Annotated in this window: 51 protein-coding genes (1 of these 51 running past the window's edge); 31 read left to right on the forward strand and 20 right to left on the reverse strand. The window is 41.1% G+C overall.

Annotated features, from left to right (window positions below):
* Nucleotides 1-61: 61 nt before the first annotated feature.
* Entirely contained in the window at nt 62-2446 is a 2385-nt protein-coding gene (locus tag ACLI1A_RS09665) for a T9SS type A sorting domain-containing protein (protein ID WP_411408447.1), read from the reverse strand.
* Between the two features lie 106 nt (nt 2447-2552).
* Nucleotides 2553-4937 carry a T9SS type A sorting domain-containing protein gene (locus ACLI1A_RS09670; RefSeq protein WP_411408448.1) on the reverse strand — a complete coding sequence of 795 codons (2385 nt, stop codon included), beginning with the start codon at nt 4935-4937 and terminating at the stop codon, nt 2553-2555.
* Nucleotides 4938-5183: 246 nt separating this feature from the next.
* Here ACLI1A_RS09670 and lysA point away from each other — a divergent pair, with 246 nt between their 5' ends.
* Complete coding sequence (gene lysA / locus ACLI1A_RS09675; RefSeq protein ID WP_411408449.1) at nt 5184-6410, forward strand: diaminopimelate decarboxylase; 1227 nt, start codon at nt 5184-5186, stop codon at nt 6408-6410.
* A gap of 78 nt (nt 6411-6488) precedes the next feature.
* On the opposite strand, the gene ACLI1A_RS09680 is transcribed toward lysA, so the two are convergent.
* The 4 genes from ACLI1A_RS09680 to ACLI1A_RS09695 all read right to left on the reverse strand — a co-directional run bounded on the left by ACLI1A_RS09680 (nt 6489) and on the right by ACLI1A_RS09695 (nt 9565).
* Complete coding sequence (locus ACLI1A_RS09680; RefSeq protein WP_411408450.1) at nt 6489-6821, reverse strand: tRNA-binding protein; 333 nt, start codon at nt 6819-6821, stop codon at nt 6489-6491.
* Nucleotide 6822: 1 nt separating this feature from the next.
* Entirely contained in the window at nt 6823-7053 is a 231-nt protein-coding gene (locus ACLI1A_RS09685; RefSeq protein WP_411408451.1) for a hypothetical protein, read from the reverse strand.
* Between the two features lie 79 nt (nt 7054-7132).
* Complete coding sequence (locus ACLI1A_RS09690) at nt 7133-7897, reverse strand: class I SAM-dependent methyltransferase (protein WP_411408452.1); 765 nt, start codon at nt 7895-7897, stop codon at nt 7133-7135.
* A gap of 132 nt (nt 7898-8029) precedes the next feature.
* The gene (locus ACLI1A_RS09695; protein WP_411408453.1) at nt 8030-9565 is read right to left on the reverse strand and encodes a YifB family Mg chelatase-like AAA ATPase; all 1536 of its coding nucleotides are present in this window, start codon (nt 9563-9565) and stop codon (nt 8030-8032) included.
* A 150-nt stretch (nt 9566-9715) separates the two neighbouring features.
* Between ACLI1A_RS09695 and ACLI1A_RS09700 the strand changes: the two genes are divergently transcribed.
* Nucleotides 9716-10093 carry a PH domain-containing protein gene (locus tag ACLI1A_RS09700; RefSeq protein WP_411408454.1) on the forward strand — a complete coding sequence of 126 codons (378 nt, stop codon included), beginning with the start codon at nt 9716-9718 and terminating at the stop codon, nt 10091-10093.
* Between the two features lie 12 nt (nt 10094-10105).
* Here ACLI1A_RS09700 and ACLI1A_RS09705 read toward each other — a convergent pair whose 3' ends face one another.
* The 3 genes from ACLI1A_RS09705 to ACLI1A_RS09715 form a co-directional block, all read right to left on the reverse strand.
* Complete coding sequence (locus ACLI1A_RS09705) at nt 10106-10267, reverse strand: hypothetical protein (RefSeq protein ID WP_411408455.1); 162 nt, start codon at nt 10265-10267, stop codon at nt 10106-10108.
* A gap of 109 nt (nt 10268-10376) precedes the next feature.
* Nucleotides 10377-14123 (reverse strand): transglutaminase domain-containing protein, encoded by a 3747-nt coding sequence (locus ACLI1A_RS09710; RefSeq protein WP_411408456.1) that lies wholly within the window; start codon nt 14121-14123, stop codon nt 10377-10379.
* A gap of 15 nt (nt 14124-14138) precedes the next feature.
* Nucleotides 14139-14786 (reverse strand): protein-L-isoaspartate(D-aspartate) O-methyltransferase, encoded by a 648-nt coding sequence (locus ACLI1A_RS09715; protein ID WP_411408457.1) that lies wholly within the window; start codon nt 14784-14786, stop codon nt 14139-14141.
* Between the two features lie 169 nt (nt 14787-14955).
* Between ACLI1A_RS09715 and ACLI1A_RS09720 the strand changes: the two genes are divergently transcribed.
* The 7 genes from ACLI1A_RS09720 to ACLI1A_RS09750 all read left to right on the forward strand — a co-directional run bounded on the left by ACLI1A_RS09720 (nt 14956) and on the right by ACLI1A_RS09750 (nt 22116).
* Nucleotides 14956-15921 (forward strand): Gfo/Idh/MocA family protein, encoded by a 966-nt coding sequence (locus tag ACLI1A_RS09720; RefSeq protein ID WP_411408458.1) that lies wholly within the window; start codon nt 14956-14958, stop codon nt 15919-15921.
* Nucleotides 15922-15991: 70 nt separating this feature from the next.
* The gene (locus ACLI1A_RS09725) at nt 15992-16882 is read left to right on the forward strand and encodes a 3-hydroxyacyl-CoA dehydrogenase family protein (protein WP_411408459.1); all 891 of its coding nucleotides are present in this window, start codon (nt 15992-15994) and stop codon (nt 16880-16882) included.
* A gap of 172 nt (nt 16883-17054) precedes the next feature.
* The gene (locus ACLI1A_RS09730; RefSeq protein ID WP_411408460.1) at nt 17055-18269 is read left to right on the forward strand and encodes a DUF1015 domain-containing protein; all 1215 of its coding nucleotides are present in this window, start codon (nt 17055-17057) and stop codon (nt 18267-18269) included.
* A gap of 84 nt (nt 18270-18353) precedes the next feature.
* Nucleotides 18354-19025 carry a YggS family pyridoxal phosphate-dependent enzyme gene (locus tag ACLI1A_RS09735; protein WP_411408461.1) on the forward strand — a complete coding sequence of 224 codons (672 nt, stop codon included), beginning with the start codon at nt 18354-18356 and terminating at the stop codon, nt 19023-19025.
* A gap of 69 nt (nt 19026-19094) precedes the next feature.
* Complete coding sequence (locus tag ACLI1A_RS09740; protein ID WP_411408462.1) at nt 19095-20459, forward strand: exonuclease domain-containing protein; 1365 nt, start codon at nt 19095-19097, stop codon at nt 20457-20459.
* Between the two features lie 5 nt (nt 20460-20464).
* On the forward strand, nt 20465-21385 hold the full coding sequence (miaA, locus tag ACLI1A_RS09745; RefSeq protein WP_411408463.1) for a tRNA (adenosine(37)-N6)-dimethylallyltransferase MiaA: 921 nt from the start codon (nt 20465-20467) through the stop codon (nt 21383-21385).
* Nucleotides 21376-22116, forward strand: coding sequence for an acyl-[acyl-carrier-protein] thioesterase (locus ACLI1A_RS09750; protein ID WP_411408464.1), 741 nt, complete (start codon nt 21376-21378; stop codon nt 22114-22116). The genes miaA and ACLI1A_RS09750 overlap by 10 nt, the downstream gene beginning before the upstream one ends.
* Here ACLI1A_RS09750 and ACLI1A_RS09755 read toward each other — a convergent pair whose 3' ends face one another.
* Nucleotides 22117-22845: a biotin--[acetyl-CoA-carboxylase] ligase gene (locus tag ACLI1A_RS09755; RefSeq protein ID WP_411408465.1), complete on the reverse strand. Its 729-nt coding sequence runs from the start codon at nt 22843-22845 to the stop codon at nt 22117-22119.
* Between the two features lie 96 nt (nt 22846-22941).
* Between ACLI1A_RS09755 and rsfS the strand changes: the two genes are divergently transcribed.
* From rsfS to ACLI1A_RS09790, 7 genes are all read left to right on the forward strand, one after another.
* Nucleotides 22942-23313: a ribosome silencing factor gene (rsfS, locus tag ACLI1A_RS09760; RefSeq protein ID WP_411408466.1), complete on the forward strand. Its 372-nt coding sequence runs from the start codon at nt 22942-22944 to the stop codon at nt 23311-23313.
* Between the two features lie 17 nt (nt 23314-23330).
* A complete protein-coding gene (gene ftsH, locus ACLI1A_RS09765; RefSeq protein WP_411408467.1) occupies nt 23331-25259 on the forward strand; it encodes an ATP-dependent zinc metalloprotease FtsH in 1929 nt (642 codons plus the stop codon).
* A 106-nt stretch (nt 25260-25365) separates the two neighbouring features.
* Nucleotides 25366-25965, forward strand: coding sequence for a lactate utilization protein B/C (locus tag ACLI1A_RS09770; protein ID WP_411408468.1), 600 nt, complete (start codon nt 25366-25368; stop codon nt 25963-25965).
* 1 nt (nt 25966) lies between these two features.
* Nucleotides 25967-26776 (forward strand): phosphatidate cytidylyltransferase, encoded by an 810-nt coding sequence (locus tag ACLI1A_RS09775; protein ID WP_411408469.1) that lies wholly within the window; start codon nt 25967-25969, stop codon nt 26774-26776.
* Nucleotides 26766-27419, forward strand: coding sequence for a phosphatidylserine decarboxylase family protein (locus tag ACLI1A_RS09780; protein WP_411408470.1), 654 nt, complete (start codon nt 26766-26768; stop codon nt 27417-27419). Before ACLI1A_RS09775 ends, ACLI1A_RS09780 begins: the two co-directional genes overlap by 11 nt.
* Nucleotides 27420-27422: 3 nt before the next feature.
* A complete protein-coding gene (locus ACLI1A_RS09785) occupies nt 27423-27683 on the forward strand; it encodes an acyl-CoA-binding protein (protein ID WP_411408471.1) in 261 nt (86 codons plus the stop codon).
* 12 nt (nt 27684-27695) lie between these two features.
* Complete coding sequence (locus tag ACLI1A_RS09790; protein WP_411408472.1) at nt 27696-28478, forward strand: superoxide dismutase; 783 nt, start codon at nt 27696-27698, stop codon at nt 28476-28478.
* Nucleotides 28479-28550: 72 nt separating this feature from the next.
* Here ACLI1A_RS09790 and glmM read toward each other — a convergent pair whose 3' ends face one another.
* Entirely contained in the window at nt 28551-29942 is a 1392-nt protein-coding gene (gene glmM, locus ACLI1A_RS09795) for a phosphoglucosamine mutase (RefSeq protein ID WP_411408473.1), read from the reverse strand.
* 207 nt (nt 29943-30149) lie between these two features.
* Here glmM and ACLI1A_RS09800 point away from each other — a divergent pair, with 207 nt between their 5' ends.
* The 3 genes from ACLI1A_RS09800 to ACLI1A_RS09810 all read left to right on the forward strand — a co-directional run bounded on the left by ACLI1A_RS09800 (nt 30150) and on the right by ACLI1A_RS09810 (nt 33287).
* A complete protein-coding gene (locus tag ACLI1A_RS09800; protein ID WP_411408474.1) occupies nt 30150-30731 on the forward strand; it encodes an ACP phosphodiesterase in 582 nt (193 codons plus the stop codon).
* Nucleotides 30731-31396: a DNA alkylation repair protein gene (locus tag ACLI1A_RS09805; RefSeq protein ID WP_411408475.1), complete on the forward strand. Its 666-nt coding sequence runs from the start codon at nt 30731-30733 to the stop codon at nt 31394-31396. The genes ACLI1A_RS09800 and ACLI1A_RS09805 overlap by 1 nt, the downstream gene beginning before the upstream one ends.
* A 73-nt stretch (nt 31397-31469) precedes the next feature.
* Complete coding sequence (locus ACLI1A_RS09810; RefSeq protein ID WP_411408476.1) at nt 31470-33287, forward strand: chloride channel protein; 1818 nt, start codon at nt 31470-31472, stop codon at nt 33285-33287.
* A gap of 77 nt (nt 33288-33364) precedes the next feature.
* Here ACLI1A_RS09810 and ACLI1A_RS09815 read toward each other — a convergent pair whose 3' ends face one another.
* Nucleotides 33365-34408, reverse strand: a complete 1044-nt coding sequence (locus ACLI1A_RS09815) for an RluA family pseudouridine synthase (protein ID WP_411408477.1) — start codon at nt 34406-34408, stop codon at nt 33365-33367.
* Entirely contained in the window at nt 34408-35028 is a 621-nt protein-coding gene (locus ACLI1A_RS09820) for a PASTA domain-containing protein (protein ID WP_411408478.1), read from the reverse strand. The genes ACLI1A_RS09815 and ACLI1A_RS09820 overlap by 1 nt, the downstream gene beginning before the upstream one ends.
* 216 nt (nt 35029-35244) lie before the next feature.
* On the opposite strand from ACLI1A_RS09820, the gene ACLI1A_RS09825 reads away from it, so the two are divergent.
* The 6 genes from ACLI1A_RS09825 to ACLI1A_RS09850 all read left to right on the forward strand — a co-directional run bounded on the left by ACLI1A_RS09825 (nt 35245) and on the right by ACLI1A_RS09850 (nt 42150).
* Nucleotides 35245-36231 carry a D-alanine--D-alanine ligase gene (locus tag ACLI1A_RS09825; RefSeq protein WP_411408479.1) on the forward strand — a complete coding sequence of 329 codons (987 nt, stop codon included), beginning with the start codon at nt 35245-35247 and terminating at the stop codon, nt 36229-36231.
* Between the two features lie 74 nt (nt 36232-36305).
* The gene (gene coaD / locus ACLI1A_RS09830) at nt 36306-36761 is read left to right on the forward strand and encodes a pantetheine-phosphate adenylyltransferase (protein WP_411408480.1); all 456 of its coding nucleotides are present in this window, start codon (nt 36306-36308) and stop codon (nt 36759-36761) included.
* 17 nt (nt 36762-36778) lie between these two features.
* Nucleotides 36779-38506, forward strand: a complete 1728-nt coding sequence (locus ACLI1A_RS09835; RefSeq protein WP_411408481.1) for a M14 family metallopeptidase — start codon at nt 36779-36781, stop codon at nt 38504-38506.
* Between the two features lie 57 nt (nt 38507-38563).
* Nucleotides 38564-39277 (forward strand): hypothetical protein, encoded by a 714-nt coding sequence (locus ACLI1A_RS09840; protein ID WP_411408482.1) that lies wholly within the window; start codon nt 38564-38566, stop codon nt 39275-39277.
* 141 nt (nt 39278-39418) lie between these two features.
* A complete protein-coding gene (locus tag ACLI1A_RS09845) occupies nt 39419-40081 on the forward strand; it encodes a spermidine synthase (RefSeq protein ID WP_411408483.1) in 663 nt (220 codons plus the stop codon).
* 821 nt (nt 40082-40902) lie between these two features.
* Nucleotides 40903-42150: a T9SS type A sorting domain-containing protein gene (locus ACLI1A_RS09850; protein ID WP_411408484.1), complete on the forward strand. Its 1248-nt coding sequence runs from the start codon at nt 40903-40905 to the stop codon at nt 42148-42150.
* A 214-nt stretch (nt 42151-42364) separates the two neighbouring features.
* On the opposite strand, the gene dnaK is transcribed toward ACLI1A_RS09850, so the two are convergent.
* Nucleotides 42365-44257, reverse strand: a complete 1893-nt coding sequence (gene dnaK / locus ACLI1A_RS09855) for a molecular chaperone DnaK (protein WP_411408485.1) — start codon at nt 44255-44257, stop codon at nt 42365-42367.
* 236 nt (nt 44258-44493) lie between these two features.
* Here dnaK and ACLI1A_RS09860 point away from each other — a divergent pair, with 236 nt between their 5' ends.
* Nucleotides 44494-46452 carry a sensor histidine kinase gene (locus tag ACLI1A_RS09860; protein WP_411408486.1) on the forward strand — a complete coding sequence of 653 codons (1959 nt, stop codon included), beginning with the start codon at nt 44494-44496 and terminating at the stop codon, nt 46450-46452.
* 102 nt (nt 46453-46554) lie between these two features.
* Here ACLI1A_RS09860 and ACLI1A_RS09865 read toward each other — a convergent pair whose 3' ends face one another.
* Nucleotides 46555-47046: a hypothetical protein gene (locus ACLI1A_RS09865; RefSeq protein WP_411408487.1), complete on the reverse strand. Its 492-nt coding sequence runs from the start codon at nt 47044-47046 to the stop codon at nt 46555-46557.
* 37 nt (nt 47047-47083) lie between these two features.
* On the opposite strand from ACLI1A_RS09865, the gene ACLI1A_RS09870 reads away from it, so the two are divergent.
* Together ACLI1A_RS09870 and ACLI1A_RS09875 are read left to right on the forward strand one after the other, a co-directional pair.
* Nucleotides 47084-48505, forward strand: a complete 1422-nt coding sequence (locus ACLI1A_RS09870) for a sensor histidine kinase (RefSeq protein ID WP_411408488.1) — start codon at nt 47084-47086, stop codon at nt 48503-48505.
* A gap of 28 nt (nt 48506-48533) precedes the next feature.
* Nucleotides 48534-48929 (forward strand): response regulator, encoded by a 396-nt coding sequence (locus ACLI1A_RS09875; RefSeq protein ID WP_411408489.1) that lies wholly within the window; start codon nt 48534-48536, stop codon nt 48927-48929.
* Between the two features lie 18 nt (nt 48930-48947).
* On the opposite strand, the gene ACLI1A_RS09880 is transcribed toward ACLI1A_RS09875, so the two are convergent.
* From ACLI1A_RS09880 to pdxH, 5 genes are all read right to left on the reverse strand, one after another.
* The gene (locus ACLI1A_RS09880; RefSeq protein WP_411408490.1) at nt 48948-49838 is read right to left on the reverse strand and encodes a Ppx/GppA phosphatase family protein; all 891 of its coding nucleotides are present in this window, start codon (nt 49836-49838) and stop codon (nt 48948-48950) included.
* 29 nt (nt 49839-49867) lie between these two features.
* Nucleotides 49868-51988, reverse strand: coding sequence for a polyphosphate kinase 1 (ppk1, locus tag ACLI1A_RS09885; RefSeq protein ID WP_411408491.1), 2121 nt, complete (start codon nt 51986-51988; stop codon nt 49868-49870).
* A complete protein-coding gene (locus ACLI1A_RS09890) occupies nt 51966-52475 on the reverse strand; it encodes a SixA phosphatase family protein (RefSeq protein ID WP_411408492.1) in 510 nt (169 codons plus the stop codon). Before ACLI1A_RS09890 ends, ppk1 begins: the two co-directional genes overlap by 23 nt.
* 140 nt (nt 52476-52615) lie before the next feature.
* Nucleotides 52616-53302 (reverse strand): hypothetical protein, encoded by a 687-nt coding sequence (locus ACLI1A_RS09895; RefSeq protein ID WP_411408493.1) that lies wholly within the window; start codon nt 53300-53302, stop codon nt 52616-52618.
* 26 nt (nt 53303-53328) lie between these two features.
* Complete coding sequence (gene pdxH, locus ACLI1A_RS09900) at nt 53329-53973, reverse strand: pyridoxamine 5'-phosphate oxidase (protein ID WP_411408494.1); 645 nt, start codon at nt 53971-53973, stop codon at nt 53329-53331.
* 136 nt (nt 53974-54109) lie between these two features.
* Here pdxH and nudK point away from each other — a divergent pair, with 136 nt between their 5' ends.
* From nudK to ACLI1A_RS09915, 3 genes are all read left to right on the forward strand, one after another.
* Nucleotides 54110-54694 (forward strand): GDP-mannose pyrophosphatase NudK, encoded by a 585-nt coding sequence (gene nudK / locus ACLI1A_RS09905; RefSeq protein ID WP_411408495.1) that lies wholly within the window; start codon nt 54110-54112, stop codon nt 54692-54694.
* Between the two features lie 266 nt (nt 54695-54960).
* Nucleotides 54961-57264, forward strand: coding sequence for an acyl-CoA dehydrogenase (locus ACLI1A_RS09910; RefSeq protein WP_411408496.1), 2304 nt, complete (start codon nt 54961-54963; stop codon nt 57262-57264).
* A 70-nt stretch (nt 57265-57334) separates the two neighbouring features.
* A protein-coding gene (locus ACLI1A_RS09915) for an LLM class flavin-dependent oxidoreductase (protein WP_411408497.1) crosses the window boundary here: on the forward strand, nt 57335-57671 show its 5' portion. The gene runs 674 nt beyond the window's last position; 337 of the gene's 1011 nt are visible here — the first part of the coding sequence; it begins with the start codon at nt 57335-57337; its stop codon lies off the right edge, out of view.

The following is a 57671-nucleotide window of genomic DNA, read 5'->3' on the forward strand; positions in this document are numbered from 1 at the left end:
GAAAAGCCGATTAGCAAAACTAACCGGCTTTTCAAATTAAAAACTATCGATAAAACTAACACTATTTCTTTATCAGTTTGCCCGTTTGGGTAGCATTGCCGCTTTGTACGGTTACCATATAAATACCTGCAGGAAGCTGGCTTACATTTATACTACCATTATCCAGAACCGAATCGCTATATAATGTCTTGCCCAGCACATCGGTAATTTTTACCTGTGCAACTTCGGCTCCATTCAACTTGAGGATTACCCTATCTGAAGCAGGGTTAGGATAGAGCGAGAATACTTTGTCCTTATTGTTTGCCACAGCAGCTGCACTGGTAATGGTAGTGGTAACGGTATTGGTTACTATAGCCTCATTAAAGTCGAAGTAAATAGCAGCAGTTTCGCTCATGCTGTCCCCTACTTGGGCATTTGCCACCGGCTTAATCCTGAAGCTTACAAAACCGTGACTGGCTGGTTCATCAGCGCTTTCATAAGCAAGCTGAATATCATTAAATAAAAACTCAACTGCTCCTTCCTGCCTGTTCGCCTGGTATGTATGGCTCGCTCCTATAGGCTGAAAGGTACTCCAGTCCAACTTCTCATCAAGCGGAAGGCTAACCTTTACCATTTGTGCATTGGCCGTACCGGTATTCTGGAAGCGTATGGTATAATGCAGATAACCATCGGCCTGCGCTTCGGTAATGTATTCACCCTCGCTTACCGTAATATCGTTCGGATCAAAAGAATTTGTTACGGTCCTTACTCCCGTAAAAGTATTATTGGCTTCATTACTATCTGTATTAGTAGTAGTGGCAATTGCTGTGTAGGTAAGCTGAGTACCAGAATTCACCAAAGGCGGTTGTGCTACCTGAAAAATAACCGTAAAAGAAATGTTTTGATACGGCAATAAATCGCTGTAATTCCATGTAAGTACATTACCGTTTTGTACAGCATTATTTGTAGTAAGAGGAGTAAGATAACCATCATTAAACGTAAACGACAATGTACCACTGGCAGTTTGGGTACCATTATTTGTTACATAAACATGGCAAATTGCATTAAACCCGGGAACAGCCTGGCCAAATGTAGCAAAGGCAGTAACATCGGTAAACTGTTCTGCAAATGAAATGCAAAAGTTGTTTTCAGAATTATCTATCGTAGGCATACTAACTACTACAGATAAAGGATCAGTTAACAACTCTTCACCTACAACAGAAACTGTAGCCATTCCAGGAGGTACACCTACAAAGCTATATTGTCCGTCAGAATCTGTAAAGGTATAAAATGTAAAACTCCCAACGGTGTAACCAACCTGTACATTAGCAAAAGGAATATCATTGCTATCGCAACCATCGCCTTCATCATCAAATGTGATTGTACCGTACAACTCATCTGTCGCCGTGCCACAGTCTATAACATTGAGTTCTATAGGCATTGTACCCCAGCAGCTCTGGTAATACTGGTACCTTAAATAAATGGTTTGGTTATTAGGTACTGTATTTACCACCTGGGCTATATTGTATATTTGATTCACTCCTGCCTGGGCATTGGCTTCGGTAAAATAAAAACTTAAAACTGCCCCTTCAGGATTAATAGCATTATATTCTGCTACGGCCGTTTCAAGATTAAACACTCCTAAACCGGACTCAGGATATGTTTGACAAGCCTCTAAAGATTGCAGCGGTAAAATCTCATCCATATCAGCTATAGTAACCAGATATTCCTGTTCATCTGTACATCCGTTTGATTCATAATATACATACAATTGGGTTGTTTCTGTAATTTCATCCCCCGAAACCCTTTGCACATTACCGGGAGTATTAGGCCCGCCCGGCAGCGTATAAAAACTACCGAAAGGTATAACCGGAATAGTATAAGAGCTACATGAAGACACTCCGGTACTAATAAAATTTTCCAGACCCATGTATACTGAAAAATAATCATTTACAGTACACCCTTCATATTCACCAAAAATATTAATTGAAATTGAATTTGTAATTTCTGTACCTACCGGTAAATAAACTCCCCAATCAAACGAAGGCGTGTAATAATTAAGTCCCTCCGGCAAAGCTTCCAATATATAAGATCCGCAACTGAATACATCCGGATGATTATAAGAAGCCGCGCTGGCATAAACAAAAAAGGAAGTAATGGCGTAGTCAAACTGGCTTGTTGCACTGTTTACCCTTACAAATATATGAGCCTCATTTCCCATAATAGGTGTATAATAACTGCTATCACCTATAGCATTAACTGCCATCTGGGCGTCTCCCTCGGTTTCATAATAGCCCGAAATATAAACCTGAGTTATATCCTGATCTCCAATAATAACGGCTTCCTGTTGTGTAAGGTCTACCGCTTGTAATACACAGGTATAAATATCATTTGGCTGAAATGCCTGTACCTGGGCAAATGCATGCATACCGATAAGCAATAATAGGCTAAGTAGTAGTTTTCTCATAATGTAAATTGGTTGAATTTAATTTATAAACATGTTAAATGTTAAATACCCTAACTGTAATAAAAAAATCCCCTTTCGGGGATTTTAAAGTATTCTATCAAAGGAATTATTTTCTGATTATCAACTTCTGTACAGAAGATTCATTATTAACCGTAACAGTAACAAAATAGACACCGTTTACAAGGTTCCTAACATCTAAAGTACCCGATGTATTTGTTGGCTTAATAACCGTTTTACCTAAAACATCGGTAACTTTTACGGTAGCATTTGCCTGTTCGTTAAGGTTAATATTTACCACGTCGCTTGCAGGGTTAGGGTACAGTGTAAATACTTTATCCTTATTGTTTGCCACAGCAGCTGCGCTGGTAATGGTAGTGGTAACGGTATTGGTTACTATAGCCTCATTAAAGTCGAAGTATATATAGGCAGTTTCGCTCATGCTGTCCCCTACTTGGGCATTTGCCACCGGCTTAATCCTGAAGCTTACAAAACCGTGGCTCCCCGGCTCATTGGCACTCTCATAAGGCAGTTGTATGTTGTTAAACATAAAGTCTACGCTACCCTCGGTGCGGCTGGTTTCAAACGTGTGACTACCCGCTACCGGCTGAAAAGTATTCCAGTCCAGGTTGGCATCAAGCGGCAGGTTTACGTGTACATTCTGCGCGTTAGCCGTACCGGTATTCTGGAAACGTATGGTATAGTTAAGGAAACCATCGGCCTGTGCTTCGGTAATAAATTCGCCTTCGCGAACCGCAATATCGTTCGGGTCGAATGAGTTTACGGCGTATTGGGTATATAGGTAAGCGTTGTTATCGGGATTTACATCGGTATTTTCTGCCGTTGCAGAAGCGCTAAAAATAAGCTGGGTGCCGCTTATTACCGTTGGCGGGGTTAAAACATTTAATTGAACATACTTTATTATACTCTGGTAAGGTGCCAGGTTAGTATAATCCCAGGTTAATATATTTCCTGTAGCAACTCCTCCGCCGGCATTAGCAAGGCTTAGCAGTGTATTATCATAAGAAAAACTTAGTGTGCCGCTGGCAGGCACCGTACCATAATTAACCACGCTAACAGCATAGTAAGCCGTAAAGCCCGGAACCGCAGCCGAGTATGGCGATATATATACAGCTACATCGGTATACGGGGCAGGTACGCTTAAGCAAAAGTTATTTACCATAGCATCGCCCGGTAAATTCAGGGTAACCGATGTAGGGTTTGGCGTTAGGGCCTGCCCGTTAATGTTTTGTATCCATAGCGTAACAATTCCTTCCGGAACGCTGCTAAATGTATATTGCCCGTTAATATCGGTATAGGCATTAAACACATAATTACCAAAATTACATAATACTAATACACCTGCCGCCGGGCTGTCGGCAGCATCGCAACCGTCGCTGTTAGCATCTAAAGTTACGGTACCCGTAAGTGCGGTGGTACCCGCGCACGGTAGCGTTATCAGTTCTACGGGTACGGGCGCTAAACAGCCTTCAAATGACACTGCAATATAAATGGTTTGCTGGCCCGGCACATAGTTAACAAACGCCTCTGCCGAAGGAATGGCATTTACACCTGCAAGCGCATCGGCCTGGGTTGTATAAAAGCCCTGAACGCTGTAAGTAGGATTTGCCATTTCAAAATCGGACTGTAATTGCAGCAGGTTAAAGGTAGCAAAGCCGGTATTATCAGTATCACATCCCACAAGCGGGCTTGGCGGCACTATACTGCTGCCGCTGCCGTTTATGGTTACGGTATAGCTTAAATTTTCCGAACAAGGCATGTTAGGATCAAACAAATATATGGTAGCACTGGTGGTAAGCGCCGTACCTGCCATAAATAATTGACCAGTACCTCCGGGCCCAGTAAAATACCCATAACCCGCAGGTGGCACCGGAAAAGTATAAATACCGCAGCTAACAACGTCTTCTACCTGCGGAAGGTTGTCTTCAGTTACAACAGTTACCACAAAGCTCTCCTCACTGGTACAGGTGCCATTATTGTAATATACATACACCAACGTTGTTGTAGTAATTATATCACCTGTCAAAATTTGGGTACCTGTACCCCCCGGACCTGTATAATATGCACCTACGGTAAGCGGGGGTGGCGTATAAGAACCACATACGGTAACATCGTTAAAAAAACCTACCGATTGACCCGATCCCACAATTATATGGAAGCTGGTAACATCAAAATCACCAGTGTCGGTATTGGTAACCCTAAGGTAAATGGTTTGGTCAGGCCCCTGCGATACATAGGACGTAGGGTTTGTAATAGCCGGTGCGCCTGCCGCAGCCGATGCCTCACTGGTAAAGTATGTAACCGAAAAAATAACCGGATCCTGGTTGCCCAGAGCTATTGCATTTTGCTGGGTAAGGTCAAAAACCTCATAGCCACACTGGTTAATATTGGGTACCGGGTAGGCTGTAACATCCTGCGCATATGACAGCAATGTAACCAACATAAAGATGAAGGTGAGTAATATTTTTTTCATTGTTAGGTCGTTTTAATTTATATTTGATTGATGTCCGGAAATCTGTTAACAAAACAGGAATCTGTTAAAAAACCCTACTCATCAGCTACTTTTTTATTAATAGATTTTAAAAAACGGTTATACAACCATCTAAATGGATTTACTTTTGTTTCAAAAATAACAATTTGTTATTTTTTGTTAATCTTCTTGTAATCACTTGGTAGCCCGCATTAACATAAGTACTTTTGTACTATAATAAATGAAATAATGGAAGCGAAACAGTTAGTACAATTAGCTGAAGAATTTGGAGGCCCGCTATATATATATGATGCGGAAAAAATACAGTCTCAATACCAGAAACTGGAAAAAGCATTTAGCAAGGTAAACAGCCTGCGTATAAACTATGCGGTAAAGGCACTTAGCAATATATCTATATTAAAGTTACTGAAACAAATGGGCTCGGGCCTGGATACTGTTTCTATACAGGAAGTACGCCTGGGGTTACTTGCCGGCTACGACCCTGAAAGAATTATTTATACTCCTAACGGCGTTTCTATGGAAGAAATAGAAGAAGTAGCTGCGCTGGGTGTACAAATAAATATAGACAACCTTTCTATACTGGAGCAATTTGGTGCAAAACACCCTACCACCCCGGTATGTATACGCATTAACCCGCACGTAATGGCGGGTGGAAACAGCAACATTTCTGTAGGCCACATAGACAGTAAATTTGGTATTTCTATACACCAAATGCCACACTTGCTGCGTATTGTAGAAAATACAGGCATGCACATAAACGGTATACACATGCACACAGGTTCGGATATACTTGATATTGAGGTATTCCTGTATGCTGCCGAAATACTGTTTGAAACTGCGCTAAACTTTAAAGAACTGGAGTTTATAGACTTTGGTAGCGGATTTAAAGTACCGTACAAAAAAGACGATATTCAAACGAATATAGAGGAGCTTGGCAAAAAACTAAGCAAAAGATTTAATAGCTTCTGTGCCGAGTATGGCCGCGAACTTACCCTATGTTTTGAGCCCGGAAAATTCCTTGTTAGCGAGGCCGGTTATTTTATTGCAAAAGTAAACGTGGTAAAACAAACTACCTCTACAGTATTTGCAGGTATAGACACAGGTTTTAACCACCTTATACGCCCTATGCTGTATGGTTCTTACCACCAGATAGAAAATATTTCAAATCCTAAAGGAAAAGAGCGTTTTTACAGTATAGTTGGTTATATTTGTGAAACCGACACGTTTGCAAGCAACCGTCGTATCCCTGAAATTAAGGAAGGCGACCTGCTTTGTTTCCGTAATGCCGGAGCTTATTGTTTCTCTATGTCCAGCAACTACAACTCAAGGGTGCGCCCGGCAGAAGTTTTGTGGTATGAAGGCAAAGGCCACTTAATAAGGCAACGCGAAAGTTTTGAAGACATCATCCGCAACCAGGTTATTTTAGATTTTGAACCGGTTGCAGTTACCGCTTAGGTTATATATATTGTTACTTTTCTAAAAGCCGTAATATCAATAGATACTGCGGCTTTTTTCATGTAATACTATTTTTAGTTAGCCTATACGCAGGCCATTTTCCACTTTAAAATCAGGGGCAAGCAGTATTACATCTCCCTCCTGCCCTACAGCGCCCAGTACCAGGCACTCGCTCATAAAATTAGCTATCTGCTTCTTGGGGAAATTTACTACCGCTACAATCTGGCGGCCGGTAAGTGCTTCTTTAGTGTAGCGTTTTGTTATTTGCGCAGATGATTTCAGTATACCTATCGTTTCACCAAAATCAATAGTAAGCTGAAAAGCAGGCTTGCGCGCATTCGGAAAATCATTTACTTCAACAATTGTCCCTACACGCATTTCTGTTTTATCAAATTCTTCCCAGGTAAGCATATTAGTTATTTTTCCTGGCATTCATTATCTGCCATTGGTCGTTAATGTACTTTACTTTATGCACTTCCTTCATAATATCCTCATGCTCATCGGCATAATAATCGGTGGTTTTATCCTCTTCTGTATCAAGGTCGGCGGCGCGTTCCAGTAAGTTTATCATTACCGGCTGTAGTTTATCTTTAACCAGTTGCGGCATGGCTGCAAATAGTGTTTCAAGTTCTTGTTTAAGCATTGTTGTTTTTTAAGAGCAGTAAAAATAGGCAGAAATATCTACTTCATTTTCATTTTAACAAATGTGTGGTATTTATCCCTTACCCTACAATCTCTTTAAGTTTATCAAAAGAAATAAGGTTCATGTACGCTTTCCTGTTTTGGTCGAATTCTGTAAACTCAAAAAACGGGTTAACCGGTGTAATACTTTCACCAATATTCACGGTTTTAGAAAGTATACCCACACCCCAGTCGGTATCTACGCAGCAGGAATAAACTGTAGGGTTAAAACGCCATTTTAAGAAGGCTTTCCATGTGGTACCGTTCCAGAAACCATTGGCAGGCGTAAAGTAATACCCATAACGTTCGCGCGCGTGAAACTCTGTAGGCGGATTACAGTCGTGCAGTACTATAAAGCCATCGTCTTTAATGTACTGTAAAGCGTTAATTATATCGCGGTCTACCTGGTCGGCCAGGTGAAGGCCGTCAATAAAAATAACATCAAACTTAATGTTGTTGTTAAGGATTTCGTTTGCCGACAGTTTTTCAAAGAAAGCATCGCTGGTCATCTTAAAATCTACCGGATTTTCCTTAAACTCTACTCCCGGATCTACACTGTACTTTTCTGAGGCTTTTATATGATTAAAATTTTTCTCGGGGTTTCTTACCCCTATTTCCAGATAACAGGTTTTATCACCTTTACCGGATAACAGGTAGTTAATTATTTCAGTCCTTACCGGGCTTTTAGATGTTTCTTTACGATTTAGTTTCTGTACATCTACATAATAGGGGTCTTTGAGATAATCAAATCCCTTAATAACATATTTAAAAGGTGCTACTGCAAGAAGCAGTTGTTTAATTTTCATAATATGAACCTGTATCTATTTATTCAAACTGGAAAAACTCCTATACGGCAAAAACCGCTAAACTAATCAAATCCGGGTAATAATAAATTTAAATTTTAATTAAATATACGCGTTATCAATACTGCTTTAAGACTATCCTAACCATCCGTCCCTGTCAAGGCTGCGGTACTGTATGGCCTCACTAATATGATGCGATGCTACCTGCTCGCTGCCTTCCAGGTCTGCTATTGTACGTGCTACCTTAAGTATACGATCATACGCTCGTGCAGAAAGATTTAAACGCTCCATAGCCGTTTTTAATAACTGTAATGAAGCATCATTCAGCACACAATATTCCCTTATCAGCCTTGTGCCCATCTGGGCGTTATAATGTACATTTTCATATTGTTCAAAACGCTGCGTTTGTATTTCCCTGGCAGTAGTTACTCGTTTCCTGATTTCAGCACTGCTTTCGGCTTTGCGGTTATCGCTAAGCTTTTCAAACGGAACCGGCGTCACCTCTATGTGTATATCGATACGATCGAGCAACGGACCCGAAATTTTACTCAGGTAGCGTTGCATTTCATGAGGCGATGAACTCACAGGAGCGTCCGGGTCGTTAAAATATCCTCCGGGACTCGGGTTCATACTTGCCACCAGCATAAAGCTGGACGGATACGTTATGGTAAACCTGGCACGGCTAATAGTTACCTCACGGTCTTCCAGGGGCTGGCGCATTACCTCAAGCACTTCGCGTTTAAACTCGGGCAATTCATCCAGAAATAATACCCCATTATGGGCAAGGCTAATTTCTCCCGGTTGCGGAAAGCTTCCACCTCCTACAAGGGAAACGCTACTTGCCGAATGGTGCGGGCTGCGGAAAGGGCGCTGGTTCATAAGGCCCACATTTTTTATTTTACCGGCCACACTGTGTATCTTAGTGGTTTCAAGTGCTTCTCGCAGGGTCATGGGTGGCAGTATACTGGGCAGGCGCTTTGCCAGCATAGTTTTACCAGCGCCCGGCGGCCCTATAAGTATAATGTTATGCCCGCCTGCGGCGGCTATTTCCATACAGCGCTTTATACTCTCCTGCCCTTTTACGTCGGCAAAATCAAACTCAGGGAAGTCGAGTGTTTTATAAAATTCCTCACGGGTATTTACCACCGTAGGTTCAAGTGTACTACGTCCTTCAAAAAAATCGATAATCTCAGATACGTTTTCCAGTCCGTATACATCAATACCGGTAACTATGGCAGCTTCCTTTACGTTTTGCTTCGGCAGGAAAAAACCTTTAAAGCCCTCCTCTTTTGCCTTTATAGCAATGGGAAGCACGCCTTTAATGGGCTGTAGCGAACCGTCTAATGATAATTCGCCCATAATAATATACTTGTCTACCTCATCAGATTTTATCTGCCCTGAAGCAGCCAATATTCCTACGGCAAGTGTAAGGTCGTACGCCGAGCCTTCTTTTCGTAAATCGGCCGGAGCCATGTTTATGGTTATCTTTTTTCCGGGCAGGCTGTAGCCATTGTTTTTTAATGCGGCTGCTATACGGTAGCTGCTTTCTTTAACAGCATTATCGGGCAAGCCCACCAGATGATAACCTACACCTTTATCTATATTTACCTCAACGGTTATGGTAGTGGCTTCTACACCAAATACGGCACTGCCGTAAACTTTTATCAGCATAGTTGGTTAGTAAAATTGGATTTGTAAGGTACGTATTTATTTTTTTAATCCATAATACCGGCTTAGCGCTAATTTTATATTATTTTTAGCATGGCTATTAACCATACTAAAATTTAAATCAACTAATTTAACCTTCAAAAATAAACAGTTATGGGATTATTTAATGCAATTATGGGTCATGCCAGCGAAGTGAGCATGGAGAAACTGAATGAAGAATTTGGGCCGGTACTCGTAAGCGGCGAAATAATAGAAAAAGGCTACAAACTGGTAAGGGATATGTTTGTTTTTACAAACAAGCGCCTTATACTGGTAGACAAACAAGGGCTTACAGGCAGCAAGGTGCAGTACCTTACTATACCCTATGGCAGCATTATTAAATTTAGTAAAGAGAGTGCCGGTATGCTGGACCTGGATGCCGAACTAAAAATATGGATACGCGGAGAGGCGCAGCCTATATCAAAACACTTTGGGCGCGATAATAACATTAACGAAGTGTATAAAGTGCTTAGCGAGCATATATTGAAATAAGCTTCCTTGAGGTTATTTATTTTTCTTATCAAAGCCTTTCCACATATTTACATAATGCGAAGTAGGGAGTTTAGGAACAATCAGAGTTTTATTTGTACTTATTGCAGTTTCTTCAGTAGAACATGAAACAGAAACAAAAGCAGAGACAACTAATAACACAATGACTTTTTTCATAACCTGAGGCTTAATTGATTTTCAAACTATTTGTAATCAATCAAATATATAAAAAAATGGTCAGAATTTCTTCTGACCATTTTCATTTCATAAGCATTATGAGATATTATTATTTAAACCCGATGATTTCTTCTTCGGCTGCAATAACGTCTTCTACATATTTTTTGTAAGCTGCATAATCTGCTGTGCTTACATTATCCCATGAGATATCTACATCGCGTACCACTTTTAGTTTATTTGGGGCAATCTGCTCGTAGGTAAGGCTGTATTTGTGCCCTTTAAAAGCAAAGGTATGGTTTTGCGGTACCTCCATAAACTTTTTGCCTTCGGGTATGTTCACTATCACTTCGCTGTTATAGTGGTTTATATTCTCGTAAGATGAATAGTTAATATCGTAGTTACGCTTTTCAGTATTAATAATAGCCTTGGTATAAATACGGTCTACATAAGGAACCTCAAAAATTTTAAGGCTACCTACTGACTGCAGCTTTTCTGATACTGAAAACTTGGTTTCGTACTTTATTTCAGGCAAAAAACGATCGTTATTTAAAAGCTTGGCATCTTCAAACACCACTACCTTGCTCAGCTTGTCATTAAAGTCGTCTTCAAATTCCTTTTTTCTTACATCGGCTGTAGTAGACTCGCTAAACAGTTCGTTATAATACGCTTTGTAAGCTCCTGTTACAGTATGTATATTGTCAAACTTCTTACTGTTCTCATCAATGTTAATTGTACTTACTGTAGAAACAGCTGTAGGCAAAGCATTAGTAAACGGAATATTAATAAGCGTTGATTTTTCGTTCTCTGCTTTATCAAAAGAAATTACCAGTGCATTGGCTTTATACAGGCTTGTAGGCAGCGCTTTAAACGGCAGGTACTTATCGGTCATTTCTAAAAAGTGCTCTTTTCCGTCTATAATTACTTTTACAATACAGTGATTAAATGAAATAGACGGCAGCTTAAGCGATTGTATACCGTTATCATTTGTTTGTACCAGTACAAGGTTTGCTTTAAGGCCGGCACGCTCTGCCATTGCCACAAACAATGTTGATACGTCTTTACAGTCGCCCAGCTTAGTTGTAATGGTTTTAGACGGTTTTTGCGGCACATAACCACTCTGCCTGAAGTCAAGCGAACTGTAGGTAATATTTTCCTCAATGTACTTATATATCCTGTAGGCTATTTCTTCCTGCTTAAGTCCGTCTGTTCCTTTAGGGAAAATTTCGTTGTAGGTTTTTATCGCAATGTTATCCATCTTGATGTTCTTTTTCACCAGGTCTGCATACCAGTTAGAGATTTCTGACCATGATTTTATAGAACTTACCGCCAACTTACATATCAAATCGTTGTAATTTGGTGCAAAATCCTCTAAAAGCGGTATAGCCGGTGTATCCTTCTTTTCCCAGTAGATATACGTACGATCTTTTATTTTCCTGGTTTTAGACGGAATTGTTCCGTTTGTGATATTGTTTGCAAACGAAATTCCTTCAGGATAAATGATACCAAAAATAGTTTGCTTAGACGGGTATACACTGTTAAAATAATAATCAAGCGTAAAATCCCTGTAAAAACGCCCGTAACTGTTATCAGTAGTTTCATAGCATACATGAACCACATCGCCCACCTTAAGATTTGTAAACACTACCGTACCATAGTTTTGTTCACCGGGTACAAGGCTGCCATCGGGTTTTACTATTTCAGCTTTAATAACATTTAAGTTGTTTCCGTTTATTTCATATTCCTTAAGGCCTTCTACACCATTTTCTGCAACTACTTCATATACGTAAGTAATTTTGGTTTTGCGGCCTCCTTCAGGCAATATGTTTACTATGTACTCATCTAACAGAATGTTTAGGCCATAATTAGAAGCCATTTTCGAGTTCCTGCGCTGTTTTATAAGCGTGTATACATCTTTAGTTACCACTTCTTCCAGTTCATCAGGAACTTTAGTAATATCGTAAAGTGTTTTTCTTAAATCATTGTTGCCTGAATGATGAACCAGTGCTTCCCTAAAATACTTTTCGGCATCCTTGGTGTTCTTCAGCGAATTATAGCTCCTACCCTTTTCTTCAAGTAATTCGAATGAATACGGGAAATTCTTCAGCCCGGTATTACTGTATTTAAGTGCTTCCTCATAATTATTATCGTTATTAGCCAGGGTTATCGCAGAACTATACATGCTGTTAAAATAAGGATAATGCTCTATGCGCTCATTTACAAGCTTTTTTACATCATCTTTTCGGTGCATATCATTATAACAGGCAATAAGTTTACCCGTTAAATCCTGACTATCACGCTTTTCTGCCAGTTTCTCATAAATAGAAAGCGTTTTGTCCTTGTCGTTTTTCATTGTGGTATACAACCCTGCAAATGTGGTAATAAAAGTTTCATTGTTATGGGTAACAGCTAAAAACTCATCCAGCTTTTTAAACGAAAGGTCGATATCAGAATTTCTTAGTGCTATAATGTAGTCAAACAGCATGGCGTAGTTTGGCGTAAGCAGTTTAGCCGCTTTTGCCTTATACTTTTCAAGCTCTGTAAGATTAGACTCTTCAAGAAAATTACCATCATCAAATTTTGACACAATGCTGTAATAATAATTTTCATCATCGCGCATCATGTTCTTTTTAAGCTCTTCTACCTTGTTTTCGTCATCGGTGTGCGTATAATGCGAAATAAGAAGCGTATTAAGAAAAGAACTTGCCGGGTACTTCTCAGACAGTTTCTCTAAAGCCTCAAATGCCTGTTCATCTTTATGGTTATCTGTTAAGGTATTAAAAAGTAAAATGGCATACAGAGGATTATTCGGTTGTTCTTTGCATTTCTTTATAAGATACGACTCAAAATCAGGCAGTACCTCTTCAGCATTTAAATCGGCTGAAGCGCTTTTTGTATACGGTTTATACGTATCAAAATATTCTAAACCGCTTACCACATTACCATTAACATCTTTTATCGAAGCAAAAAAGTAATCGTTTCCACCATTTACAGATGATTTAAGCAACAGCCTGTTAGTACCTTTTTTAAGGTTAAACTTTAGTTTGTATGCATTAAGGTCGGCCGATTCTATTTTGTCATTTACATACACCTCTACATCGTTTACAAATATCTTTAACGGGCCGCTTGCCGAAAAGTTCAGTACCACAATTTTATCATCGGGGCTGTTAATAAAAGTTTGGGCATAGATAATTCCGTTACCATACTCATTTTCATTTGAATAAAAATGATAACCTTCTTTTTGTGGTATGGCAGGGTTGTACCAGTTTATAATACCGTTACTGTTAGCATTAAAGGTTTTGTCGTTTTTAGCATACGTTTCCGGCTCATACTCTGTTTCAAGGCCACTGCCGTTTAAATTTTCAAAAACACCGCAAAACTGCCACTTTTCTATGGCACCAAGCTTGGCTATATTAGCAGAGAATCCTTCATAATTACGGCGCCTGCGGTCAAAAATAGCCTTGTTGTACAGTACAAACAAGTCATTTTTATATGCCTCAGTACCGGCTACAAAATCTACCTTTTCATAAGCATAATCATCATAGCCACCTGCATTTACATTACTCACCCCAAAAGGCCAATACCACACAGGGTACAGGAGATCTTTACTTTCAGGAAATTTAGAAAAGGTTTTAAAAAAATCACTGTTAAAAGACGACTGCCCCAGCTCTACATCAATAATAGCATCGAGCAGTACAAGCTCTGCACTGGTATCTTTCTTTTTCTTAAGGTCTTTATCAAAAAGCTTACGGGCATCTTCACGCTTATTTTTCAGCAACAAGTCCCACACTTTATCCTGGCTGGTTTGTGCTTGTGCAATACTTGCTACCAGCAGTAATGCTAAAAGTATTTTTTTCATAATTAATAATGGTTGTTAGTTTTTATTTTCCAGCAAAGGCACAAAACGAAACTCGCCCAATTCGTGCTTTTCAAAACGGGTTTCGTCTATACGTATTAAAAGGTTCATCATTTGCACTTCATTCTCTCCGCCTACCGGAATTACCAGCCTGCCACCTATTTTTAGCTGGGCCATAAGTGGTTTGGGTATCATGGGCGCACCCGCAGTAACAATAATACTGTCAAACGGAGCAAAATTTGGCAGTCCTTTATAACCATCGCCAAAAGAAAGGTGCTTAGGGCGCACACCCAGTTTAGGCAGTAATACCGAAGTAGATTTAAACAACTCGCTTTGGCGCTCTACACTATACACAGCAGCCCCCATAGCAAACAACACGGCCGTTTGATAACCGCTGCCTGTACCTATTTCTAATACTTTGTGTCCCCTTTGTACCTGCAGCAGCTGACTTTGGTACGCCACGGTGTAAGGCTGCGATATGGTTTGCCCTGCACCTATAGGAAACGCCTTATCCTGGTAGGCATAATCTTCAAAACTGGAGTTTAAAAACAAGTGGCGCGGAATTTTTTTAATAGCATCCAATACGTTCCTGTCAGTAATTCCTTTCTGTTCCAGTACACTTACAAGTTGGTTACGTAATCCCTGATGTTTGGCGGTATCTTTCAATCTTAAAAGCTGTTAATTTTTGTAAAAATAGCAAACAAAAGCGATAATTTCCAAAACAAATATTAAACGTAAAATAGTACTTTTTATTGAATAAAACAGCTGTAAAACATTTCGTTTTTTTGGAAATTCGGATTAAATAATCTTACTTTTGTTTAAAATAATAACACCTATGCTAAAAGTTGGCGTTTTAGGCGCAGGCCACCTGGGGAAAATTCACCTGCGCTTGCTAAACCAGTCTGATAAATACGAACTTGTGGGTTTCTTTGACCCGAACAGCGATAATGCTGATAAAGTTTCAAAAGAATTTGGCTATACAAAATTTAACACCATAACAGAGCTTATTAATGCTGTAGACGTGGTGGATATAGTAACTCCTACCCTGTCGCATTTTGATTGTGCCAAAGAGGCAATTTCTGCAGGGAAACATATTTTTATAGAAAAACCCATAGCTAATACCATTGAGGAAGCCGATGAAATCATTGCACTGGCAAATCAATACAATGTAAAAGGACAGGTAGGTCACGTAGAGCGTTTTAACCCTGCCTTTATAGCTACCCGCAGCAAAATAGAAACCCCCATGTTTATAGAAACACACCGCCTGGCCGAGTTTAACCCTCGTGGCACAGATGTTCCTGTAGTATTGGATTTAATGATACACGATATAGACGTTATACTAAGCGTGGTAAAATCGCCGGTAAAAGCCATTAGTGCCAGCGGCGTATCGGTAATCAGCGAAACGCCGGATATTGCCAATGCCCGTATAGAGTTTGAAAACGGTTGTGTAGCTAACCTTACCGCAAGCCGCATTTCGCTTAAAAACATGCGCAAGAGCCGTTTCTTCCAGAGGGATGCTTATATATCTGTAGATTTCCTGGATAAAACCTGCGAAGTCGTAAAAATGAAAGATGCCCCTGAAACTCCGGGCGATTTTGATATTATACTTCAAAATGCTGAAGGGCTTAAAAAGCAGATTTATTTTGAAAACCCTGAAATTGAGGCAAACAACGCAATACTTGACGAACTGGAAACCTTTGCCGATGCTATAAACAACGGTACTGAGCCCGTAGTAACGCTTAAAGACGGTACCGAGGCGTTAAGGGTAGCCTATAAGATTATTGAGTGCTTTAATAAGTAAACAAATTTTACTATAACCCAAATCACTGCGCCTCCGGCAGCAACCTCTAATTAAACAGGAGGATAACCAAATGAAAAACATTGCAGTAATAGGCGCAGGCACCATGGGCAACGGAATAGCCCACGTATTTGCCCAGAGCGGCTTCAGTGTAAAGCTGATAGACGTTTCGGAAAAAGCGCTTGAAAAAGGTATTAATACCATTGCCGCTAACCTGGACAGGATGGTAGCCAAAGGTACCATAACCGATGAAGACAAGTTTAAAACCATAGGCAACATTATTACCTATACCGATATTGAAGACGGTGTGGTAAATGTAGACCTTGTGGTAGAGGCTGCTACTGAAAATGTAGACCTGAAACTGAAAATATTTAAAGATTTGGACAAGTATTGTGCAGCCGAAACAGTATTGGCCACCAATACTTCTTCTATTTCTATAACTCAGATTGCTGCGGTTACAGCTCCTTCAAGGCAGGACAAGGTAATAGGCATGCACTTTATGAACCCGGTGCCTATTATGAAACTGGTAGAAATCATTCGTGGCTACAACACCTCAGATGCGGTTACCAAAGCCATAATGGAACTGTCTGAAAAGCTGGGCAAAGTACCTGTAGAGGTTAACGACTACCCGGGCTTTGTGGCAAACCGCATACTTATGCCCATGATAAACGAAGCCATAGAAACCCTGTATAACGGTGTGGCGGGCGTTTATGAAATAGATACGGTAATGAAACTGGGCATGGCTCACCCTATGGGTCCGCTGCAACTGGCCGACTTTATAGGCCTTGATGTATGCCTAAGTATACTTAACGTAATGTACGACGGCTTTAAAAATCCTAAATACGCACCATGCCCACTATTAGTAAACATGGTACGTGCCGGTAAGCTCGGCGTAAAATCAGGCGAAGGTTTTTATGACTACAGCGAAAGCAAAAAAGCTGAAAAAGTAGCGTATAAAAAGTAGTTTACAGTCTCAGTCACAGTTTTCAGTCCGTCATTGCGAGAAAGAACTACGAAGCAATCTTCTTTTTTTTGCAATGATGGACTAAAATCTGTAAAAATTCACTCCTGTTAGCCTGAGCCTGTCTGAGTCCGCGTTCCAAAACCTGAAACTTTAAACCTGAAACAAAAAATCCTTGGCTACAATAGTACCTTTTAAAGCGGTTCGCCCCTCGCGCGACAAAGTAAGTCTTGTTACCTGCCGTTCGTATGACGAATACAGTCCTGCCGAGCTGGCTTCACAACTGGATTACAATCCATTTTCGTTCCTGCATGTGCTTAACCCTGCGTATATAAACCAGCAAAAACTGTCGGAAAACGTACGCTTCAGGTCGGTACACAATAAGTACAATGATTTTAAGGAGGAAGAAATACTGCGACAGGAAAGCAATGCCGTTTTTTATCTCTATGAAATACAGAGCAAAAACACCACCTATACGGGTATTGTGGCAGGTACTTCTATAGCAGATTACCAAAAGAACATTATAAAAAAGCATGAGGACACCCTGCCCTACAGGGTATCTTACTTTAAGGATTATCTGCACCTTACAGGCTTTAATACCGAACCGGTTTTAATTACCTACCCCGAAAATAACGACCTGGAGCAATGGATAACTGCGCGCAAGCAAAAGCGTCCGCTATATTTATTTTCATCACTCAACCGCGATAAACATACGCTGTGGCGTATAAAAGACGAAAGCGAGATACAGTGGCTTCAGGCACAGTTTGCCAATATGCCCAGCCTGTACATAGCCGACGGGCACCACCGCAGTGCTTCAGCAGAAATGCTGTATGAAGAATTTAAATCAGGAGGCAATGCCAACCTGGATTATTTTATGAGTTTCCTGATAGCGGAAAAAGACCTGAAGATATACGAGTTTAACCGTTTGGTTCAGGATCTTAACGGACACAGTACAGCAGATTTCCTATCATTACTAAGCGATGATTTTGATATAGAGAATCGCCATTTGGAACTATGGAAACCTTCTAAAAAGTTTGAATTCGGCATGTACCTGCAAGGGGAGTTTTATTCGCTCACATTAAAAGAAACATCTTTTAAAGACACGCATGAAGCCCTTGACGCACAGATATTGTACACCAAGGTACTTCAACCGTTACTGGGTATAGAAGATTTGCGCAACGATAGCCGTATAGAATACCTGCCCGGCACAAAGTCCATTACAGCAATTAAAGAACTGGTAGACGAAGGCCTGTTTGCAGTAGGCTTTACCCTCTTCCCGGCATCTATAGAAGAAATAAAGGCACTGGCAGACAACAACCAGATTATGCCTCCAAAAAGCACGTATATAGAACCAAAATTACGTAGCGGATTAGTGGTGTATGAATTGTAGGTTATTTGTGGATTCGCGGATTTGTTAATTTGATTATTCGTAAGTATTGTACCTTTGCAAGAACTATCACAGTAAACTAATAAAATGTCAATAGCAAGTAACCTTAACGATATAAAAAGTTCCCTCCCGCCCCACGTTACCCTTGTAGCGGTAAGTAAAACCAAGCCTGTAGCTGACCTTATGGAAGCCTACAATGCGGGGCAACGTATTTTTGGCGAGAACAAAATACAGGAAATGACCGAAAAATGGGAACAAATGCCCAGAGATATACAATGGCACATGATAGGCCACGTACAAACCAATAAGGTAAAGTACATGGCACCCTACGTATCGCTTATACATGGTGTAGACAGCCTTAAACTGCTTACCGAAATTAACCGTCAGGCAGCGCGCTACCGCAAAACTATTAATTGCCTGCTTCAGGTACACATAGCCGAAGAAGAAACAAAATTCGGTATGGATGAAGCGGAGCTAACAACAGTATTGACTTCGGATGAGTTTAAACAAATGCAAAATATTTGTGTAACCGGCCTTATGGGTATGGCTACATTTACTGAGGATGAAACCCAGATTAAAAAGGAGTTTACCCACCTGAAAAACATTTTTGACAAACTCAAACAGTCAGAACTTTCAGAAAAAACTTTAAACTTTAAACCTGAAACGTTATCTATGGGCATGAGTGGTGATTACAAAATAGCCATAGCATGTGGCAGCACTATGGTACGTATAGGCAGCAGTATATTTGGGAGCAGATAATTTTGTACATTTGCATATAACCCCTTACCGAAAGGGTAACAATTGACCTTAAAACTGAAATATTTTTTTTTGTACGCAATACTCGACATAGAAACTACCGGAGGGCAGTTTAACGAAGAAGGAATAACCGAAATAGCCATATACAAATATGATGGCCATGAAGTTGTAGACCAGTTCATAAGCCTTGTAAACCCGGAAAAACCCATACAACCCTTTGTGGTAAAGCTTACCGGCATAAACAATGCCATGCTTCGCAGCGCCCCAAAGTTCTATGAAGTAGCAAAGCGTATTATAGAAATAACCGAAGGCTGCATCCTTGTAGCCCATAACGCCCAGTTTGACTACCGTGTACTGCGTACCGAGTTTAAAAACCTGGGGTATGATTTTGAGAAACAAACCCTTTGTACTGTAGAACTCAGCCAGAAATTACTACCCGAACAACCGTCGCACAGCCTGGGTAAACTGGTGCGCTCTCTGGGTATTCCTATTACAGACAGGCACCGTGCCACCGGCGATGCCATGGCTACCGTACAGCTTTTTAAGCTGCTGCTGCAAAAAGACACCGAAAAAGAAATTGTTCGCAGCCTTATAAAAACGGAGGGACAAAAAGGTATTTCGCCACGATTGCTGGATATGCTGGAAGGATTACCTTCTATTACCGGCATCTATTACATTTATAAAGAAGACGGTACGCTAATATACATTGGCAAAAGCCGCAATATAAAAAAACGCGTTAACCAGCATTTTACAGGTACATCCCGAAAGTCGAAACGCATACAGCGCGACGCCTTTACCGTAACCTATGAGGAAACCGGAAGTGAGCTTATAGCCCTGCTAAAGGAATGCCAGGAAATAAAGGTTAACAAACCCATACTAAACCGCGCACAGAAAAAAACAGTTTACCCTGTTTCGTTATACGCCGAAAAGAACGCTGATGGCTACATTGCCCTAAAGCTGCTTAAAACCGATGGCCGTAAAAAGGAAATCATTTCTTTTACCGGAAGTGTGGAGGCTAAAAGCGCGTTATACCGTATTACTGAAAAGTATAAACTGTGCCAAAAGGTTAACGGCATGGACCCTTCGGTTAAGGAAGCTTGTTTTCCTTATGGTATGGGCGGCTGCAACGGTGCCTGTATAAAACAGGAAGCCCCGGCAGAATACAATACCCGTGTAGAAGAATTCATTAAAATGAACAGCTTCTTTAACCAGAGCCTTATTATTATAGACCGCGGCCGTACTATTGACGAACGCAGTGCGGTGCTTATAGAAAACGGCATATACAAAGGCTACGCATTTTTTAACCTGAACTATCAGGTAACGCAGATAGATATTCTGAAGAATATACTGATACCGATGGATAATAACCGCGATGCCAAAAAAATCATCCAGGAATACATCCGTAAAAAGAAAGCCCTGAAAACCATCCGTTTCTAATTGTCATGCCTGTTACTAAAAATAAATACCTTATCACAGTTATAGGCCCTACTGCCATTGGTAAAACAGCAATGGCAATACAACTTGCGCAGCATTATAACTGCGAAATCATATCGGCAGACAGCAGGCAGTTTTTTAAGGAAATGGCTATTGGCACTGCCGTACCCTCTACTGATGAACTGGCTGCTGCCAAACACCATTTTATACAGAACATAAGCATTTTTGAGGAATATACCGTAGGTGATTTTGAACGTGATGCCATAGCTAAACTTGATGAACTGTTTGAAACCAGTGATTATGCGGTTATGGTAGGCGGATCAGGACTTTATATTGATGCTGTACTGAAAGGCTTTGACGATTTCCCGGAAATAGCCCCGGAAGTTCGTGAAGAGATAAAAGCCCGCTATGAAGCCGAAGGCATTACTTATCTTCAGGAAGAACTAAAGCGGTTCGACCCGGTTCATTATGAAAATGTAGCCAAGGAAAATCCGCAACGTATGATGCGCGCCCTTGAGGTAAGCATAGGCAGTGGCCGTCCCTACTCTTCTTTCCTGAATATTAAAAAGAACAGCCGCAGGTTTACCCCAATAATCATTGGCTTAGAAGCCGAAAGGGAATTGATGTACAACCGCATAAACATGCGGGTAGATATTATGGTGCAACAGGGACTTATTGAAGAAGCAAAAGCACTATACCCGCACAAAGAACTTAATGCCCTGCAAACTGTAGGCTACCGCGAATTGTTCAGTTATTTTGATGGAGAATGGGATTTAGCTTTTGCCATTGAGGAAATAAAAAAGAACACGCGCCGTTTTGCTAAAAGGCAAATGACATGGTTCCGCCGCACCGGGGGTACTAAGTGGTTTGATTTTACAACCGCACCCTCTGAGATCATTAACTACATAAACGAAACAACATGCCTATAGCACCCGACTTTACATCGGTATACAGCCACGACTGGGAGATAAATTTTATACAGTGTACCCCAAACGGATTGCTAAAGCATACCGAACTGTGTAACATACTGCAGCTTACAGCGGGTTATCATGCCGAAAAGGGAGGGCTTAGTTTTGCCGATATGCAGGAACACCATCAGGCATGGGTACTTAGCCGCATGCGTGTAGAGGTTGATGAGCTGCCACGCTGGCGTGATGTAGTTACTGTAAAAACCTGGATATACGACTTGCAGGGATCGCGCTCTATACGCGCACTGGAACTATGGAAGGGCGATAAAAAACTTGCCGGAAGTGTTACCTATTGGGCTGTTTTTAATACCAAAACCCGCAGGGCCGAACCTTTGGCATTGCCACACGAACATTTTGAAAAATATCCTGACAGGGAAGCAACGGCTGAGTCCTTTAAAAAAGTAGACTTAAATCGTGAAACCACAATAGCAGCCGAATACAAAACCGTACTTAGCGACCTGGATATTGTAAACCACGTAAACAACGTAAAATACCTGGAGTGGTGCCTTGATGCCATAAACCCAAGACCACTGCTGAAACAACAGTTACAAAGTTTTGACATGAATTTTATGCGGGAGCTTCAACTTGGTGAAACTGTCCAGCTACTGACAGCCAACGATGATACGCAAACATTCTTTAGCATTAATAAAGAAGACAAAGCCTGTTTTGCATTGGAACTAAACTGGAAATAATCAGTATAAAAGCTGAATTTCTTTTAGCCCATATTCCACTATAGTGTCGTTCTCAAGCAGCACTTGCAGGTAGCCGTTTTCAGACACGCCTTGTATAATACCCATAAACCGGTTTCCATCGGCTTCAAAAGGCATTGGTACACCTTTTTTAAACAGCATGTCATGATAATCCTGCCATAATACGGCAGCACCATTATCTTGTAGTTTCAATATGTTTTGTTTTATACTGTTCAGCACCGCCGTAAGCACCTCATTTTTATCAAACTCCCTTGATGCAGCCACTGCCATAGAAGAAGCCTTTGGCAGTCCGTTAAAGTTTTGCTGGTTTACATTCAGCCCTATTCCTATTACAGAATGTATTTCGCCATTGCTTTTAAAGCTGTTCTCTATAAGTATGCCTGCTATTTTTTTATTACCTGCCAAAATGTCGTTAGGCCATTTAACAGACACATCTGCTATTCCAAAAGAAAGTACCGCATCGGCAATGGCGGTAGCAATGGCTACGTTTAATGAAAAAATAGCCGCGCTATTTGTTATCAAATCTTTAAGCAACAGGCTAAATGTAAGGTTTTTACCGGGTTCGGCATTCCATACAGCGCCCATTTGCCCACGCCCTCCGGTTTGCACGTCGGCTGTTACTACTGTAAAATTTTGGATGTCACCGGAAGATAAAAGCTCTTTAAGGTAGTCATTTGTAGAGCTTATGGCACTGAGTTTGATAATATTCATATGAAAACAGCCGCTTGTTATTGCTTTTTCTCGTATATTTAAAGTCAAAAGTAAACACAAAAAATGGTAACTTTGCGTAACAATATAAATTTTTAGATGGCAAAAAAAAATGTAAGTAATGATGATTTGCTTGCCAACATCATCAAAGGGATTGAGGAAGTAAAAGGAAATGATATAGATATTCTTGACCTAAGGGAGCTGGAAAATACTGTATGCGATTATTTTGTAATATGCAATGGTACCAGTAATACCCAGGTAAATGCCATAGTAAACTCCATACAAAAAATAGTTTCCCGCGAATTAAAAGACAAGCCATGGCACGTAGAAGGTACTGACAATGGTGAGTGGGTACTTATGGACTATGTAAATATAGTGGTGCATGTTTTCCAGAAACATGTAAGGGAATATTATAACATAGAAAGCCTTTGGGGCGACGCCCGTATAACGTCGATAGCAACAAACTACTAAAGAAGAAAGTAAAATAAATGTCACAAGATAATAAACCAAACAAGGTCAAAGTAAGCCCATGGCTTATTTATGGCGGTATCCTGCTTATGTTCCTGGGGATAAATTATTTTTCGGGAGCAGCAAACTGGAGTGACCCTTCACCTATTTCTATCTCAAAGTTCTACAAATTCTTAGACAGCGGGCAGATAAGCAAAGTAGTATACAACAAAAGCACTACCGACGTTTATTTAAAACCTGAGGCGCTTAAGCTAAAAGAAAACGAAGGCGTACGTAAGAATATATTTGAAAAACCAAACAAAGGCCCTCACTATACCGTAAACATAGGTAGTGACAACCAGCTTTTCTTAAAAAAACTTGATGAAGCTGACGAAGCCCACAAAATAAACGAATACAGTGCACAACCCGACAGCATTTGGGGCGAAGTACTAATCACATTACTTCCTATCGTAGCATTTGTAGCCATCTGGATTTTTGTAATGCGCAGAATGGCAGGTGGCGGTGCCCCTGGCGGTGGCGGACAGATATTTAACATTGGTAAAAGCCGTGCTAAACTGTTTGACGAGAAAAACGACATTAAAGTTACCTTTAAAGATGTAGCAGGCCTAGAAGGTGCTAAAGAAGAGATACAGGAAATTGTTGAATTCCTGAAAAATCCTGAAAAGTACACCAGCATAGGTGGTAAAATACCTAAGGGAGCCCTGCTTGTAGGCCCTCCGGGAACAGGTAAAACCCTGCTTGCCAAAGCCGTAGCCGGCGAAGCCCGTGTACCGTTCTTCTCTCTGTCAGGTTCTGATTTTGTGGAGATGTTTGTAGGTGTAGGTGCCAGCCGCGTACGCGACCTGTTTAAACAAGCTAAAGAAAAATCGCCTTCTATTATATTTATAGACGAGATTGATGCTGTGGGCCGTGCCCGTGGTAAAAACAACTTCTCAGGCTCTAACGACGAGCGCGAAAACACCCTGAACCAGTTACTTACCGAAATGGATGGTTTTGGTACAAATACTAACGTTATTGTACTTGCAGCCACTAACCGTGCCGATGTACTGGATAAGGCGCTTATGCGTGCCGGACGTTTTGACCGCCAGATTTATGTAGACCTACCGGACATTCGTGAGCGTAAGGAAATCTTTGAAGTACACCTTAAGCCACTTAAAAAATCCGAAGGACTTGATACTGAGTTCCTGGCTAAGCAAACACCGGGCTTTAGCGGTGCCGATATAGCAAACGTATGTAACGAGGCGGCTCTTGTAGCGGCACGTAAAGACAAAAAAGCGGTAGACAAACAGGATTTCCTTGATGCTGTAGACCGTATAGTAGGCGGCCTTGAGAAAAAGAATAAAATTGTTTCTCCTGAAGAAAAACGCGCCATTGCCATACACGAAGCAGGTCACGCTACAGTAAGCTGGATGCTGGAACACGCGGCTCCGCTTGTAAAAGTAACCATTGTACCTCGCGGACAAAGCCTTGGTGCTGCATGGTACCTGCCTGAAGAAAGGCTAATTGTACGCCCTGACCAGATGCTGGACGAAATGTGTGCCACTATGGGAGGACGTGCTGCCGAGAAAGTAATCTTTGACAAAATTAGCACCGGTGCACTAAGCGACCTTGAAAAAGTTACACGCCAGGCACGCGCCATGGTTACTATTTATGGCCTTAACGACAAACTGGGCAATATTACCTACTACGACAGTTCGGGACAAAGTGAATACAACTTCTCTAAACCGTACTCTGAAGAAACTGCCCAGGTAATAGATAAAGAGATATCTACTATTATAGAGGAGCAATATCAAAGGGCTATTACCTTACTAAACGAAAACAAGGACAAACTGCTTAAACTTGCCGACATTCTTATAGAACGTGAGGTAATTTTTAAAGACGACCTTGAAGAAATTTTCGGAAAAAGGCCATACGAAAAAATTGGCCCTGAGGTTCCTACGGAAGCATAATTGCGAAAATCATAATTATAAGCTAAAAATCTTAATTCAGCCTCAAAATTGAATTAAGATTTTTTTATCTTTGAATTTGAGGAAAAAAATGGAGTAACAGAGGTATATGAGCCTATTTAAGAAAATTTTTGGCACAAGTGATACACCGGGAGAAGATAAGGAAAAAGAAAACAATCCTTACCTTCCGGAACAACAGCTGCCTGTTGATGAATTGTTTACACTGAACTTTAAGAAGAACGGCGGCAAGTTTATTTACTGTGACAGCACTACTGACCTACAGGAACAGTTTATAAATGTACTGGAAGAAAACGACTGGTTTGAATGCGAAGCAATGTGTTTTGAACCGCGTTTGTACCCTTTACTCGACGAAAACAAGCTACAATATAAGAATACGGCACACCCGAAGTTTATTTTAGCTACCTGCGAAAGCCTTGTAGCAGATGATGGTTCTATATTGTTTTCATCTAACCAGATAAAACAGCACAAACCGGGCTACCTTCCGGACAATATGATTATCTACGCAACTACAAGCCAGATATTAGGAAACAAAAGTGATTGCCTTAGGGCAATAAAGCGTAGATATGATAAGGACTACCCTACTAATATTACCGCGATAAAATATTTTGAAAAAGCTAAAGACGAGGATTTCCTTCGTTATGGTAGTGTAGCTAAAAACCTGTACCTTCTCCTTTTAGAAGACCTTTAATATGAGTGAAAGCATTACCCGAACGATTTCCGGGCTTGTATATATAGCGCTTTTACTAGGTGCCACCCTGCTATCCCCTATAAGTTTTACAGTACTATTTGCCATATTCCTGCTCATAGCAGTACACGAATATTGTAAGTTGTCGCATCTTGATGTAAAATTACCCCTGGGCATAACCATAGTAGGTATCGGGCTGTTTTGCATATACATATCTAACGACCTGAAAACAAATTTACTGCTAAATGCTGCTGCATTGTTTGTATCGGTTGGGCTACTTATAGAGCTATTTAAAACAGGGCCTTCTGCCCCACGCGATAAAAGCGCAAAACTGGTAAGGCTCATTGGTTATGTAATTGTTCCTTTTATACTTATTATAAAACTGCCTTTCTTAAATACCGAGTACAACCCGTATGTAATTATAGGTATGTTTATAATGATATGGGCCAATGACACATTTGCCTATATTGTAGGGAAAGGCATAGGAAAGAACAAACTTTTTGAACGTATATCTCCAAAAAAGACTATTGAAGGATTTGTAGGCGGCGTAGTGTTTACTGTAGCCGGAGCCTACATACTGGCATTATATTACACCTTTCTTAGCCCGTGGCAATGGATGGGTTTTGCTGCAATAGTAGCTATCTTTGGCACATTGGGCGACTTAGTTGAATCTAAACTGAAGCGCACAGCCGGTGTAAAAGACAGCGGCAATATTATGCCGGGGCATGGAGGTATACTTGACAGGCTGGATAGCGTGTTATTTGCCGTACCTTTCTTATTTTTGTATTACCAAATCATACTATATGTTTCATAAAGAAGGAGCCAAGATTATTGTAATCGCACTATTTACCACCACGGTAATTGCATTATTATCTGACAAATTTATTGAGGACAGCACACTCAAGCTTATTGTACAGCTTGTAGCATTTGCATTCCTTATACTGGTGTTGCAGTTTTTCAGGAACCCAAAACGCCACGTAATTGCTACAGACCACAACATTATAGCTCCGGTAGACGGTAAAGTGGTAGTTATTGAAGAAGTATACGAACCGGAATACTTTAAAGAAAAACGCCTTCAGGTTTCTATCTTTATGTCGCCTATAAATGTGCACGTTACCCGCTATCCGGTAAACGGTCTGGTTAAGTTTAGTAAATACCACCCGGGCAAATACCTTGTGGCATGGCACCCTAAAGCCAGTGAGGAAAACGAAAGAACAACTGTAGTTATAGAAAACAACCTTTTTGGTGAAATAATGTACCGCCAGATTGCCGGTGCACTTGCACGCCGTATTGTAAACTATGCACAAGACGGAATGCAGGTAGTTCAGGGTACCGATGCCGGTTTTATTAAATTCGGCTCGCGTGTAGACCTTTACCTTCCACTGGGTACTGAAGTGAATGTTAAACTTAACCAAAAAGCCATAGGCGGTAAAACTATTATCGCTTCAAAAGCTTAACTTATGCCTGAAAAAGACTTAGACCAGCTTTTTGAGGAGGCTTATGAAAAAGCCTGCAATATTACCGGGCCTTTACCGCCCGATATAATGTTGCGCATATATGCCTACTACAAGCAAGCCACAGCAGGTAAGGTTAGTGCATACCGCTTTCAGGAAGATAACCTGCGCGATGCCTTTAAAATGAATGCATGGATGCAGATAAGCCACCTTAGTGCTGATGAAGCCAAAAAGTTGTACATAGAAACAATAAATTCAATAACATAATAAAACCTGAATATGAAAAAAGTAAAAATTTTCGTTTCGGCCCTTATTGTACTGACTGCACTACAGTCTTGCAAACAAAAAGATAACTTAGAGGAAGTGGTTACCACTCCCGAACCTCAAAAAGAAGAAGCTGCCGCACCTCTGGGTAACCCGGATGATGTAAAAGCAGAAGATGCTTCTGGTAAATTCCAAATTGCAAAGCTTGGTTTTAAATATGATGAACTGGCACCAAACATTGATGCCCGTACCATGGAGATTCACTACTCTAAGCACTATAAAAAATATACCGATGAGCTAAACAAGGCTGTTAAAGGTACTCCGCTTGAAGGTAAAACCATTGAAGAAATACTTACTTCGCTTGACCCTGAAAACAAAGCAGTACGCAATAACGGAGGTGGTTACTACAACCATACTCTTTTCTGGGAAGTTATGCTACCTAAAGGCAGCAAAGAACCTACCGGTGCACTTGCTGAGGCTATAAAAGCTGATTTTGGCAGTTTTGACGCCTTTAAAACACAGTTTACTGAAGCGGCTACAAAACAATTTGGTTCAGGATGGGCATGGCTTGTAGTTACTAAAGATGGTAAACTTGCCATAGGCAGTACTCCTAACCAGGATAACCCACTTATGCCGGGCGCTGCAGTAAGCGGTAAGCCGGTACTGGCTCTTGACGTTTGGGAACACGCTTACTACCTACAGTACCAAAACAAAAGGCCTGATTATATAGGTAACTTTTATAACGTGATTAACTGGGATGTTGTAGCTAAAAAATACGACGCTGCTATTGCTAAATAATCATGCTTTACATAATACAAAAGCCTCCTTTTCAGGAGGCTTTGTTATTTATAAGCTTTTTAATACCGGGAATTAAATTCCTGCTACGGCTTTAATTTCATCTATAATCCTTACCGCTAAGGCATCTGCCTTTTCCTGCGTTTGTGCTTCGGTATAAATACGGATAATTGGCTCAGTGTTGCTTTTGCGCAGGTGTACCCATTCTTCAGCAAAATCAATCTTTACACCATCTATAGTAGAAATATCCTCGTTACTGTATTTTTCTGTCATGGCTACAAGAATAGCATCAACATCAATTTGAGGCGTAAGTTCAATTTTGTTCTTGCTCATATAATACTGCGGGTAACTTGCCCTAAGAGCAGCCACATCGGTAATATTATTTTCGGCAAGATACGTAAGGAACAATGCCACACCTACAATAGAATCACGACCGTAATGCAGTTCAGGGTAAATGATACCGCCGTTACCTTCGCCACCTATAATAGCATTGTTTTTCTTCATCAGCTCTACCACGTTCACTTCACCTACCGCACTGGCTTCATACGTACCGTTATGCTTTTGGGTAATATCGCGCAGGGCGCGGCTCGATGACATATTGCTTACCGTATTACCCGGCGTTTTGCTCAGTACATAATCAGCTATGGCTACAAGGGTATATTCTTCACCAAACATTTCGCCGTCATTACTAATAAATGCCAGGCGGTCTACATCCGGGTCTACCACAATACCAAAGTCTGCCTTTTCTTCTACAACCAGTTTACAAATGTCGCCCAGGTGTTCTTTAAGCGGCTCAGGGTTGTGCGGAAAATGCCCGTCTGGGGTACAGTAAAGGCGTACCACCTCTACCCCCATTTGTTCCAGCAGTTTCGGGATAATGATACCACCCGATGAGTTAACACCGTCTACAACTACCTTATATTTCTTTTCTTTAACAAGGTCAACATTCACCAATGGCAACTCCAGCACTTCATCAATGTGGATGTCCATATAAGCATCGTTAGGCGTAACTTCGCCCAGGCTGTCTACATCGGCAAAATCAAAAGCTTCGGCTTCGGCTATCTCAAGGATTTTAGCACCATCGGCGCCGCTAAGAAATTCTCCCTTTTCGTTAAGAAGCTTCAGGGCATTCCACTGCTTAGGGTTGTGGCTTGCGGTAAGTATAATACCTCCGTCGGCTTTTTCAAGAGGCACTGCCACCTCTACAGTAGGTGTTGTACTCAGGCCAAGGTCGATTATATTAATACCAAGCCCTACCAAAGTATTTACAACCAGGTTGTGAATCATAGGACCTGAAATACGGGCATCGCGGCCTATAACTACAGTTAATTTATCTTTATTTGAATTGTTTTTCAGGAATGTTCCGTAGGCAGAGGCAAATTTTACGGCATCTACCGGGGTAAGGTTATCTCCGGTTTTTCCACCTATGGTACCACGGATGCCTGATATTGATTTAATTAGGGTCATTTTAGGTTATTTTGTTCTACAAACAAATATAAGGGTTTTCGAGGTTGTTTCAGGTTTAAGGTTTAAAGTTTCAGGTTGTGGAGTGGAACAGCTGCTAAATTATTGGATAGAAAAGATAATGAGCTACTTAGCGAAAAACCCAGCTAACACAACGAAACTTGGCACTTTAAACCTGAAACCTGAAACAAAAAAACGTATCTTAGGCTTATGAATTTCTTAGCCCACATATACCTTTCCGGCGATAACGACCGTATTAAAATAGGCAATTTTATTGCCGACGGCATTCACGGCCAGCCACAAAATTTTCATCCCGAAATAATTAAGGGAATTATGATACACAGGGCTATTGACACCTTTACTGATGCACACCCTTTATTTAGAATTGGCACTAAGCGCCTGCATAAAAATTACCACCACTATGCAGGGGTAATAATGGACATTTATTACGATCATTTTCTTGCAAAGAACTGGGCAAATTACCACAGCACGCCACTGGAGGAATATTCGCTGAATTTCTACGACATGCTGAATCGTAATTATGACATATTGCCGGAACGCAACAAGAACATGATTCCGCATATGGTTAAATACAACTGGCTGCTTAGTTATGCAAGCCTGGAAGGCATAGCCCGTACGCTAAGCCAAATGGATCATCGTACACGCCACCGTTCGGGCATGACCGGTGCCATAAACGAATTACAGGAATATTATACCGAATACGAACAGGAGTTTACACAGTTTTTTGAAGAAATAAAGCTTCATGTAAAAACAAAAATGGCCGAATTGTAATGGGATTCATAATTTCGCTTACACAAAAACTTCAGGAAAACGCCAATGAGGCTTATGCAGTACCCATGGCGAAATACATGAAAGATAAGTTTCCCTTTTTAGGAATAAAAACGGATCCAAGAAGGACAATTCTAAAAGAGGTAAACGCATTACACAAAGACGAGGTAAAAAACAATTACAGGGAAATAGCCACTTATTTATTCAGCCTGCCACAAAGGGAATACCACTACTGCGCCATAGACATTTTGCAAAAAGAATGGCCAAAGCACTTTACAATTGAGGATATAACCCTGATTGAAAAGCTACTTATAACAAGTTCATGGTGGGATAGCGTAGACCCTATGGCAAAATACCTGTTGGGCGGTTACCTAAAACAGTACCCGGAAGCGACTGATGCGGTGATTAAAAAATTTGCCCAATCGCAAGATATGTGGCTAAACCGGTCGTCAATTATATTCCAGCTTGGGTATAAAAAGGAAACTGATTTGGCATTACTGTTTTCATTATGCGAAAACTTTAGCACTTCGCGTGAATTTTTCATACAAAAAGCCATTGGCTGGGCACTTCGCGAAGCCGCAAAAACAAGTCCAAAACCTATAATTGAATTTGTAGCCACTGCCAATTTGAAGCCCCTAAGCACCCGTGAAGCCTTAAAAAACATATAAAACGGTAGGCATTTTTGTAGTAAATGGAGTATTTTTGTGGTTTAGACACAATCCTGTAAATTAATTTCCTGCAATGCAAAAAAACTTCACCTCTAAAACCGGCCTGGCACTACGAAACATAAGCCGATATTTTGAAGTTTTTTTCATGATGCTGAAGAGCCTTTTGTCCGAAAGGCATTTTATATATGTATCAGCTGTATTAGTAGGTATTTCAACGTCTATAGCAGTAATCATCCTTAAAGGATTTGCCCACAATGTGTTTCGCCTGGCTACGTATATAAACGGCTACCTGAAACTGCCCTACATAAACAGTATCCTGCCCATTATAGGTATTTTACTTACTGTACTGGTAGTAAAGCGTGTGCTTAACAACAAAATAGAAAAAGGAAGTTCGCGTATACTTGTTGCAGTAGCACGTAAAGGCGGCATTATGCCACGCAAGCAAATGTATGCCCAAATTATAACCAGCTCGCTTACCGTAGGCCTTGGTGGGTCTGCAGGGCTTGAATCTCCCATTACAATAACCGGGGCGGCTTTTGGGTCTAACTTTGCCAGAAAATATAAACTACACAGAAAAGACAGAATACTTATGCTGGCCTGTGGTGTTGCCGCAGGTATAGGTGCTGCATTTAATGCTCCTATAGCCGGTGTGCTTTTTGCCATAGAAGTTGTACTTGCCGATGTATCCATTACAGCATTCATCCCTATTATGATATCGGCGGCGGCTGGTGCACTTGTTTCAACCGTAGTCCTTGATGAGGAAATTTTGTTATCCTTCAGGCAAAGGCAGGAGTTTGACTACCATAATATTATATTTTATGTTTTACTGGGAGTTTTAGCGGGTTTTGTATCACTATACCACGCCAAAGTATTCCAGAAAGTAGAAGGGCATTTTAAAAACTTAAAAATATCGGGCTACCGCAAGGCCTTATACGGTGCCATACCCCTGGCGGTACTTATCTTTTTATTCCCTACCCTTTTTGGTGAAGGTTACGAAAGCATCCGTACACTAACTGCTGCAAATCCGCAAACACTATTAGACAATACGCTGCTGGAAAACATAGACTGTAAAGAATGGATATTACTCCTTTTTGTTACACTTACCATGCTTATAAAAGCAGTAGCCACCGGGCTTACCCTGGCAAGTGGCGGTAACGGGGGTAACTTTGCCCCGTCACTGTTTGTGGGATCGTACCTCGGTTTTATAGTTTCTAAATTCTTTAACCTTATAGGGCTGGCAAATTTGCCGGTGGGTAACTTTACACTTGTGGGTATGGCGGGTATACTGAGTGGTTTATTCCACGCGCCACTAACATCCATATTCCTTATTGCTGAAATTACCGGCGGTTATAACCTAATGGTGCCGCTAATGATAGTATCATCTATAAGTTTTGCAGTATCTAAACAGTTTGAAACGTATTCTATGGACGTAAAACACCTGGCAGACAAAGGCCATGTATTTACATCCGATAAAGACCGTAACATACTAAGCAGTATAGATGTTATGGAAGTTATAGAAACAGACATCCCTACAATTTCTCCATTAGCTAAAGCCGATGACATAGTACAACTGCTTGCAAATTCAAAATACGGTCATTTTGCAGTTACTGATGACCGTAATCACCTGCTTGGCATTGTTGATTTTGAAAACATACGAAATATAGTTTTTAATTCATTCCGTATAAAATACAGCACTATGGATGAATTAATGACTGTACCCACGGTAATAGCTTCTGTAGAGGACTCCGTTGAAATGATTATGGAAAAATTTGAGGAAGCACACGCCAATTACCTGCCTATACTAAAAGACGACCGCTATTATGGTTTTGTATACAAAGAAAAAGTACTGGAAGCCTACCGCGAAAAACACCGGGAAATTGTTATAGAGTAATCTCTCGCTGGATAAACTATAAAAACAAAGGCCGCATCATTTAATGATTGCGGCCTTTGTTTTATTTTATGTAATAACTACTCTTCTTCAGCAGTGTGTGATTTGGCATAAGTGCGCCACTTTTCTATACAGTCTACCATATCTTGTGGCAGCTCACTGTCAAAACGCATAAACTCTTTTGTAACAGGATGCTCAAAACCAAGGGTCTTGGCATGCAGCGCCTGGCGTGGCAGTGCTTTAAAACAGTTGTCTATAAACTGTTTGTATTTTGTAAACGTAGTACCTTTCAGTATAATATCGCCGCCGTAACGGGCATCGTTAAACAGCGTGTGGCCTATGTACTTCATGTGTACACGTATCTGGTGGGTGCGGCCGGTTTCCAGCTTACAGCTTACCAGAGTTACGTAACCCAAGCGCTCTAAAACCTTATAATGTGTTACTGCATGCTTACCCTGGCTTCCGTCTGGGTATACAGCCATTTGCATACGGTCTTTAGGGTGGCGGTCTATATTGCCTTCTATGGTACCCTCATCTTCCACTACGTTACCCCACACAAGCGCAATATATTCGCGCTCACTGGTTTTATCGGCAAATTGTTTTGTAAGGTGCGTCATGGCCTGCTCAGTTTTGGCAATGACTAAAAGGCCTGAAGTATCTTTATCTATACGGTGTACAAGCCCCGGGCGCTCGCTGCTGTTCATAGGCAGGTTTTCAAAATGGTATGCCAGCGCATTTACCAGCGTACCACTATAATTACCATGCCCCGGATGCACCACCATACCCGGCTCCTTATTAACAATAAGCAGCTGGTCGTCTTCAAAAACGATGTTTAGCGGAATGTTTTCAGGCTCCAGCAAGTATTCGTATGGCGGGTGTTCCATAAGTACACGCACCACATCGTTTGATTTTACCTTGGCATTGCTCTTTACAGGAACATCATTAATATAAATGTTACCTGCTTCGGCTGCTTTCTGTATTTTATTTCGGGTAGCGTTTTCAACAAGGTTCATCAAAAACTTGTCTACCCTTAGGGGTTGCTGTCCTTTTCCTGCCTCAAAGCGAAAATGCTCATACAGGTCTTCATTTTCAGCGTCGATATCTACAATCGGTTTAGTACTCATTATTTATCTCCTCCTTCGTCATCACTGTCATCACTATTCGGTGTTTCTACATCGGTACTATCCACATAGCTCACCTTTCCGTCGCCCAATACAAAGTCAATCTTACTTGCCTTAAGCACTTTATCGCCGGCTTTCAGTTTCTTACCGTTTATTTTTACTTCAAGCACTACGTCTTTAGCAATGTCCGGCACGTACGTCTTGGTTCCTTCTTCAAGGCCAACAGCTTTTAGCATAGGCACAGCCTGACGATAGGTTTTTTGTAAAACATCAGGCAGGGCTATAGTACCATAACCGCCTGCATTTACCTTAACATATATTTTTCGGTTGTGCTTTACACCTACCTGCGGCAGCGGATCCTGCTCAGTAATGGTATATGGCGGAAACGCCGGGTTAAAGTCTACCGTATCAAGCACTACAGCTTCAAGATCCAGTTCATCAAGTTTTTCCTGTGCATTTTCCACAGTAGTCTTTCTTAAATCCGGTACCAGGATTTTTTCACCGTGATTGGTAAAAAAGTCAAGCCATTGCAGCAGTATAAAAATTACAACTATTACAATAACTAAGGCTATACCCACCTGCTTAAAAAATACGGGGCTTTTCAGGAAATTCTTTAAACTCATGAATTGTTAGGTTTCTGCAAAGATATAAATAATAATGATGATGCCACAATTGCACACAAATACCATTTAGGTTTAGCAACGACCACATCCTTTAAAATATAACCCATAACCGATATAAATAGTATAAACAGGCCATATTATTATGTAAATAATGATATTTTTGTGTAGGCTTTACCGTTTTCGCGACGGCCAAAATTAACCGATTGATTTAAAAAAATGAATGTAGCAGTAGTAATGGGCGGATACTCAGATGAGTCTGTAATCTCTGTCCGCAGCGGCCAGCTTATCCTTGCCAACCTGGACCGTAATAAATACACCCCTTTTGAAGTACACATTTTGCCCGAAGGATGGGATGTGCTTATTGAAGGCAGCAAACACGCAATTAATAAAGCCGATTTCAGTTTTGAGAAAGACGGCACCAAAATAGCATTTGATGTAGTGGTAAATACCATACACGGCACACCGGGCGAAGACGGCCAAATGCAGGCCTACTGGCAGCTGCTGGGCTTACCGTATACCGGCTGCGGTTTTTACCAGAGTGCCCTTACCTTTAATAAAAGGGATACACTAAGTGTATTAAATAAATTTGGCATACCACGCGCAAAGAGCATTTACCTTAGTAAAGGCGATGCTATAGATGCGCAGGATATAGCCGCTACCTTAGGGCTGCCTTTTATGGTAAAGCCAAACCAAAGTGGCAGCAGCCTGGGCATTAGCAAGGTAAACAGCATTGAAGAATTTGACAAAGCACTGGAATTTGCCTTTGCAGAAGATTCAGACATACTGATAGAAAGCTTCCTGAAAGGTATGGAAGTATCTGTAGGGGTGCTTAACTACCAGGGGAAAACAACGGTTTTAGGCATTACAGAGATTGTATCGCACAATGATTTCTTTGATTATGAAGCCAAATACCAGGGTAAAAGTGATGAAATAACCCCTGCCCGACTTGATGAGGCAACCGAGCAAAAAGTTCGCGAAATATCCATCAAAGCATACGAAGCACTGGGCATGAGTGGTTTTACCCGTTCGGAATTTATAATTGTGGATGGCGAACCACATTTTATTGAGATGAATACCAATCCGGGCTTATCACCGGCCAGTATATTCCCACAGCAGGCCGCAGTAGCCGGAGTAGCCATGAGCGACCTGTTTGATAACGAAATAAAACTGGCACTGGAACGAAAAGTGCTTTTTAAAAAATAGTTTTGGTTGTCAGTTGTTGGTTGTTAGTCAGAACAGCCAACAACCTGAAACCTTAAACTTTAAACAAGAAAGAAATGAAAGTAGCCGTATTTCCGGGTTCGTTTGACCCTATTACACTTGGGCATTATGATATTATTAAACGTGGCAGCACCCTGTTTGATAAAATCATTATTGCCATAGGGGTTAACGCCGAAAAAAAATACATGTTTCCGCTGGAAGAGCGCAAACGATTTATTGAAGAAGCTTTTAAAGACGAACCAAATATTGAGGTAATTACGTACGAAGGCCTAACCATAGATTTGTGCAAAAAAGTTGGTGCAAAATTCATTTTAAGGGGATTGCGCAACCCTGCCGACTTTGAGTTTGAAAAGGCTATTGCCCACACCAATCGCCAGCTGAGCAAGATAGAAACCGTTTTCCTGCTTACGGCTGCAAAAACCTCATACATAAGCTCCAGCATAGTACGCGACGTACTGCGAAACGGAGGTGATTATACGAAACTGGTACCGGATTCGGTACGCGTGAAATAAGAAAGGAACCGCATTTGATGAAGAAGATATTAGTATGGCTGCTGTTTCCGGCGGCCTTATTTGCTCAAAACAAACCTGCATATCCTACACCTTACGAGAAAGGTAATGGTAACCAAACCGCTACCTACCAGGAAGCTATAGCATACTACGAAGCGCTGGATAAGGGTTTTGAAACCATACAGTTGCTGCCTGCCGGTGAAGACGACAACGGCCTGCCCATACACATAGTAACCTACAGTGCCGATAAAAACTTTAACCTTGCCGAAGTACGCAAAAACAAAGCAGTATTACTTATAAACAACGGCATACACCCCGGCGAACCCGACGGTATTGATGCTACCATGATGCTATACCGCGACCTGGCAACCGGTAAAATACAGGCACCCGAAAATACCATAATTGTAGCCATACCGGTATACAATGTATCGGGTATGCTGAACCGTGGCAGCTATAGCCGCGCCAACCAAAATGGCCCAGAAAGTTACGGTTTTAGGGGAAATGCACGTAATTATGACCTGAACCGCGACTTTGTGAAATGCGACACCAAAAACGCGTTGAGCTTTGCGCAAATATTCCACAAGGTAAAGCCTGATGTATTTATAGACAATCACGTAAGCAATGGTGCCGACTACCAGTACACCCTTACCTACATAGCCACACAACACCAAAAGCTGGGCGGACCATTAGGGCAATACTTTAAAACAAGTATGATGCCTGCCATACTGGATGCGCTAAAAGCAAAAAATATAGACGCTACGCCCTATGTAAACATACACGATGAGTTGCCCGAAAAAGGCTTTACCCAGTTTATGGACTACCCGCGCTACTCTACCGGATATGCCAGCATGTTTGACGTGCCGGGATCCATGCCCGAAACGCACATGCTGAAGCCCTATGCAGACCGTATAAAGGTAACCTACGAGTATATGCTGGAAACACTAAGCTACCTGGATAAAAACCACACTGCCATAAAAGAAATGCGCCAGGCCAACCGGGACAACTTTATGCCGGGGCATAAATACCCGCTAACATGGCAAACAGACAGCTCGGCAGTATCTTTATTACCGTTTAAAGGCTATGAAGGCAGTTACAAAATGAGCGAAGTTACAGGCCAGTCAAGGCTGTACTACGACCGCACCAAGCCTTTTAGTAAGCTGATAAAGTACTACCGCGAATATTCTCCGGTTACTGAGGTTACCATACCTAAAGCCTACGTTATACCTAAAGGCTGGTGGAATGTTGTAGACTTACTGAAAATAAACAACATACAAATACAAGAGCTGAAGCAGGACACGCTAATTGAGGTAGAGAGCTACCGCATAGTAAACTACAAAACATCGGGGCAGCCTTATGAGGGGCACTACCCGCACAACACTACCGAAGTAGCGGTTAAAACCCAGAAAATAGCCTTTAAAAAAGGAGATTATTTAATAGACACCCAGCAGGCAGGTGTAAAATACCTGTTGGAAATGCTGGAACCACAGGGTGCCGACTCGTTTTTTACCTGGAATTTCTTTGATGCCATTTTACAGCAAAAGGAGTATTATTCGGCGTATGTGTTTGAAGACACCGCTGCAAAGCTGCTGAAAACCAACCCAAAGCTTAAAGCCGAATTTGACACCAAAAAACTGAACGATAAGGTTTTTGCTTGGAACCCTGAAGCACAACTCGACTGGATTTATACCCACAGCGAGTACTACGAGAAAACACACAACGAATACCCGGTGTACAGGATTGTGAAGTAGGTTTTACACCATACTACCTTAAAAACCAGATAGTTTAAAAGCCAACAAACCCACCAAATGAAAAACCTCCAACTCTATCCCCGGCTGTTTGCGTTTATTGCGCTTGGGTTTGTAATTGCTACCATTGTAGGTACTGTAAGCCATGAAATGGGACATATTGCTATAGCCAAAAGTTTGGGTTACCGCACCATACTGTACTATGATTCTATGGATTACAATATGGGAGATAAAATGGACGCACTTGGCACATATTACGATAAACATCATGATAAGATAATTGCGCGCGGCAATTCACCTGAAAAAAAATTCTTTAATGAAAAGTTTGCTCAATTAAATACCGACGGTAACCTTGTAACCTGGGGCGGCCCGCTACAAACCATGATTACCGGCACTATAGGCCTGGCAGCTTTATGGTTCAGGCGAAAAAAAATTGCTGCTGTAGGCATGAAAGCTGCTGACTGGCTTAGTGTTATCCTTGCTTTCTTCTGGTCGAGGCAATTGTGTAATTTCCTAATGGGTTGCTTACATTTTATTAAACGACATAGATGGGGTGACCATGACGATGAAAGCAGGTTAAGTCTTTACATGCGGCTTCCGGTAGTTACTGTAGGAGCTGTAACCGGCATTATTGCCACTGCCATACTATCGTATGTTGTATTTTACATCGTCCCGAAACAGCAGCGCCTAACTTTTATAGTAGCGGGTGCAGCGGGCAGCATTTTAGGATGGGTAGTTTGGATGGAATGGATAGGCCCCGTAGTTTTACCATAGTTAAAATTTCATCTATCAGAGCTTACACAGGCATACACAAAGTGTGTACAATGTGTGTACAATGTGTATACAACAAGGCGACAGTCTGTAAACAACCATCAGCTAAAATAGCTATATTTGCAACTGCACTAACACAAACCCATGTTTAAAAAAATCCTGAGTTATTTTATTCCTGTAAACCTCCTCAGGAAAGATTCGGAAGTAAGCCAGCGCCTGGAAGTAACCCTTAACTACGGCAAGCTGGTACTGGACAGCAAAAATACCAATTACTCTTACGGCAGCCTGCAACGCATATTGCGCAAAGGGCTTCATTACATAGGTTTTGAGCGTATACGAGGGTTCAGTAACATACTGGTGCTAGGTGTGGCAGGCGGCAGTGTTATAAAAACCCTATCGGAAGATATAGGCTATAAAGGGAAAATTACCGGTGTGGAAATTGACCCGAAGGTAATAGAGTTGGCCAACACCTACTTTGGGTTGGCAGACGTGCCAAACTGTACTATCGTGATAGACGATGCCTTTGAGTTTGTGCTGAAAACCAAAGACCGCTACGACCTTATCATAATCGACATCTTTAAAGATACCCTAATGCCGAATTTCCTGTTTGAGGAATTCTTCATTAACCGTATTAACTTCTTACTAAAGGTAAATGGCTTTATCTTATTTAATACCATGACACTAACACAAAAAGATAAAGACAGAAACACTGCTTACCGCGAAAAATTCAGCAAGGATTATTCGGTACGTATGTACCCGAAAGTGGAAGACCATAACGAACTTTTTACCATTAAAAAGCTGAAATAATTTCAATACAAACATGGTTTTTCTACATTCAGCACCGCAACCGCCACTGAATAAAACATCCTCATAAAAACATCTTCACAAGCTCAAAAGATACCGCCACAGCAACCAACAAAACAAGCTGTTAAACCGTGATATTCTTAAGGCAACTACGCCATAAAACGAAGGTTAATTCCGCGTACCCAGCCACCCAGGAACACAGGGAATTTTCCGTATTATCACCTAAAAACCATATAAGATTATTTTCAAAACAAACATCTTAACACATTGTTTATCAATAAATAAAACTAAATCATGTAAATTAAATATTTAACAAATTACTTTCGCAATCAAAGCTGCCTAAATATTCAGGATGAAAGCTGTTTTGAGAGTTAAAAATAGCCTTGAAAAAACTGAACAAGCTTTAAAAGACTCCTGCCAAAAAACCACAAAAACACACTACCTATACTACAGCTTAGGATTCTCAAAACCGCTCCACTTCACTCTGCCTACAAGAACCCTAACCCCAAACAATAAGCCCTTCAATAGTGTGATTAATGATCAGTAACATTACTATAGCAGCAAAACCCGGTAAATAAATCAATACCGAAAACCCCAATACCCCTGATGAAACCGGAACTCAATACTAAACAAAACAGCCTTAATTAAAGCACGCAAATTTCCACCCTGTGCAAAAGTGTAATTATCATATTACACACCTACATCGTTGTAAAATTTTGATATGAAAATTTTTTTAATCAAAAATTTGACAATTAAATAATTTTTGTTCTATATTTGATAAGTGTAAAAAAGACATTTATTAAACAAACCAAATTTTAATTTTCATGATTAAAACTTTACGCTCATCCAGGGTTGCCGTTATTGCAGTAGCCGCAACCCTGCTGGGCGCAGGTTCTGTAAAGGCACAAACCTATACCTGGACAGGAGCTGCGAACAGCCAATTTTACAACACTTCTAACTGGACGAGTACTGATGGCTTTATAGCTTTTGATAATTCATCGTTTAAAGTGGTTGTAACAAACGCTACAGGGGCTTCGCCACAACTGGATCAATTTACAGACTGGCAGCCGGGCATATACAACAACCTGGGAGGCAGCATTACGTTTAATGCCGACTATAATGTTTACTATAACGACTGGCTAAACGGTACCGTAACAGTAAACACAGGCGCTTTTTTTACCTGCCGTAACATTATACGCGTAGGTCGTGAAGGCAGCGGCACCGTAAACCTTAACGGCGGCACCATGCGATGCCTGCACGAAAGTAACTGGCAGGGTATATTTATAGGCGCCCTTGCCAATGGTAACGGTACTGTAAACGTAAACAGCGGTGGTGTTATAAGCGGAGGGTACCAGGTGGAAGTAGGAACACGCGACTTCTACCCTACCGGAGTACTGAATGTGAACGAAGGCGGAACAAGCGAAGCGTACTGGACAACAGTAATAGGGCCAAACGGAACCATTAATGTAAACGGCGGAACTGTAAACTGCGGACAGGTAATTATAGTAGGCGACCTTTATGTAGACACGGCAGGCAATACCGGAACCGTAGGCAACGTAGTAGGCCAAATGTATGTAAACTCTGGTACCGTAACGGTAAACCATTTAGACCTTGGGTCTCCGGCGGTAATAATGCACGCAAACAGCAAAGTGGTTATAGACAACGGCACCTTTAGGGTAAGGCGCACCGGCGTTGACTTTAGCGAAACACTAAACGGTTTTATTACCGGAGGCCAGCTACAGGCTGCTGAAGGCAAAACACTGACAGTAACGTATGACGGTACTGAATTTACCACAGTAACTGCTACCGCTAACGCAGCAGTAGCAACCGTAAACAAAAAAGAAATTACCCTGTACCCTAACCCTGCTTTAGATAAACTGAATATAGCGGGCAATGCACTGGGTGCTAAAGCTGAAATAAAAATAGTTTCTATAACAGGCGAAACGGTACTAAACCAGCCGGTAAGCAGCATAAACAATGCAGTAGACATCAGCAGGCTTGCAAGCGGTATGTACATAGCTACAATAACTTCAGATAACAGCAGCTACACGTCAAAATTCATAAAAAAATAAGTTAGTTTTTTATATTTCATATTTAGGTTAGTCAAAAAGATAAGCGCCCTCAAAAGGGGCGCTTACTTGTTTGTACACAGAAAATTACCTTAAACAATTGATATACAAAAATAATCCTGAGTGCTATTCTAAAACAAAAAATGAGCAAAACAAAACGCCCCGCAAATTGCGGGGCGTTCTATCTTAATACTTAATACTAATTTCTTAGCACTAATTATTTTACTTCTTCAAAATCTACGTCCTGAACGTTCTCACCTTCGGCGCCTTGTGGCTCAGCTTGCTGGGCACCACCCTGGGCACCTTCGGCCTGGGCTTTGTAAAGCTCTTCAGAAGCGTTTTTCCAGGCTTCATTTATCTTATCAAGAGCAGGCTGTATTGTAGCAGCATCTTTGCTTTCGTAAGCAGCTTTAAGCTCTGTAAGTGCAGCTTCAATAGCAGCTTTGTTACCTGCAGAAAGCTTATCGCCAAATTCTGAAAGTTGTTTTTCTGTCTGGAAAATCATAGCGTCAGCTTCGTTAAGCTTTTCAACCTTTTCTTTTGCAGCCTTGTCAGCTTCAGCGTTTTCTTCAGCTTCACGACGCATCCTTTCGATTTCTTCCTGTGTAAGACCTGAAGAAGCCTCTATACGGATATCGTGTGATTTACCTGTACCTTTATCTGTAGCCGATACTTTGATGATACCGTTAGCATCTATATCAAAGGTTACCTCGATTTGAGGAACTCCTCTTGGTGCAGAAGGAATACCATCAAGGTGGAAGCGTCCGATAGTTTTGTTATCAGCAGCCATTGGCCTTTCACCCTGAATCACGTGGATTTCTACTGATGGCTGATTATCGGCAGCAGTAGAGAATGTTTGAGATTTCTTGGTAGGGATTGTAGTGTTAGCCTCGATAAGCTTAGTCATTACACCACCCATAGTCTCAATACCCAGTGAAAGCGGGGTTACGTCAAGAAGTAGTACATCTTTAACGTCGCCGGTAAGTACACCACCCTGAATTGCAGCACCAATAGCCACAACCTCATCCGGGTTAACACCTTTTGAAGGTTTTTTACCGAAGAATTTCTCTACTTCTTCCTGTATACGTGGTATACGTGTAGAACCACCTACAAGGATAACCTCATCAATATCAGATGTTTTAAGGCCTGCATCCTGTAGCGCCTTAGCCACCGGCTTCATAGAACGCTGTACAAGATCGTCAGCAAGTTGCTCAAACTTAGCACGTGTAAGTGTTTTTACAAGGTGTTTAGGCCCTGAAGCAGTTGCAGTAACGTACGGCAGGTTTATTTCAGTTTGTGCAGAGGCAGAAAGCTCAATTTTAGCTTTTTCAGCAGCTTCTTTAAGACGTTGCAGTGCCATTGGGTCTTTGCGCAGGTCTACACCTTCTTCGCTGTTAAATTCGTTTGCTAACCAATCAATGATTACCTGGTCGAAGTCGTCACCACCAAGGTGTGTATCACCATTAGTAGAAAGTACTTCAAATACACCGTCGCCAAGCTCAAGGATAGAGATATCAAATGTACCACCACCAAGGTCGTATACAGCGATTTTTTGGTCAACACCTGCTTTATCAAGGCCGTAAGCAAGCGCAGCTGCTGTAGGCTCGTTGATTATCCTTCTTACTTTAAGACCTGCAATTTCACCGGCCTCTTTAGTAGCCTGGCGCTGAGCGTCATTAAAATAAGCAGGAACAGTAATAACCGCTTCTGTTACAGTTTGTCCAAGGTAATCCTCAGCTGTTTTTTTCATTTTCTGAAGCGTCATGGCGCTAAGCTCCTGCGGAGTGTATAGGCGGCCATCAATATCTACACGTGGGGTGTCGTTATCACCTTTTACCACTTTGTAAGCTACAGTAGAAGCTTCTTTTGCACTTTCGGTATACTTATTACCCATAAAACGCTTAATAGAAGCTATGGTTTTTGTTGGGTTAGTTACCGCCTGCCTTTTTGCAGGATCGCCCACTTTAATTTCGCCTCCTTCAACAAAAGCGATTACCGATGGTGTGGTCCTTTTTCCTTCGGCATTTGCAATAACAACCGGCTCACCGCCTTCCATTACGGCTACGCAAGAGTTGGTTGTTCCTAAGTCGATTCCTATTATCTTACTCATCTTGTTATATAGTTATTTTTTTGTTTCTCTTAATTTTTACTCAGTACGCTTTCTATTAGTCAATGATTGTGCCAGTAAACCATACCGTGCAAAACTGTGTAAAATGGCAGAAAACTTATGACAAGTTGACATAATTGTTTTCTGAATATTCCATAACTGTCATTTTTTTGAGTTTTTTTTACTAATTTTATACTGCACCAGCATCCCAGACATAAATCTTACTATCAAAATCGACCATGAAAACACTCTTACTGCGCTATAAGTATGCTGCATTTTATTCGGCTATAGCCATTATAATCCTCAGCCTGCTTTCACTTGTTGGCTGGTTTTATGATAATGAAAACCTTAAAAGTGTAATACCGGGTTACACTACTATGAAAATAAGCACGGCTGTAGTACTTATTTTACTTTCCTTTTCACTGATAATTAATTTTGCAAATTCGTTGCATAAATATAAGTTAGTTGGGCAAATCATGGCTTTGTCTGCGGTTATATTAGGAACTGTAGGGCTAGAACAAAACTTTGTACAGGGTAATATTCTATCAGAACTAATGTATAGTTTGTGGGAAAATAGGGAAAAATATATACTACAGGGAAAAATATCCTTCTATACTTCATCCTGCTTCCTGTTTTCGGGCCTGGCGCTATTACTGGCAAACAGTAATAGACCAAAGCTTATAACCATTTCGCAATACCTGCTGCATACCGTTACATTCGTTTCAGGATTAGAACTACTAGGGTATATTTTTAACCTTCAGGATGTTTATTCGTACAACCGATACAACCCCATGGCGGTACACACCGCTGTTTGTTTTGTGCTTTTTTCTATAGCAGCCAGCCTGCAGAATTATCGTTATGGGCTTACACGCTTGTTTACAGGTACAGGCATAGGCAATATAATGGCACGGAAATTATTCATAAAAATATCGGCAGCCATGCTTGTAGTTAGTTTCCTGGATAGTTATACCATACATTTCCGGCTTATGTTCAGGCAAACAAATTCGCTCATATTTACCGTGCTCATTATTATTATCTGTCTCGGATTTATATGGCAAACATCAAAAAAATTAAACTCTATGGAGTATAAAATGAAGGTGGAAGCAGATAAATTAAACAGTGTATTTGAAGCCCTGCCTAACGCTCTAGTTATAGCCGACGAAAAAGGAAAAATTCTGCTAGCCAATAAAGAAACTGAGAGGCTGTTTGGCTATACAAAAGATGAACTGATAGGAAAAAGAATAGAAATGCTGCTCCCGGAACGATACAGGGCATCTCATCCCGAAAAGAGAAAGCGTTTTTTTGTACATCCTTCACAAAGAAAATACAGCTCTGAAGCAGAACTATACGCGATAGATAAAACCGGACATGAATTTCCTATAGAACTGGGACTTACCCCGCTAAAAACCGAAGAAACCCTGGTAGGGCTTGCCATAGTTGTAGACATAACCGAACGTAAAAAAAACGAACGTATTATAAAAGACCAACTACGCGAACTTAAAATAAAAAATCAGGAAATGGAGCAATTTAACTATATAGCTTCGCATGATTTACAAGAGCCTTTGCGTACAGTGTCTAATTATATTGAGTTATTAAGGGAAGAATATCCGGAAATTATGACCGAAGAGATAAATATGCATATAGACGAGATGCAACAGGCCACAACTCGTATGAGCAGGCTTATAAGGCACCTGCTGAAATATGGTCTTATAGGAAACAATAAACATTTGGGCGTAACAAATACAGCCACAATACTTAGTGAGGTAAAAGCCGACCTTAAGGGACTTATTTCTACATCATCTGTAGAAATTTACTATGATACCCCACTACCCGAAATAGTAGCCTATGAAACAGAACTAAGGCAATTATTTCAGAACCTTATAAACAACGCCATAAAATTTTGCAGGAAAGATGTGCCCTGTAAAATAAATATAGGATACAATGCAGATAACGACGAAGACAAACATGAGTTTTATGTAACAGACAATGGGATAGGTATTAATGAAAAATATTATAATAATATATTCAACATTTTTCAAAGACTTAACAGCAGGGAAGATTATGAAGGCTATGGTGTGGGGCTGGCCAACTGCAAAAAAATTGCAGAAATGCACGATGGGAAAATTTGGGTGGAATCCCACCTGGGAGAGGGAAGTACATTCAGGTTTACAATCTCAAAACATTTAACAGAAGAATAATTCGTCTACACTTTTTTACCTTTCAACGTTACTAAATAGCTATTCCCCTTTTTAAAAATCATAATTTGATTTTATAATCTAATTTTAAAGTATCCGGCTAATTTAATTCGACCTATTTATGAGTACGGCCTTTAAAATGTTTTGTAGGAAATTAGGAATTTCCTTTACAATAATTTCATTTTTTTCAGGTGTTGTTTGCGCTATAGGACTTTTACTAAACAGCGAAATGCTTACCACATTTGGCGTTGGTTTGGTGTCCATAAAATTAAATACTATTATAGCTTTATTAAGCTTAAGTGCTGCCTTATACCTACTGCATAAAAATGCACAAAAAAGGGCACTCTTATTACTTATTTTACCTTTATTCATAGCACTAATATCTTTTACAGAAGATGTTTGGAATATTAACCTATGGATAGACCAATTAGTTATCAATGATACTATTGGCAGGGCACATGATGTTCTCCACCCAGGCAGGCCAGCACCATTTTCATCGGTTTTAATTTTTTTAACCGTTGTGGGTATTGTTGTTTCAACATTTAAAAAAAAGTTCGCAAAAGAAATTGCGCAGATTATTTTAGGCTTAGTCACCATTTTTTCATTCGTACTTCTAATAGGCTACTTATTTAATGTGCCTGCACTACAGCATTTAAATTTTTCTTCGCCGGTTACCTTCCCTACTGCTTTAAACACTTTTTTACTAAGCATATCTGCAGCGTTACTAAATCCACTCTCAGGTTACTTAAGCCTGTTTGTAGGAAACAAATTAGGAAATTACCTTGTAAGAAGACTGTTGCTGCAAATTATAGGTTTTGCCATATTCATGGGATACCTGAGGCTTATAGCTCATAAAATGAATCTTTTTGAGCCTGAAATGGCACTATGCATAACCGTACTTACGTTTATACTTGTAGTGTCCATCTTCGTATCGAGGATAGCTATGCAATTAAATACTATTGAAGATTCCAGGGCATATGCTGAAGAAAAGTTTAAGCTGGTTTTTGAAACCACGCCAAACGGTATTATTATAGTAGACACAAAAGGCAAAATAGTACTGGCTAATAAACAGTGTGAAGAACTTTTTGGTTACAACCAGGAAGAATTTTCCGGTAAAAGCATTGATATGCTGATACCAAACACTTACAGAAAAAACCATGAAGTACACAGAATGAAGTACATAGACGAACCCATAAAACGAAAAATGGGCGGAAACGACGATCTTACTGCGCTTCATAAAAACGGCTATGAAATTCCCGTAGAAATTGGCCTTAACTCAGTAAAAATAAATTCGGAAAGGCTTATAGTAGCCTCAATTATAGACACTACTGACAGAAAAAATTACCAACAAATAATACTGGACAAAAACCAGCAGCTACTTATAAAGAACAGAGAGGTAGAACAATTTGCATACATAGCAAGCCACGACCTGCAAGAGCCTCTGCGTACACTGCGAAATTACATAATGCTTATACAGGAGGATTATCCGGAGCTGGATGAACAACTAAAGATGTATCTTGAAGATATGAACAATGCATCCGAAAGAATGAGTAAATTAGTAAAGCACCTGCTGGACCATGCCCGTATAGGCGCCGGCACCAAAGAAGAACCTCTTAGCCTGGACAACTGCCTGCAACAGGCAATGAAAAATTTGGAATTATTAATCAAAGAATCAAACGCAGAGATTAAAGTAAATAGTAAACTCCCCGAAATAATGGGGCATGAATCTGAAATACAAAGGCTTTTTCAGAATATGATACACAACGCTATTAAGTTTACAAAAAAAGGCGAAACACCATTTATAGGCATTAGTTACACCATAAACCCTGCAACAAAACAAACCGAGATAGAAATATCTGATAACGGTGTGGGCATAGAAGAAAAACAGCAACAAAACATTTTTAAAATGTTTTATAAAGGTACAAACATCAACAATCAGGGGGGATACGGAGTAGGTTTGGCCAATTGTAAAAAAATAGTTGAGCTACATAATGGAAAAATTTCGGTAGAATCTATTAAAAATACCGGAACAACGTTTAAATTTACATTGGGGTAATTAAATTTTTCAACTAAAAAAAAACTGATTGGACACTAATATAAAAACCGTCATGCTTATTGATGATAATAAGATTGACAACTTTTTTCATGAAAGGGCTATAAAAAAACACAACGACGACATAAAAGTTATCGTGTATTTATCGGCCGAAGAAGCTCTTGAGGCCATAAAGGAAAATCAATCAGACGAAGTACCTGAAGTTATTTTCCTTGATATTAACATGCCCGGAATGAACGGATGGGAGTTTTTAGATGAATACTTTAAACTGGACGAAAAACAACGAAAAAGCATTGTAATTACCATGCTTAGTACATCTGAAAATCCCGATGACATGAAAACAGCCGAAGAGCGAGGCGTAAGCTTTAGCTCTAAACCATTAACCACCGAGATTTTAAACGAACTGGAGAGTAAGCTAAAACCCTAACCAAACGCTAACACTTTTTTATAAAGTGCCATGGTACATAGCTTTAACTATACCGTCTGACAATCCTATTTTTGGTACAAAGATATTCCTTGCGCCACTCCACTTCATGGCATTAAGGTAAATACGTGTAGCATGTATAATTACATCGGCACGATCCGGGTTAAGCTCTAAATCAGTAATACGCTGTTCGTAACTCATACTGCTTAGCTGCTGGTACTGGCTTTGTATATAGAAGTAAGACAGTGGCTTATCCTGCTTTTTACCCGAAAGTTTAAACAGCTTGTTTATGTTTCCACCCGAGCCTATGAGGTTAATATTCTCATACGGCTCAGTTACTACTTTTATCCATTTTTCTATTTCCTGCCACACCACATCGTTCACCATGTTGTTTAACAGGCGCACGGTGCCGTTCTTAAAAGATTTAGACGCCACTATCTTCCCATCAGCAAATAATGAAAACTCAGTGCTTCCGCCACCTACGTCTACAAAAAGATAATTTTGCCCCGGTTTTAAAAAGTCGTGCAAATCGGTTGCGGCAATAATCGCCGCCTCCTTTTTACCGTCTATAATATCTATTTTTATATCCGCTTCACGCTGAATAATGTCTACCACTTCCTGTCCGTTGTACGCCTCACGCATAGCCGAAGTAGCACAAGCCATATAGCGTTCTACCTTGTGCACTTTCATAAGAAGTCGGTACGCCTTCATGGCATCTACCATACGCTCTATATTTTCTTCGGTAATTTCACCTACGGTAAAAGCATCCTGCCCCAAACGAATGGGTACACGTACCAGTGAAGCTTTGTTAAACGCGGTTTCTTTTCCGGGCGCTTCTACAATATTTGTTACTAACAGCCTCATGGCGTTAGATCCAATATCTATAGCGGCGTATTTCTTTAAACTAATCATGTAATGCGGTCGTATCTAAAAAAAACTTCTTATTCTTCTGTACCCTCAGGGCTTACAGTGGTATAAATTACCTCCAGCTTATTACGGTAATAATTATAGGTTTCATGCTGTGCACGGAATGGCTTGGCATTAGATTTTTTACGGTACTTATTTTCCATACCCTCACTGTGCAGCCTTGCCTTAACATTACCCTTCCACCCTATTTCAAAGGTATCCAGCATTTCTTTCTTAATATCTTCGTCATATATAGGGCAGGTAACTTCCACACGTGAGTCGAGGTTACGCGTCATAAAATCAGCCGATGATATATAAATATCCGGATTACCGGCATTGGCAAAAATATAAATACGCGGATGCTCCAGGTAGTTGTCTACAATACTTATAGCCTCTATGTTTTCGCTCATGCCCGGCACCCCCGGAATAAGGCAACACATGCCACGTATAACCAGCTGTATGCGCACGCCTTCTCTGCTGGCCTCATACAGTTTATCTATCATCCTAAAGTCGGTAAGACTGTTCATTTTCAGCTTTATGTAAGCTTCCTTACCGGCTATAGCGTTTAGTATTTCCTTATCTATAAGTTTATAAAACTTATTTCGCGTATAATGTGGCGATACAATAAGGTGCTTATAGCGGTATACCTTGTAATTTACATCGAAAAAGTCGAAAATCTTGCTTACCTCCTTCATTATCTGCTGGTGTCCGGTAAACAGCGTAACGTCTGTATACACCTTTGCGGTACTCTCGTTAAAGTTACCTGTAGATATAAAGCCGTAACGTTTTATTTTACCGCTTTCCAGGCGCTCTACCATACATATCTTGCTATGTACCTTAAGGCCTTTTACCCCAAAAATAAGGTTAATACCTTCGGTTTGCATCATTTCGGCATAGGTAATGTTACTGGCCTCATCAAAACGGGCCTGTAATTCTATCTGCACCGTTACCTTCTTACCATTTTTGGCAGCATTGATAAGCGAACTGATAATCTGCGAATTCTTAGCCAGCCTGTACAGCGTAATTTTAATACTAAGCACTTTAGGATCAAGCGCAGCTTCTCTAAGGAATTTAATCACGTAAGAATATGACTGGTATGGCGCATACACCATATAATCTTTTCGCTTAATGCGCTGTAGTATATTCCCTTCCAATGAAAGCCCATTTACAGGCAATGGAGGGTTTTGCTGACTCAGCAGGTCGGCACGCCCCAGCGTAGGGAAATCCATATAATCCCTGCGGTTATGGTAGCGCCCACCGGGTATAATACTGTCTGTAGAATCTATATTCAGCTTTTCCAGGAAGTACTGTAGGGTATCTTCCTCTATGGCTGCATCGTATACAAAACGTACCGGCTCGCCTATACGCCTGTCCTTAACACCCGTCCATATTTTTTCCATAAGGCTCTTACTTTGATCCGAATCCAAATCAAGCTGGGCATCACGGGTAATTTTTATCATGTGGGCAGAAATACTTTCATATTTAAAAATATTGAAAATATTATCCAGGTTGTATCGTACAACATCATCCAGCATTATAATAAACTGCTTCTCATTTACCGATGGCAGTATTACAAAACGGCTCACCGTACGCGGCATTTCTATAATAGCATAACGCACCCTTTTATCGGTATCCCCTTCCCTTTTAGGAGGCATTACCATTTTTACAGCAAGGTAACCTGCCGTATCTTTTAGCAACGGAAATTCCTTTAGGTCGTTAAGCACAATGGTTACAAGCTCATTAGTTACTTTTTGTAAAAAGAAATCCTTTACAAAAAGTTCCTGTTCGCGGTTCAGCTGGGTTTCATTCAGCATAAAGATATTTTCCTTCTCCAGCTCCTTCTCTATACGGCTAAGTATACGAAGGCTTTCGCTTTGCTGCTCTATAACTATCTCGGTAATTTCACCAAGCAATTTGTGGGCAGAATCAGTAAGCGGAAGTTCTTCACTGGTAATACCTTCAAGGCTAAGGCGGCGTATAGCGGCATAGCGAACCCTGAAGAACTCGTCAAAGTTATTTGAAAATATCCCTAAAAAACGAAGTCTGTCTAACAATGGTACAGTTTCATCGGCGGCTTCCTGCAATACGCGGGCGTTAAATGCAAGCCAGCTTTTTTCCCTGTCGTTATACCGGTTAACCGGTGAGTGATGGATCATATTTTTTTAATTCTCTTGGAAAAATTAACACATCTGTCGAACCCTTGGTAAGGTCTTTCCAGTCGTTTGTATCAAACGACATGGAAACAAATCCCGATGTAGGCACATTTTCTACATCGCGGTTCCCAAAGGTATTAACAAAATTAGTAATAGCGTCATTATGTCCAAAAAGAATTAAGTTATCAAATTGGTTATCGCAGGTTTTTATCACTTTTGCCAAGGCAGTATGGTCAAAAGTATACAGGTCGTCCCTGAAGTTAATATTGTCTATAGGTATCAGCAGTGTTTCGGCAAAAATGTAGGCCGTATTTTTTGCCCTTTGGGCCGTACTGCTCCACACTACAAATGATTTTGGCAAATGCTGCTCTACTTTAGACGCTACAAGATGCGCATCATGTATGCCCCTTGTACTCAGCGGGCGGTCTTTATCTATAAGGGGTGCATCCCAACTTGACTTGGCATGACGGATTAGTATAAGGGTTTTCATAAGAGTCGTATTATAAATGTATACTACTAAATATACAAAATTTTATAACACAACACGAGCCAAACAGTTAATTTGCTCTTAAAATTGAATGATAAAAAACAATCTTTTGAAAATCCTTTATCTTACGTCAAACGATTTGATTACAAAAAACCAACATAAATATACTTTTTATCCCCCTTAGTTATAGACAGTACTCTATTAGTATTTGAAGGAAGCCCCGCCTTATCTGCATCTTTCCAGTACCCCTTTCCTTTTAGTGTAATAAAACAACCAGCCGGTATAATCCACTCATAGCAAAAAAGTGCCATATCTATGCCAAATATGGTTTTATAGTCAACATTATTACTTTGAAGATATGCAAGTACATTAGGCGAAGGATTATCAAACAAGCCTGATTCATAAATCATTTTATATTTGTCAAGGACTTGCAGTGGGTCTGAAACCGCTGCCTTTGCACCATTATGCTCTATATAAAACGGTTCTTCAGAATGTTCTCTAACTAAAACACGTGCACGTGTATAACCAGTTCCTTTGGTTACCGCAAAGCCACCTATACTGAAACCCTTGCTTCTATTATTATAATTGGGATCTCCTTTCCAAATTTCAACACAATAATACACACACTCCAGGCCTGAAAGCGGTGCGATAAGTGTTTTGCCAATGGGTATTACTTTGCCATAGGTTTCTACATACTCTCTGTCCATTACATCAGTAATTTCCTTTCGGGGAACCTGTCTCATATAAGGACTGGTATTTCCGCTAAACAAAAAATAGCAAACCACTAAAACAGCGAGACCTGCTATTACGGCAATTACTAATATTTCCATTAGGTATAGTTAGTTGTTAAAATGTTTTACGGTGCCAGCCTTACCACCTTCCACGAATGGTCATCCTGAAGGATGAAGCGTACACGGTCGTGCATACGGTTTGGCCTCCCCTGCCAAAATTCTACTGATACCGGGCGCACAAGATACCCTCCCCAATGATCGGGGCGCGGAATTTCCTTACCTTCATAGTTCTTTTCTACGGTAGCAAGCCTGTCATCCAGGTACTCACGAGATGGCACCACACTACTCTGCTCCGACGCTATTGCGCCCAGCTTACTGCCATCGGGGCGGCTGTCAAAATAACCGTCACTTATATTTACCGTAGTCTTTTCAGCCTTCCCCTTTATAATTACCTGGCGTTCCATGTCCTGCCAAAAGAACGACAGGCATACATTAGGGTTTTCGGCAATGGCGCGGCCTTTATCCGAAAGGTAATTGGTAAAGAATATAAAACCTTCGTAAGTGTACTGTTTTAGCAGTACCACACGCGAATTCGGGTAACCATCGAGTCCCATGGTGCTTACCGTCATGGCATTTACCTCACCCGATATACCAAATTCCTCAGCCTCTATAAACCACTTTTTAAACAGGTTTATAGGGTCTTCGGGCAGTTGGGTTTCATCAAGCTGGCTCTTTTCGTAAGAACGGCGGTAATTGCTCAGGTCGCTCATGGCTTCAGGTATTTTGTTTGTAACGCAAAGTTACACTTTTGGCAGGTTATGGTTAACCAAAGCGAGCTTATAATTTTACAAACGCAGGTACGTTTTTTCGCACTTTACCGTTACCTTTACTGCAAAGAAGATTGTTATGCCCGAAAATATTACCATACTAAGCGAAGAACTGCTTAGTAACAACTGGGGTACCCTTACCAAGGTAACCTACAAAACCACTACCCCTACCGGAGAAATCGTAACCGGCGTACGCGAAGTATACAACCGTGGAAACGGTGCTACCATATTACTTTACAATAAAGAGAAAGGCACCGTAATACTTACCCGCCAGGTACGCATACCCACTTACTATAACGGCAACCCTAATGGCAGGCTTATAGAAACCTGTGCCGGCCTGCTGGATAATGAGAGCCCTGAGGAAAACATACGCCGCGAAACCGAGGAAGAAACCGGGTATATTATAGGCGAAGTAACACGCATTATGGAAGTATATATGTCGCCCGGATCTGTAACGGAGACCATACACTTTTTTGCAGCACCCTATAATGATGCCCACAAAAACGGCGACGGTGGCGGCCTGGAAGAAGAACAGGAACACATAGAGGTTATAGAGCTACCTTTTACAAAGGCTATGGAAATGGTAAAAACAGGCGAAATTAAGGATGCCAAAACCGTTATGCTGCTGCAATGGGCTAAGATTGAAGGGATTTTTGGGCTATAATATATAAACCAATCGCTTCGCGTGCTTTTCAGCTTTCCAAAGGAAAGCCTTAGTGTTCCTTCATTAGTCTGATATTAATCTTAAACAACTTTGTGGAACTTTGTGCCTCCCTTAGCGCCCTTTGTGGTAAAAATTTCACCCAAAGGCGCCAAGCCGCTAAGAAGTAACCACATGATAACTGCAACTCAGCATCTTTTTTAACACTCCCTTACAAAGGCTACCGTAAGATAATGCTTATTTTTATATCCGCACAATTACAATCAAAAATGGATATAACTTTTAACACCGATCCCAAACTAAACATACTGCTGCCCCTACTGTACCACGCCTGGCAGGACAGCGAACTTTCTACCCAAGAATATAAGGCAATAGCCGATTTTATCAATAAACAGGACTGGCTTACCAAAGCCGAGAAAGACTTTCTGCAATCCAAAATAGATGCCGGTGTACCGCCTACCCGCTCGGAACTGTTCCATTGGAGGGAAAAGATTGATACTGCACTGCAGGCCAACCCGAAAACGGCATCGTTTACCGATCTGGGTATTCTTATAGCCAATGCCGAACGCACTGCCGTTAAGGATGAGGATATTGCCAAAATAGCCCCCGCCGTTGCCCTGCTGGAACAACAACTGGGCATAATAGGTGTTGATGCGCTTTCGGCTTACCGGAAAAAAGAAAGCATTACAGCACAGCACAATACCGAACATACGTTTGACCCCGCAGCCATGACAGCCTTGCTGGATGCCGACCATTCCGATATAATAAACAAAGTAAAAAGCATCATAAGCCGTAAGGATTTTACCCCTGTGGTAGACAGCGATATTAATGCCTTTCGCGAAAAGGTACTGGGCTGGTGCAAGGTACTGGCAAACGAAGGTTTGGGCAGCTATGCCTACCCCGTTGCCTACGGTGGCAGTGGCGATATGGAGGCCTACTTTGCCATTATGGAAACCCTGAGCTACCAGGATTTGAGCCTTGTGATTAAATTTGGTGTACAGTTTGGCCTTTGGGGCATGAGCGTTATGTTCCTGGGCACCGAAAAGCACCATAAAAAATACCTGCCTGCCATAGGCGCACTGGAACTGCCCGGCTGTTTTGCTATGACCGAAACCCACCACGGCAGTAACGTAAAAGACATCCGTACAACGGCTACTTACAACCACGCCACCCGTTCGTTTACCATACACACTCCCGAAAAATACGACCGTAAGGAATACATAGGCAATGCTGCCGTACACGGTGAAGCCGCCACGGTTTTTGCCAAGCTTATCATCGACGGTAAGGACTATGGCGTAAATGCATTTATAGTTACCATCCGCAATAAGGAGAAGCAAACGCTGCCGGGTGTTACGATAGAAGACTGCGGACACAAAATGGGACTTAACGGTGTAGATAACGGCATTATTACCTTTGATAACGTGGAGATTCCCTACGAGAATATGTTGGATAAATTTGCTGGCGTAAATGAGAACGGCGAATTTGAAAGCCCTATCCCCAGCGATAACCGCAGGTTTTTTACCATGCTGGGTACGCTGGTAGGCGGACGCATAGGTATACCGCGCTCTGCACTGGCAGCTGGTAAGGTAGGACTTGCAACAGCCATTAAATACGGAGACAAGCGTAAGCAGTTTGGCCCCGAAAGCGGACAGGAGGTGCCGATACTCAACTACCGTATGCACCAGCGCCGCCTGATGCCGTACCTGGCCAATGCCTATGCGCTTACCTTTGCCCTGCAATACCTTACCAAACGTTTTATAAACCGCAGCGAAGCCGATATGCAGGAAATTGAAGCCCTGGCTGCCGGGCTTAAATCATACACTACCTGGAATGTACGCAATACGCTTCAGGAATGCCGCGAGGCCTGTGGCGGTAAGGGTTACCTGAGCGAAAACCGCATAGACGACCTGAAAAACGATACCGAGATTTACACCACTTTTGAGGGCGATAATACCGTACTGATGCAGCTTACTGCCAAAAACCGCCTGGGTGAATTCCGTAAGCAGTTTGGCGAAATGAGCGTGAGTACTATTTTTAATTATGTGGTGGAACAGGCCAAAACAGGCATTACCGAAAAGAACCCGTTTGCAACCCGTAATACCGATGAAGCCCACCTTAAAGACCCTGCATTCCATTTACAGGCGTTTAAATACCGCGAACGTGAATTGGTAAATTCTGCTGCTAAACGTTTTAAGAAACTTACCGATGATGGATTAGAGCCTTTTGATGCCGCAAACATTATGCATCCGCACATGCTGCAAATATCGGATTCGTACCTGGACAGGGTGATTTTAGAGCAGTTCCAAACGAAACTGGAAACCGTAACCGACCAGAGCCTTAAAGAGGCACTTACCGGATTGTACCAACTCTTTGCCCTGAACAAGCTTGAAGAGCACAAAGCATGGTACCTGGAACAGGGCTATATGGAAGGTGTAAAAACCAAGGCTATACGTAAGTTGGTGAGCCAGCTTTGCTGGGAAATACGCCAGGATGCCGTGCCATTGGTTGATGCATTTAACATCCCTGAAAACTGCCTTGGGGCTATTGCTGCTGATAAGATTGCCGAAGCATAAAAAAAACACATCGAAATATTTAAATTTTTTAATGTAATTTTGCAAACACACACTTTTGGAAGATTACACTATGAAAAATATAAAAATAAGCGTGCTGGACCAGTCGCAGGTAGGCAGAAACAGTACCGCAGCCGAGGCATTAGCCGACTCCGGTAAACTGGTAGCATTAGCCGATGAACTGGGTTTTGAACGTTATTGGGTAAGCGAACACCACAACTTTAAACTGGTGGCAGGCACCTCACCTGAGGTGCTTATACCCTACCTGGCTTCAAAATCGAAACGTATACGCGTGGGCAGCGGCGGTATCATGCTGCCCAACCATAGCGCGCTTAAGGTGGCTGAAAACTTCGGGATACTGGCTACACTGTTCCCCGGGCGTATAGACCTAGGTATAGGCCGTGCACCGG

Source organism: Flavobacterium sp. RHBU_3 (genome assembly GCF_046613565.1).
GTDB lineage: Bacteria > Bacteroidota > Bacteroidia > Flavobacteriales > Flavobacteriaceae > Flavobacterium.

Coding starts and splice junctions, on each gene's coding strand:
- ACLI1A_RS09665 (WP_411408447.1), bottom strand. CDS start 2,446: ATGAGAAAACTACTACTTAGCCTATTATTGCTTATCGGTATGCATGCA.
- ACLI1A_RS09670 (WP_411408448.1), bottom strand. CDS start 4,937: ATGAAAAAAATATTACTCACCTTCATCTTTATGTTGGTTACATTGCTG.
- lysA (WP_411408449.1), top strand. CDS start 5,184: ATGGAAGCGAAACAGTTAGTACAATTAGCTGAAGAATTTGGAGGCCCG.
- ACLI1A_RS09680 (WP_411408450.1), bottom strand. CDS start 6,821: ATGCTTACCTGGGAAGAATTTGATAAAACAGAAATGCGTGTAGGGACA.
- ACLI1A_RS09685 (WP_411408451.1), bottom strand. CDS start 7,053: ATGCTTAAACAAGAACTTGAAACACTATTTGCAGCCATGCCGCAACTG.
- ACLI1A_RS09690 (WP_411408452.1), bottom strand. CDS start 7,897: ATGAAAATTAAACAACTGCTTCTTGCAGTAGCACCTTTTAAATATGTT.
- ACLI1A_RS09695 (WP_411408453.1), bottom strand. CDS start 9,565: ATGCTGATAAAAGTTTACGGCAGTGCCGTATTTGGTGTAGAAGCCACT.
- ACLI1A_RS09700 (WP_411408454.1), top strand. CDS start 9,716: ATGGGATTATTTAATGCAATTATGGGTCATGCCAGCGAAGTGAGCATG.
- ACLI1A_RS09705 (WP_411408455.1), bottom strand. CDS start 10,267: ATGAAAAAAGTCATTGTGTTATTAGTTGTCTCTGCTTTTGTTTCTGTT.
- ACLI1A_RS09710 (WP_411408456.1), bottom strand. CDS start 14,123: ATGAAAAAAATACTTTTAGCATTACTGCTGGTAGCAAGTATTGCACAA.
- ACLI1A_RS09720 (WP_411408458.1), top strand. CDS start 14,956: ATGCTAAAAGTTGGCGTTTTAGGCGCAGGCCACCTGGGGAAAATTCAC.
- ACLI1A_RS09725 (WP_411408459.1), top strand. CDS start 15,992: ATGAAAAACATTGCAGTAATAGGCGCAGGCACCATGGGCAACGGAATA.
- ACLI1A_RS09735 (WP_411408461.1), top strand. CDS start 18,354: ATGTCAATAGCAAGTAACCTTAACGATATAAAAAGTTCCCTCCCGCCC.
- miaA (WP_411408463.1), top strand. CDS start 20,465: ATGCCTGTTACTAAAAATAAATACCTTATCACAGTTATAGGCCCTACT.
- ACLI1A_RS09750 (WP_411408464.1), top strand. CDS start 21,376: ATGCCTATAGCACCCGACTTTACATCGGTATACAGCCACGACTGGGAG.
- ACLI1A_RS09755 (WP_411408465.1), bottom strand. CDS start 22,845: ATGAATATTATCAAACTCAGTGCCATAAGCTCTACAAATGACTACCTT.
- rsfS (WP_411408466.1), top strand. CDS start 22,942: ATGGCAAAAAAAAATGTAAGTAATGATGATTTGCTTGCCAACATCATC.
- ftsH (WP_411408467.1), top strand. CDS start 23,331: ATGTCACAAGATAATAAACCAAACAAGGTCAAAGTAAGCCCATGGCTT.
- ACLI1A_RS09770 (WP_411408468.1), top strand. CDS start 25,366: ATGAGCCTATTTAAGAAAATTTTTGGCACAAGTGATACACCGGGAGAA.
- ACLI1A_RS09775 (WP_411408469.1), top strand. CDS start 25,967: ATGAGTGAAAGCATTACCCGAACGATTTCCGGGCTTGTATATATAGCG.
- ACLI1A_RS09780 (WP_411408470.1), top strand. CDS start 26,766: ATGTTTCATAAAGAAGGAGCCAAGATTATTGTAATCGCACTATTTACC.
- ACLI1A_RS09785 (WP_411408471.1), top strand. CDS start 27,423: ATGCCTGAAAAAGACTTAGACCAGCTTTTTGAGGAGGCTTATGAAAAA.
- ACLI1A_RS09790 (WP_411408472.1), top strand. CDS start 27,696: ATGAAAAAAGTAAAAATTTTCGTTTCGGCCCTTATTGTACTGACTGCA.
- glmM (WP_411408473.1), bottom strand. CDS start 29,942: ATGACCCTAATTAAATCAATATCAGGCATCCGTGGTACCATAGGTGGA.
- ACLI1A_RS09800 (WP_411408474.1), top strand. CDS start 30,150: ATGAATTTCTTAGCCCACATATACCTTTCCGGCGATAACGACCGTATT.
- ACLI1A_RS09805 (WP_411408475.1), top strand. CDS start 30,731: ATGGGATTCATAATTTCGCTTACACAAAAACTTCAGGAAAACGCCAAT.
- ACLI1A_RS09810 (WP_411408476.1), top strand. CDS start 31,470: ATGCAAAAAAACTTCACCTCTAAAACCGGCCTGGCACTACGAAACATA.
- ACLI1A_RS09815 (WP_411408477.1), bottom strand. CDS start 34,408: ATGAGTACTAAACCGATTGTAGATATCGACGCTGAAAATGAAGACCTG.
- ACLI1A_RS09820 (WP_411408478.1), bottom strand. CDS start 35,028: ATGAGTTTAAAGAATTTCCTGAAAAGCCCCGTATTTTTTAAGCAGGTG.
- ACLI1A_RS09825 (WP_411408479.1), top strand. CDS start 35,245: ATGAATGTAGCAGTAGTAATGGGCGGATACTCAGATGAGTCTGTAATC.
- coaD (WP_411408480.1), top strand. CDS start 36,306: ATGAAAGTAGCCGTATTTCCGGGTTCGTTTGACCCTATTACACTTGGG.
- ACLI1A_RS09835 (WP_411408481.1), top strand. CDS start 36,779: ATGAAGAAGATATTAGTATGGCTGCTGTTTCCGGCGGCCTTATTTGCT.
- ACLI1A_RS09840 (WP_411408482.1), top strand. CDS start 38,564: ATGAAAAACCTCCAACTCTATCCCCGGCTGTTTGCGTTTATTGCGCTT.
- ACLI1A_RS09845 (WP_411408483.1), top strand. CDS start 39,419: ATGTTTAAAAAAATCCTGAGTTATTTTATTCCTGTAAACCTCCTCAGG.
- ACLI1A_RS09850 (WP_411408484.1), top strand. CDS start 40,903: ATGATTAAAACTTTACGCTCATCCAGGGTTGCCGTTATTGCAGTAGCC.
- dnaK (WP_411408485.1), bottom strand. CDS start 44,257: ATGAGTAAGATAATAGGAATCGACTTAGGAACAACCAACTCTTGCGTA.
- ACLI1A_RS09860 (WP_411408486.1), top strand. CDS start 44,494: ATGAAAACACTCTTACTGCGCTATAAGTATGCTGCATTTTATTCGGCT.
- ACLI1A_RS09865 (WP_411408487.1), bottom strand. CDS start 47,046: ATGGTGACTAAGCCTAAAATAATCTGCGCAATTTCTTTTGCGAACTTT.
- ACLI1A_RS09880 (WP_411408490.1), bottom strand. CDS start 49,838: ATGATTAGTTTAAAGAAATACGCCGCTATAGATATTGGATCTAACGCC.
- ppk1 (WP_411408491.1), bottom strand. CDS start 51,988: ATGATCCATCACTCACCGGTTAACCGGTATAACGACAGGGAAAAAAGC.
- ACLI1A_RS09890 (WP_411408492.1), bottom strand. CDS start 52,475: ATGAAAACCCTTATACTAATCCGTCATGCCAAGTCAAGTTGGGATGCA.
- ACLI1A_RS09895 (WP_411408493.1), bottom strand. CDS start 53,302: ATGGAAATATTAGTAATTGCCGTAATAGCAGGTCTCGCTGTTTTAGTG.
- pdxH (WP_411408494.1), bottom strand. CDS start 53,973: ATGAGCGACCTGAGCAATTACCGCCGTTCTTACGAAAAGAGCCAGCTT.
- nudK (WP_411408495.1), top strand. CDS start 54,110: ATGCCCGAAAATATTACCATACTAAGCGAAGAACTGCTTAGTAACAAC.
- ACLI1A_RS09910 (WP_411408496.1), top strand. CDS start 54,961: ATGGATATAACTTTTAACACCGATCCCAAACTAAACATACTGCTGCCC.